Annotated in this window: 47 protein-coding genes; 20 read left to right on the forward strand and 27 right to left on the reverse strand. The window is 71.8% G+C overall.

The genetic code is table 11. From position 1 onward, the window contains the following. Positions 1-57: 57 nt before the first annotated feature. Complete coding sequence (locus E1284_RS07125; RefSeq protein WP_131938193.1) at positions 58-1341, forward strand: ArsB/NhaD family transporter; 1284 nt, start codon at positions 58-60, stop codon at positions 1339-1341. A 48-nt stretch (positions 1342-1389) separates the two neighbouring features. Here E1284_RS07125 and E1284_RS07130 read toward each other — a convergent pair whose 3' ends face one another. Continuing rightward, positions 1390-2775 carry an NAD(P)H-quinone dehydrogenase gene (locus E1284_RS07130; protein ID WP_131938194.1) on the reverse strand — a complete coding sequence of 462 codons (1386 nt, stop codon included), beginning with the start codon at positions 2773-2775 and terminating at the stop codon, positions 1390-1392. Between the two features lie 255 nt (positions 2776-3030). Here E1284_RS07130 and E1284_RS07135 point away from each other — a divergent pair, with 255 nt between their 5' ends. The 4 genes from E1284_RS07135 (at position 3031) to E1284_RS07150 (ending at position 6521) form a co-directional block, all read left to right on the forward strand. Further along, positions 3031-3483 carry a gamma-glutamylcyclotransferase family protein gene (locus E1284_RS07135; RefSeq protein WP_131938195.1) on the forward strand — a complete coding sequence of 151 codons (453 nt, stop codon included), beginning with the start codon at positions 3031-3033 and terminating at the stop codon, positions 3481-3483. A gap of 36 nt (positions 3484-3519) precedes the next feature. Then, on the forward strand, positions 3520-4320 hold the full coding sequence (locus tag E1284_RS07140) for a purine-nucleoside phosphorylase (protein ID WP_131938196.1): 801 nt from the start codon (positions 3520-3522) through the stop codon (positions 4318-4320). Further along, the gene (locus tag E1284_RS07145; protein WP_131938197.1) at positions 4317-5990 is read left to right on the forward strand and encodes a phospho-sugar mutase; all 1674 of its coding nucleotides are present in this window, start codon (positions 4317-4319) and stop codon (positions 5988-5990) included. The genes E1284_RS07140 and E1284_RS07145 overlap by 4 nt, the downstream gene beginning before the upstream one ends. 123 nt (positions 5991-6113) lie before the next feature. Then, a complete protein-coding gene (locus tag E1284_RS07150; RefSeq protein WP_131938198.1) occupies positions 6114-6521 on the forward strand; it encodes a DUF3592 domain-containing protein in 408 nt (135 codons plus the stop codon). Between the two features lie 9 nt (positions 6522-6530). On the opposite strand, the gene E1284_RS07155 is transcribed toward E1284_RS07150, so the two are convergent. From E1284_RS07155 to E1284_RS07190, 8 genes are all read right to left on the reverse strand, one after another. Beyond that, positions 6531-7175 (reverse strand): PH domain-containing protein, encoded by a 645-nt coding sequence (locus E1284_RS07155; protein WP_131938199.1) that lies wholly within the window; start codon positions 7173-7175, stop codon positions 6531-6533. Positions 7176-7182: 7 nt separating this feature from the next. Then, a complete protein-coding gene (locus tag E1284_RS07160; RefSeq protein ID WP_131938200.1) occupies positions 7183-8274 on the reverse strand; it encodes an adenosine deaminase in 1092 nt (363 codons plus the stop codon). A gap of 65 nt (positions 8275-8339) precedes the next feature. Next, positions 8340-10571 (reverse strand): caspase, EACC1-associated type, encoded by a 2232-nt coding sequence (locus E1284_RS07165; protein ID WP_131938201.1) that lies wholly within the window; start codon positions 10569-10571, stop codon positions 8340-8342. Further along, positions 10568-10930: an effector-associated constant component EACC1 gene (locus tag E1284_RS07170; RefSeq protein WP_131938202.1), complete on the reverse strand. Its 363-nt coding sequence runs from the start codon at positions 10928-10930 to the stop codon at positions 10568-10570. Before E1284_RS07170 ends, E1284_RS07165 begins: the two co-directional genes overlap by 4 nt. A 314-nt stretch (positions 10931-11244) precedes the next feature. After that, entirely contained in the window at positions 11245-11601 is a 357-nt protein-coding gene (locus tag E1284_RS07175) for a cupin domain-containing protein (protein ID WP_131938203.1), read from the reverse strand. Between the two features lie 147 nt (positions 11602-11748). After that, the gene (locus E1284_RS07180) at positions 11749-12369 is read right to left on the reverse strand and encodes a class F sortase (RefSeq protein ID WP_243714307.1); all 621 of its coding nucleotides are present in this window, start codon (positions 12367-12369) and stop codon (positions 11749-11751) included. A 73-nt stretch (positions 12370-12442) separates the two neighbouring features. Further along, on the reverse strand, positions 12443-13015 hold the full coding sequence (locus E1284_RS07185) for a hypothetical protein (RefSeq protein WP_131938204.1): 573 nt from the start codon (positions 13013-13015) through the stop codon (positions 12443-12445). 173 nt (positions 13016-13188) lie between these two features. After that, on the reverse strand, positions 13189-13722 hold the full coding sequence (locus E1284_RS07190) for an ABC transporter permease (RefSeq protein WP_207923608.1): 534 nt from the start codon (positions 13720-13722) through the stop codon (positions 13189-13191). A gap of 20 nt (positions 13723-13742) precedes the next feature. On the opposite strand from E1284_RS07190, the gene E1284_RS07195 reads away from it, so the two are divergent. From E1284_RS07195 to E1284_RS07225, 7 genes are all read left to right on the forward strand, one after another. Beyond that, on the forward strand, positions 13743-14129 hold the full coding sequence (locus E1284_RS07195; protein ID WP_131938205.1) for a TetR/AcrR family transcriptional regulator C-terminal domain-containing protein: 387 nt from the start codon (positions 13743-13745) through the stop codon (positions 14127-14129). 55 nt (positions 14130-14184) lie between these two features. After that, a complete protein-coding gene (locus E1284_RS07200) occupies positions 14185-14835 on the forward strand; it encodes an MOSC domain-containing protein (protein ID WP_131938206.1) in 651 nt (216 codons plus the stop codon). A 244-nt stretch (positions 14836-15079) separates the two neighbouring features. After that, positions 15080-16777, forward strand: a complete 1698-nt coding sequence (locus E1284_RS07205; RefSeq protein ID WP_243714308.1) for a sensor histidine kinase — start codon at positions 15080-15082, stop codon at positions 16775-16777. A gap of 30 nt (positions 16778-16807) precedes the next feature. Continuing rightward, a complete protein-coding gene (locus E1284_RS07210) occupies positions 16808-17242 on the forward strand; it encodes a roadblock/LC7 domain-containing protein (RefSeq protein ID WP_131938207.1) in 435 nt (144 codons plus the stop codon). Continuing rightward, positions 17239-17604, forward strand: a complete 366-nt coding sequence (locus tag E1284_RS07215; RefSeq protein ID WP_131938208.1) for a DUF742 domain-containing protein — start codon at positions 17239-17241, stop codon at positions 17602-17604. Before E1284_RS07210 ends, E1284_RS07215 begins: the two co-directional genes overlap by 4 nt. Next, a complete protein-coding gene (locus tag E1284_RS07220) occupies positions 17585-18166 on the forward strand; it encodes a GTP-binding protein (protein WP_131938209.1) in 582 nt (193 codons plus the stop codon). The genes E1284_RS07215 and E1284_RS07220 overlap by 20 nt, the downstream gene beginning before the upstream one ends. A 28-nt stretch (positions 18167-18194) precedes the next feature. Beyond that, complete coding sequence (locus E1284_RS07225; RefSeq protein ID WP_243714309.1) at positions 18195-18776, forward strand: GAF domain-containing protein; 582 nt, start codon at positions 18195-18197, stop codon at positions 18774-18776. A 54-nt stretch (positions 18777-18830) separates the two neighbouring features. Here E1284_RS07225 and E1284_RS07230 read toward each other — a convergent pair whose 3' ends face one another. Together E1284_RS07230 and E1284_RS07235 are read right to left on the reverse strand one after the other, a co-directional pair. Next, positions 18831-20348: an acyl-CoA dehydrogenase family protein gene (locus tag E1284_RS07230; protein WP_165965159.1), complete on the reverse strand. Its 1518-nt coding sequence runs from the start codon at positions 20346-20348 to the stop codon at positions 18831-18833. Between the two features lie 879 nt (positions 20349-21227). Beyond that, on the reverse strand, positions 21228-21683 hold the full coding sequence (locus tag E1284_RS07235; protein ID WP_131938212.1) for a TIGR03618 family F420-dependent PPOX class oxidoreductase: 456 nt from the start codon (positions 21681-21683) through the stop codon (positions 21228-21230). A 74-nt stretch (positions 21684-21757) separates the two neighbouring features. Here E1284_RS07235 and E1284_RS07240 point away from each other — a divergent pair, with 74 nt between their 5' ends. The 3 genes from E1284_RS07240 to E1284_RS07250 all read left to right on the forward strand — a co-directional run bounded on the left by E1284_RS07240 (position 21758) and on the right by E1284_RS07250 (position 23807). After that, positions 21758-22417: a maltokinase N-terminal cap-like domain-containing protein gene (locus E1284_RS07240; RefSeq protein ID WP_131938213.1), complete on the forward strand. Its 660-nt coding sequence runs from the start codon at positions 21758-21760 to the stop codon at positions 22415-22417. Positions 22418-22493: 76 nt separating this feature from the next. After that, positions 22494-23297 carry an ArsR/SmtB family transcription factor gene (locus tag E1284_RS07245; protein ID WP_243714310.1) on the forward strand — a complete coding sequence of 268 codons (804 nt, stop codon included), beginning with the start codon at positions 22494-22496 and terminating at the stop codon, positions 23295-23297. A gap of 24 nt (positions 23298-23321) precedes the next feature. Next, positions 23322-23807, forward strand: a complete 486-nt coding sequence (locus tag E1284_RS07250) for a DinB family protein (RefSeq protein WP_131938214.1) — start codon at positions 23322-23324, stop codon at positions 23805-23807. A gap of 30 nt (positions 23808-23837) precedes the next feature. Here the strand turns inward: E1284_RS07250 and E1284_RS07255 are convergent, their stop codons facing one another. After that, positions 23838-24311 (reverse strand): hypothetical protein, encoded by a 474-nt coding sequence (locus E1284_RS07255; protein ID WP_207923609.1) that lies wholly within the window; start codon positions 24309-24311, stop codon positions 23838-23840. Positions 24312-24451: 140 nt separating this feature from the next. Next, positions 24452-24619, reverse strand: coding sequence for a hypothetical protein (locus E1284_RS07260; protein WP_243714311.1), 168 nt, complete (start codon positions 24617-24619; stop codon positions 24452-24454). A gap of 280 nt (positions 24620-24899) precedes the next feature. Here E1284_RS07260 and E1284_RS07265 point away from each other — a divergent pair, with 280 nt between their 5' ends. Further along, positions 24900-25655, forward strand: a complete 756-nt coding sequence (locus tag E1284_RS07265) for an alpha/beta hydrolase family protein (protein ID WP_243714312.1) — start codon at positions 24900-24902, stop codon at positions 25653-25655. Between the two features lie 58 nt (positions 25656-25713). On the opposite strand, the gene E1284_RS07270 is transcribed toward E1284_RS07265, so the two are convergent. Beyond that, positions 25714-27609 (reverse strand): serine/threonine-protein kinase, encoded by a 1896-nt coding sequence (locus E1284_RS07270; RefSeq protein ID WP_131938216.1) that lies wholly within the window; start codon positions 27607-27609, stop codon positions 25714-25716. Between the two features lie 112 nt (positions 27610-27721). On the opposite strand from E1284_RS07270, the gene E1284_RS41270 reads away from it, so the two are divergent. Then, positions 27722-27889, forward strand: coding sequence for a hypothetical protein (locus E1284_RS41270; RefSeq protein ID WP_165965160.1), 168 nt, complete (start codon positions 27722-27724; stop codon positions 27887-27889). 26 nt (positions 27890-27915) lie between these two features. On the opposite strand, the gene E1284_RS07275 is transcribed toward E1284_RS41270, so the two are convergent. The 8 genes from E1284_RS07275 to E1284_RS07315 all read right to left on the reverse strand — a co-directional run bounded on the left by E1284_RS07275 (position 27916) and on the right by E1284_RS07315 (position 38225). Continuing rightward, positions 27916-29190 (reverse strand): thymidine phosphorylase, encoded by a 1275-nt coding sequence (locus E1284_RS07275; RefSeq protein ID WP_131938217.1) that lies wholly within the window; start codon positions 29188-29190, stop codon positions 27916-27918. A gap of 3 nt (positions 29191-29193) precedes the next feature. Next, positions 29194-29598, reverse strand: coding sequence for a cytidine deaminase (locus E1284_RS07280; protein ID WP_131938218.1), 405 nt, complete (start codon positions 29596-29598; stop codon positions 29194-29196). Positions 29599-29602: 4 nt separating this feature from the next. Beyond that, positions 29603-30958, reverse strand: coding sequence for an ABC transporter permease (locus E1284_RS07285; protein ID WP_131938219.1), 1356 nt, complete (start codon positions 30956-30958; stop codon positions 29603-29605). Beyond that, positions 30955-32346: an ABC transporter permease gene (locus E1284_RS07290; protein WP_243714313.1), complete on the reverse strand. Its 1392-nt coding sequence runs from the start codon at positions 32344-32346 to the stop codon at positions 30955-30957. The genes E1284_RS07285 and E1284_RS07290 overlap by 4 nt, the downstream gene beginning before the upstream one ends. Beyond that, positions 32343-33881, reverse strand: coding sequence for an ABC transporter ATP-binding protein (locus tag E1284_RS07300; protein ID WP_207923610.1), 1539 nt, complete (start codon positions 33879-33881; stop codon positions 32343-32345). The genes E1284_RS07290 and E1284_RS07300 overlap by 4 nt, the downstream gene beginning before the upstream one ends. A 210-nt stretch (positions 33882-34091) precedes the next feature. After that, a complete protein-coding gene (locus E1284_RS07305; RefSeq protein WP_243714314.1) occupies positions 34092-35153 on the reverse strand; it encodes a BMP family lipoprotein in 1062 nt (353 codons plus the stop codon). 281 nt (positions 35154-35434) lie between these two features. Beyond that, the gene (locus E1284_RS07310; protein ID WP_131938235.1) at positions 35435-36736 is read right to left on the reverse strand and encodes a M20 family metallopeptidase; all 1302 of its coding nucleotides are present in this window, start codon (positions 36734-36736) and stop codon (positions 35435-35437) included. 322 nt (positions 36737-37058) lie between these two features. Beyond that, entirely contained in the window at positions 37059-38225 is a 1167-nt protein-coding gene (locus tag E1284_RS07315; protein ID WP_131938222.1) for a glutamate--cysteine ligase, read from the reverse strand. Between the two features lie 482 nt (positions 38226-38707). Between E1284_RS07315 and E1284_RS07320 the strand changes: the two genes are divergently transcribed. Continuing rightward, on the forward strand, positions 38708-39979 hold the full coding sequence (locus tag E1284_RS07320; RefSeq protein WP_243714315.1) for a D-alanyl-D-alanine carboxypeptidase family protein: 1272 nt from the start codon (positions 38708-38710) through the stop codon (positions 39977-39979). A gap of 78 nt (positions 39980-40057) precedes the next feature. Here E1284_RS07320 and E1284_RS07325 read toward each other — a convergent pair whose 3' ends face one another. The 4 genes from E1284_RS07325 to E1284_RS07340 form a co-directional block, all read right to left on the reverse strand. Then, positions 40058-41071: a YihY/virulence factor BrkB family protein gene (locus E1284_RS07325; RefSeq protein ID WP_131938224.1), complete on the reverse strand. Its 1014-nt coding sequence runs from the start codon at positions 41069-41071 to the stop codon at positions 40058-40060. 113 nt (positions 41072-41184) lie between these two features. Next, positions 41185-41829: a 2'-5' RNA ligase family protein gene (locus tag E1284_RS07330; RefSeq protein WP_243714316.1), complete on the reverse strand. Its 645-nt coding sequence runs from the start codon at positions 41827-41829 to the stop codon at positions 41185-41187. Next, entirely contained in the window at positions 41819-42886 is a 1068-nt protein-coding gene (gene trpS / locus E1284_RS07335) for a tryptophan--tRNA ligase (RefSeq protein ID WP_131938225.1), read from the reverse strand. Before trpS ends, E1284_RS07330 begins: the two co-directional genes overlap by 11 nt. Before the next feature lie 20 nt (positions 42887-42906). Further along, positions 42907-43899, reverse strand: coding sequence for a hemolysin family protein (locus E1284_RS07340; protein WP_243714317.1), 993 nt, complete (start codon positions 43897-43899; stop codon positions 42907-42909). A 109-nt stretch (positions 43900-44008) separates the two neighbouring features. Between E1284_RS07340 and galE the strand changes: the two genes are divergently transcribed. Next, positions 44009-44962 (forward strand): UDP-glucose 4-epimerase GalE, encoded by a 954-nt coding sequence (galE, locus tag E1284_RS07345; RefSeq protein WP_131938227.1) that lies wholly within the window; start codon positions 44009-44011, stop codon positions 44960-44962. Then, positions 44959-46095, forward strand: a complete 1137-nt coding sequence (gene galK, locus E1284_RS07350; RefSeq protein ID WP_131938228.1) for a galactokinase — start codon at positions 44959-44961, stop codon at positions 46093-46095. The genes galE and galK overlap by 4 nt, the downstream gene beginning before the upstream one ends. Positions 46096-46118: 23 nt before the next feature. Here the strand turns inward: galK and E1284_RS41275 are convergent. Then, positions 46119-47637 (reverse strand): tetratricopeptide repeat protein (locus E1284_RS41275; protein WP_207923611.1); only part of this gene is annotated, 1519 nt, incomplete at its 5' end.

The raw sequence follows: 47637 nt of genomic DNA on the forward strand, positions 1-47637 counted from the left end.
GGCCCGACGACTGACCCTCCCGCCCCTCGGCCCGGCCGCGGAACGGGGGGCCGCACGGTGACGGCGGCGGCGGCGCTCGCCATCTTCGTCATCGCGTTCTTCTTCATCGCCACGGAGAAGGCCGACAAGGTCAAGGTCGTGCTGATCGCGGCCGGGGCCATGACGGTGCTGGGGCTCACTCCCGGCGCCGGGGTCTTCTTCTCCGAGCACGACGGGATCGACTGGAACGTCATCTTCCTGCTGCTCGGCATGATGATCATCGTCGGGATCATCAAGGGCACCGGACTGTTCGACTACCTGGCGATCTGGGCGGCCAAACGGTCCAAGGGCCGGCCGTACCGGCTGCTGGTGATGCTCATGGTCATCACCGCGGTCGCCTCCCCGTTCCTGGACAACGTCACCACGATCATGCTGGTGGCGCCGGTGACGGTGGTGGTCTGCAACCGGCTGCGGATCCCGGCGCACCCGTACCTCATCGCGGAGGTGCTGGCGTCCAACATCGGCGGCGCCTCGACCCTCATCGGGGACCCGCCGAACATCATCATCGCCAGCCGGGCGGGGCTGACGTTCAACGACTTCCTCGTCCACATGGCGCCGATCGTGGTGGTCATCTTCATCGCGTTCGTGCTGCTGGCGCGGGTGATGTTCCGCAAGTCGTTCACCTACGACGAGCGGTACGTCGCCGAGGTGATGTCGCTGGACGAGCGCAAGGCGATCACCGACCCGAAGCTGCTCGTCCGCTGCCTGGTCGTGCTGGGCCTCGTCATCGTCGGGTTCATGCTGCACTCGGTGCTGCACGCGGAACCGTCGATCGTGGCCCTCGTCGGCGCGGGCGTGATGCTGCTGGTGTCGCGGGTGGAGGTCTCCGAAGTCCTCGAAGAGGTCGAGTGGCCGGTGCTGGTGTTCTTCGTCGGCCTGTTCGTCATGGTCGCCGGCCTCGGGCACACCGGCGTCATCGAGGCGATCGGGACCTGGGCGGCGGACGCCGTCGGCGACAACTACTTCGCCGCCGCGACCAGCCTGCTGTTCGGGTCCGCGGTGCTCGGCGCGTTCTTCGACAACATCCCCTACGCGGCGACGATGGCGCCGATCGTGGAGGGGATGGCGGCGGGGGCGCCCGACCCGACGACCGCGGAGGCGCTGTGGTGGTCGTTCGCGCTCGGCGCCGACTTCGGCGGCAACGGCACGGCCGTCGCGGCGAGCGCCAACGTCGTCGCGATCGGCATCGCCGCCAGAACCGGCAACCCGATCAGTTTCTGGCAGTTCACCCGCTACGGGATCGTCGTCACCGTGCTGAGCACGCTGATGGCGTGGGTGTACGTGGCGTTGCGCTACTTCTAGCGCGGTCCTCCGATGGCCGGGCGCGCCTCCGGTGGGCGTGCTCGGCCATCAGTAGGCGTGCTCGGCCATCAGCCGCCGGGACGCCTCGGTGATGCTGCCCGACAGCGACGGGTACACCGCGAACGTCTGCGCCACCTGGTCGACGGTCAGGTGCTGCTGGACGGCGATCGACACGCCGAGGATCAGCTCGCTCGCCCGCGGTGCCACGATGACGCCGCCGAGCACGATCCCCGTGGACGGACGGCAGAACAGCTTCACGAAACCGTCCTCGAAGCCCTGCATCTTGGCACGCGCGTTGGTGAACAGCGGCAGCATGACCGTCCGGGCGTTGACGTCCCCGGAGTCGACCATCTGCTGCGTCACGCCCACCGACGAGACCTCGGGGTCGGTGAAGATGTTGGACGCGACCCAGCCGAGCTTGAGCGGCTGCACGGCCTCGCCCAGCGCGTGCCACATCGCGATGCGGCCCTGCATGCCCGCGACGGACGCGAGCATGAGCACGCCCGTGCAGTCGCCGGACGCGTAGATGTGCGGGACGGACGTCCGCGACACCTTGTCGACCTCGACGAACCCGCGCGCGTCGCACCGGACGCCGATCTCCTCCAGGCCGATGCCCGTGGTGTTCGGCACCATCCCGACCGTCATCAGGCAGTGCGAGCCCTCGATCTTCTTGCCGTCCTCCAGCGTGACGATCACACCGTCGCCGGACCGCTCGACACCCGCGGCCCGCGACCGCGACATGACGTTCATCCCGCGGCGCAGGAACACCTCCTGCAGGACGGCGGCGGCGTCGGCGTCCTCGGTCGGGAGTATCCGGTCGCGCGAGGACACCAGCGTCACGTTGGACCCGAGCGACAGGTACGCCCCCGCCAGCTCCGCGCCCGTCACACCGGACCCGACGACGATCAGGTCCTCCGGCAGCTCCGGCAGGTCGTAGAGCTGGCGCCAGTTCAGGATGCGCTCGCCGTCGGGCTCCGCGCCCGGCAGCACGCGCGGCGTCGCGCCCGTCGCGATGAGCACGATGTCGGCCCGGATGTGCCGGTCGCCGACCGCGACGACGTGCGGCTCCACCAGCCGCGCCGCACCGCGGACGATCTTGACCTCCTCGTAGGCGAGCCGTTCGGCGACGTCGAACGACTGGGCCCGCGCGAGGTCCTTCACGCGCTTGTTGACCTCGGCCATGTCGGCCTCCAGGGCGCCGACGATCCCGTCCGGGCCGCCGTTGAAGCGCAGCCCGAGGCCCGTCGACTCCGACATGACCGCCATCCGGGTCGAGGTGGCGATGAGCGTCTTGGAGGGCACGCAGTCGGTGAGCACGCAGGCGCCGCCGGGACCGTCCCGTTCGATGACGGTCACGTCCGCGCCGAGCTGGGCCGCGACGAGCGCGGCCTCGTAACCGCCCGGTCCTCCTCCGATGATCACGATGCGGGTCACATCTTCCATCCTTCCCTATGCCAGGCAGTGAAAAGTCCCGTTCTGCGCCGTTGAAACGCACGTGGGGGACGACCCCCACACCCCCGAACAGAACGTGGCGCGTCACCCGTGGGGGACGACCCCCACACCCCCGAACAGAACGTGGCGCGTCACCCGTGGGGGACGACCCCCACACCCCCGAACAGAACGTGGCGCGTCACCCGTGGGGGACGACCCCCACACCCCCGATCAGAACGTGGCGTAGCCTTGGCCAACGTGGCACTGTACGCGGCGTACGCCTCCAACATGGATCCCGAGCAGATGGCGAGCCGGGCTCCGCATTCCCCGATGCGCGGCACCGGCTGGCTGGCCGGCTGGCGGCTGACCTTCGGCGGGCAGGACAAGAGCTGGGACGGTGCCCTCGCGACCGTCGTCGAGGACCGCTCCGAGCAGGTCTTCGTCGTCATGTACGACGTGCCCGCCTGGGACGAGAAGGAACTCGACGCCTGGGAGGGCGCCGCGCTCGACGTCTACCGCAAGATCCGGGTCCGGGTCGAGACGCTCGACGGCGACGTCCTGTGCTGGATGTACGTGCTGGACGACTACGAGGGCGGGCTGCCGTCCGCGCGCTACCTCGGGATCCTCGCCGACGCGGCCGAGAAGGCCGGCGCCCCCGACGACTACGTCAAGGACCTGCGGACGCGTCCCTGCAAGTCGCTGGGCGACTGATCGAGCCACGAGGGGCCCGGCTGTAGTGTCGGCCTTGTGAGCAACGAGGCTTTTGCACTGGCACGGGCGGCCGCGGACGCGCTGCGCGACCGCACGTCCATCGAGTCCTTCGACGTCGCCCTCGTGATGGGCTCCGGCTGGGTGCCGGCGGCCGACAAGCTGGGCGAGCCCGTCACCGAGCTGACGGTCACCGAACTGCCCGGCTTCGCGCCCCCGGCCGTGGAGGGGCACGCCGGGACGGTCCGGGTCGTCGAGATCGGCGGGCGCCATGCGCTGGTGTTCCTCGGCCGGACGCACCTGTACGAGGGGCACGGCGTCGACGCGGTGGTGCATCCCGTCCGGACGGCGCTGGCCGCCGGGGTGACGACGGCGGTGCTGACGAACGCGGCGGGCGGGCTGCGGCCCGAGCACCAGAGCGTCGGCGACCCGGTGCTGATCGCCGACCACCTGAACCTGTCGGGTGCGAACCCGCTCACCGGCCCGACGTTCCTGGACCTGACCGAGGCGTACTCGGGACGGCTGCGCGCCCTCGCCAAGGAGATCGACCCGACCTTGCAGGAGGGCGTCTACGCGGCGTTCCGCGGGCCGACCTACGAGACGCCCGCCGAGATCCGGATGCTGCGCACGCTGGGCGCCGACATGATCGGCATGTCGACCGTCCTGGAGACCGTCGAGGCGCGGCGCGGCGGCGCGGACGTCCTCGGGATCTCCCTGGTCACCAACATAGCGGCCGGGCTGTCGGACGAGCCACTCGACCACGAGGAGGTCCTCGCCGCGGGACGCGCGTCCGCCGGCCGCATGGGCACCCTGCTCGCCACCGTCCTGGCGAAGCTGTGAGCGACCTCCGCGCACGCGCCGAGGAATGGCTGGCCCAGGACCCGGACGCCGGCACCCGCGCCGAGCTCCGGGCGATCCTGGACGCCGCCGACGACGAGGCCCTGACCTCCCGGTTCGGCTCCCGCCTGGAGTTCGGGACGGCCGGTCTGCGCGGCGAACTCGGCGCCGGCCCGAACCGCATGAACCGGGTGACGGTCATGCGCGCCGCCGCCGGTCTGGCCGCCTGCCTGCCCCCCGGCGGCCGGGTGATCATCGGTTTCGACGCCCGGCACGGCTCGCGCCGGTTCGCCGCCGACACGGCGGCCGTGCTGAGCGGGGCGGGCCTGCGTCCCGAGGTGTTCGCCGACCCCGTCCCGACGCCCGTCCTGGCCCATTTCACCCGGGCGTTCGACGACATCGTCGCCGGCGTCATGGTGACGGCCAGCCACAACCCGCCGCGCGACAACGGCTACAAGGTGTACTGGTCGGACGGGGCGCAGATCGTCCCGCCGCAGGACAGCGAGATCTCGGCGGCGATCGACGCCGTCGGCCGCGTGGACGAGCTGCCGCTCGGCTCCGGCTGGCCCGTCCACGACGACACCGAGCTGTACCTGGACGCGGTGTCGTCGCTGCGCCTCGGCGGCGACCGCGACATCTCGATCGTCTACACGCCGATGCACGGCGTCGGCCGCGACGTCCTGCTGGCGGCGTTCGGCCGCGCCGGGTTCCCGGCGCCGGTCGTCGTCCCCGAGCAGGCCGACCCGGACCCCGACTTCCCGACCGTCGCCTTCCCGAACCCGGAGGAGCCGGGCGCGCTGGACCTGGCGCTCGCCCTCGCCGAAGCCCGCGGCGCCGACCTCGTGATCGCCAACGACCCGGACGCGGACCGCTGCGCCGTCGCCGTCCCGTCCCCGTCCGGCTGGCGGACGCTGACCGGGGACGAGGTCGGCGGGCTGCTCGCCGAGCACGTCCTGCGGCACACCGCAGGCGACGACCGCCTCGCCGTCACCACGATCGTGTCGTCGTCCCTGCTCCGCGCGATCGCCGCCGCGCACCGGGTCCGGTTCGCCGAGTCGCTCACCGGCTTCAAATGGATCATGAAGGCGGGCGGGCCGCTCGGCCGTACCGGGGGGCGTGGGGGGTCGTCCCCCCACCGAGCGCCCGACCGGCTGGTGTTCGGCTATGAGGAGGCGCTCGGGTACAGCGTCGGCGACGACCGCGGCGTCCTCGTCAACGACAAGGACGGCATCGGCGCCGCCCTCGCCGTCGCGGCCCTCGCCGCCGATGCGAAGCGCGACGGCCGCACGCTGCTCGACCTCCTGGACGCGCAGGCCCGCAAGTACGGCCTGCACGCCACGTCGCAGCTCTCGATCCGGGTGGACGACCTGTCCCTGATCACCGCCGCCATGGCCCGCCTGCGCGCCGCTCCCCCGCAGGACCTGGCCGGGCGCACCGTCGAGTCGTTCGACGACCTGTCCACGCCGTCCGGTGACCTTCCGCCCACCGACGGCCTGCGGTTCCGCCTGGCCGGGGGCTCGCGTGTGGTCATCCGCCCCTCGGGCACGGAACCGAAGCTCAAGTGCTACCTAGAGGTGGTCCTCCCCGTCGAAGACGACGTCAGCGTGGTCCGCGCGCGCGCCGCCGCCGAGTTGGACGCGCTCCGCGCGGACCTCTCCACGATCCTCCGCTGATCAACTCGACCCGGGGATGCCGCGGGTCCCGCTTCCTTCCAGGAGGTGCGGGAGCCGAAAGGGCGTCTGCGGCGTCCCAGGGGGGTGACGAACCAGAGCTCGCCGAAGAGGTCCAACGGACGTGTGATCGCATTGGCGCTGGTGGTCGTGACCATGACGGCGGTCGCCGTCCTCGCCGCGATCACTTCCGTCGTCCTCTTCACCTGGGACCAGCCGCCCGGCAAGGCGACGGGACGGGTCCTCGGGGCGGCCGGGAATACCGCGAGCAAGGACTACCTGGTCATCGAGTTCACCACCGCCGACGGGCGAGTCATCCGTTTCCATGGCCTCCGTGATGAGTGGAGGAAGGCGGACGGCTCGCAAGTCCACATCCGCTACGACCCCCGGGATCCGCACGGGTCCGCCGAACAGGAGTTCGGGATCTGGCCGCTGCTCGTTACGACGCTCCTCACAGCGGCGACCGCCTCCGCGGCAGTGGTGGCGGCACGAGCCGTTGTCCGGCAGCGAAGGAGACCGGGCCCCGGCCGGTGAGGCGCGCGCTCAGCCGGCCAAGGAGACGATCAGGGCGGCGACCAGACCGGCCAGTGGGACGGCGAGGGCGGCCACGGCCGGGATGGACCAGGTGACACTTCCCCTCGCGGGTTCGTCCGTCTTGGCCGCGGCCGCTTTGTCGGGGGCGCCCGACTTCGCCTTCGGGCGGTGGCGGTCGCGCATCTCGTTGAGCTGCTGGGCGGCGAAGCCCGTGGGCGTCCGCCCGCGCAGGTCGACGGCCGGGCCCTGGTTCTTGCGCGCCTGCTTCTGCGCCCGCGCCTCCGCCTTGGCCTGCGCGCGGGGCGACGTCTGGTGCACCCACGCGCGGGTCTCCAGGTCGGTCCCGTCCGGGCCCGCGAAGCGGACCGTCACCGCGTTCCTGCCCTCGATGCGCCGGATCGCCGCCCACGGGGCGCGGACGTCCCGGAGCGGGTTGCGGACGCTCAGCGCCTCCTCGTCCGCGATGATCGCGGGACGCAGCCCGACCGTGTAGGCGATCCCGCAGCCGAGCAGCAGCAGGAACGCGATGGTGAACGTCGTCAGCGAGTAGTCGGGGTCACCGGTGATGCCGACGAACAGGTCCACGAAGTTGAGCAGGGCGAACACGAGCCACGCGTAAGCGGCGACCTGCCCGCCGGTGGAGCGAATGGTCATGGCTCGATCATGCCAGCGGCCTGGCGCCGCTCCACTTGAGCTGCGCGAAGCCCGGTTTGATCACACCGTTGATCAGTTCGAGCCGCTCGTTGAACGGGACGAACGCCGACTTCATCGCGTTCACCGTGAACCACTGCAGGTCGTCCCATCCGTAGCCGAACGCCTCGGAGAGCTTCGCGAACTCCTGCGCCAGCGTCGTGCCGCTCATCAGCCGGTTGTCGGTGTTGACGGTGACGCGGAAGCTGAGGCGGCGCAGCAGCCCGATCGGGTGCTCGGCGATCGACTTCGCCGCGCCCGTCTGGATGTTGGACGTCGGGCACATCTCCAGCGGGATCCGCTTGTCCCGGACGTACCCGGCGAGCCGGCCGAGGCGCGCGTCGTCGCCGTCCACCTCGATGTCGTCGATGATCCGGACGCCGTGCCCGAGCCGGTCGGCACCGCACCACTGGATCGCCTGCCAGATCGACGGCAGCCCGAACCCCTCCCCGGCGTGGATGGTGAAGTGCGCGTTCTCCCGCTGCAGGTACTCGAACGCGTCCAGGTGCCGGGTCGGCGGGTAGCCGGCCTCGGCGCCCGCGATGTCGAACCCGACGACGCCGAGGTCCCGGTACCGGACGGCCAGCTCCGCGATCTCCATGCTGCGCGCCTGGTGCCGCATCGCCGTGACCAGCGTCCCGACCCGGATGCCGAAGTCCCGGCGGCCCCGCGCGAACCCGTCGAGTACGGCCTCGACGACCTGCTCCAGCGTCAGCCCCATGCTGAGGTGCTGCTCCGGCGCGTACCGGACCTCCGCGTACACGACGCCGTCGTTCGCGAGGTCCTCCGCGCACTCGTAGGCGACGCGGGTGAGCGCCTCGACGGTCTGCATCACCCCGACGGTGTGCGAGAACGTCTCCAGGTACCGCTCCAGCGACCCCGAGTTGGACGCCTCCTCGAACCACGTCCGCAGGCCGTCGGCGTCGGTGGTCGGCAGGTTTTCGTACCCGGTCTCCCGCGCCAGCTCCACGATGGTCGCGGGACGCACCCCGCCGTCCAGGTGGTCGTGCAGCAGCACCTTCGGCGCCCGGCGAATGTCCTCAAGAGTCGGCCGCTCGTTCATCTTTCGAACCTACCCGGCCCCGCCGCCTCCCACGTCGTCAACTTCCGCCAATCGACGTGGGGCGATCACGCGAGCGCGAGGAACTCCCGCGTCGTCGCAATGGCGGCCGTGACGGCACCGGCGAGGACGGCGGCCGAGTCGATGATCCCTGCTTCGGCCATCGCGACGGGCCGTCCCGTCCGAACGTCCAGCCCATTCGCACCAGGTACCGCCTGGATCGCCTCGAAGGCCGCGAGAGGGGTGAGGCCGCAGTCGGCCGCGAACCGATCGAAGGGCGCCGACAACCCCGCCCAGAGCACGTCCCGTGCCGAAGACGAAAGCCACTCGTCGGCAAGGTCGTTCGCCAGCAGGTAACGGCTGGTTCCCCCGCCGTCCAGGGACCCGTGTTCAATGAGCGCGGGCATCGCGTCCCTGGCTCGGATGAGGACATCCAAGCGCGCTTGGAAGACCTCCTCGGGCTCACTTCGCCCGGGCCCCGTCCGGACAATGGCAACTCCCAGCGCGAAACATGCCATGCGCAGCCTGATGCCCGAGCGCTCGGCTGCAGTCGGCGCCGCATCCGCTGCGGCTCGCAGCTCGTTGATGCGCTGGTGGATCGCCTTCCTGTTGCCGCGGTAGCCGCGGTCGATGCGCACCCCTGCCGAGTCAATTCTGATGCTCGGGACCAATACGGGATTCCACGACCCCTGTGGGCCCCCGCCGACCTGCAGGGCGATGTCGTCGAGCGTGCCGAGCGGATAAGCGCTCGACAGGCGCCCCTCCCAGGCGTGTCCGCCGCTTACCAACAATGCGATAGTGCCATCGTCGTCGGCGGGAGCGAGCACGACGGTAGGCCGTTCCTCACCAGCGACCCGCTGCCGGACGTCAGCAGACAGCGGCTTGGTCAGCACGACGAGATATGGCTCCAGGAGCCTGATAGGCGCGGGAGGGCCATGGTCGCCGAGATCGGCGGGCAGGAACATCCCTTCGTGAAGCTCCAGGGCCAGACCTGGCAGCTCACGATTCCCCACAAAGATCACTCCCTCCCTGCCGACCTTGTCCGCCGCCTCCGCGAGCATCGCAGCACCATCGGGATCACCGGTCGCAGTCGTCATGACCTGCGTGAGTTGCTCCTTGCGCTCAACTTCGACGGCCAGACTCCGCAGAGTCCGTACGGCGCGCTCACCGAACCCGCCCAACTCCGCGCGGAGGCGGGCTGGGGTCATGGTGTCCGCCCGGACGACGCCGAGTGCCGTGGTCATCATCGCTTGGGCCATCACGACGGCGGTGGCGGCGCCGTCCGAGTACTCCGTGCGCATCCGGGTCACCAATCGGCGGACGAGATCCGCGCCCAGTTCGGCGTCCGTGCGCGGTTCGACGGCGGTCTGGCAGAGCAGTGCCGGGTCCGCGGTGGTGCGACGAGTGCCGTCCGGCGCCGTGTACCGGGCCAGACCGCCGGCGGGCCCGAGCGTGCGGGCCACCTCCGACGCGAGCCGCGTGAAGCCCTCGTGCACATCCTCCAGAGGATGCCGGGACGGGCGCACCACGCGAGGCGGGGGCGGTGCGGGTGAGGGTTCGAGGGCGGCGGTGTTGCGGACGAGGGCGATGCTGCCGCCGGCGTTGCGGTTGCGCTGCTGGGGCACCGGCCTCGACTGCGCGGTCAGCCGGACGTGGAGCCGCCGGTACACGGTCTCCATGTCCAGCAGCGCGGGGCCGCCGGGGACGCCTTCGGCGAGCGTACGGATCAGTTCGCCGGTGAACGCCGTGTACGGCTCGCCGGGCGGAGCCAGCGCCTTGCGGGTCTCGGCGGACGCGGTCAGCAGGTACGTGCCCTCCACCACCGCCTGGTCGGCGACCTGCTCGGTCGCGCTCATGCCGCCGACCAGGGCCCGGCCGCTGTAACAGCAGTCCAGGACGACCACTTTGCGGTGGGCCCCGCCGCCCGCGTGCAGCACCACTCGCCGCACGTCCTCGTACCGGAGGGCGGTGTAGGAGTGCTCGGGGTCGGTGTCGGGCAGCGCCAGGCACAGCTCGTCGGTGTAAGGGTCGGTCAGTCCGTGCCCGGCGAAGTAGACGATCAGGGCGTCGGTGGCCTCGGCGGCGGCCTTGCGCAGGATGTCGAGGATCGTCCGGGCCGAGGCCGGCTGCCTGACGAGCAGGCAGTTCCGTTCGGCCAGCCCCCACAGCGCGGGGTCGGTGAACACGTCGCGGAGGCCGGTGAGGTTCTGCTCCACCGCGGGCAGATCGTCCAGCGCGTCGTACCGGTGGACGCCGATCAGGACGGCGCGGGAGCCTTCGGCGTCCGGCAGTCCGGTCACTCGGCCCCGCCCGGCCCGCCGTCCAGCGCCCGGAGGACCTCCCGGACCGCCTCCGGCGAGTCGGCGCTGATCGTGACCGCCACGCCGTCGCGCTCGATCCGCACGACGGGGCCGGCGGATGATCTCCGCGACCCGATCCAGGCGGCCACCGCGACGACGAGGCCGCTGAACGCGATGGCGTTGCTCAGCACGACGTTCACGACCTCAAGCGAGCCGCTCATGCCGCCCGGCTGGGACGGCCCCGGGACGATCGTCACCTTCGCGTCCCGGCGGACGTCCGGGTCCTGCGCCAGCCACCGGTACAGCGACGCGATCTCCGTCCCGTCGGAAGAATCCGCCACGCTGAGCAAAGCCTTCATGCCCGCCCCTTTCGCCGCCTCGACTACATCACCGACGGGCAGGGCACGCCGGAGGTTCACGGCAGGCGGCCGACACCGCCGGCCTTCGTCCACGGCAGTTCGGGGAGTCCGCCCGCCTCGTCGCCGGAGCCCCGGGCCCGGACGCCGGCCAGCCCCGGCTCGACCAGTTCGAAGCCCTCGAAGAACCGGCACCGTGGTCGTCCTTGCCGGGGGGACCTCGTCCGGTTCGGCCGCTCCCGACTTGTTCACACAGTTTGCGGCCGGGGGGCGTCTCATCGCGCTCCCCGGCCGCAATCGGTCAGTGGGTGTGCCGGTCAGCGAGCCTTGGCGTAGTCGCCGATGTTGCCGGCGAAGTCGAACATCACGCACGGCTCGTCGCCGACGACCCAGGCGTCGTGGCCCGGCTCCTGGACGAACACGTCTCCGGGGCCGACCTCTCCTTCGGAGCCGTCCTTCGTCCGGATCCGCATGCGTCCCGCGACGACGTAGCCGTTGTGGTGGACTTCGCACAGGTCGGTGCCCGCGATGTCCTTGACGGACTCGGTCCAGCGCCAGCCAGGCTCGAACGTCGCCTTCCCGAAGACGAGTCCGCTGAGGTTGACGACCTCCAGGTGCCCCCGGGGGAAGTCGCGCCGGTCGTCCGGCTTCTCAATGCTCTTGATCTCGGTCATGATGGGTCCCCCTTATCCACCATCACCTCCCACGTTTGCACTGCGTCTGACCTGCGTCAAGACGGGTGCGAGGGCACTCCTCACGGGCAGGTGCGGCGCAGTGGCAGGCCTCGTGCGGGCCGGCCGGGGGCGTGTCCGGGCCGCCCGCTACCGGACGGACGTCAGGGCGGCGTAGAGGATGATGTTGTCGCGGTAGCTGCGTTCCGTCCGGTCGAACGCGCCACCGCAGGTCACGAGCCGGAGACCGGCGTGGTCGAGCGGGCCGTAGACGCGGCTGGTGGGGAACTCGTCCTTGGCGACGCGTTCCACGGACTCGACGGTGAACACGGCGACCCGGCCGTCCGCGCGGGTCACCTCGACGCGATCCCCGGGGCGCAGCCGGCCGAGGTCGTAGAAGACCGCAGCGCCCTTCGCGGAATCGACGTGACCGAGCAGCACGGCCGCGCCGAGCTCACCAGGCGTAGGGCCGCGGTCGTACCAGCCGGCCTCGCCGGGACGGTCCCCGGACGGGACCTGTACCGAGCCGTCGGCGTCGAGGCCCAGCCCGATCAGCGGTGCGCGAACCCCGATCGACGGGACGGCGACCCGGACCGGCACCGAGCGGGGCAGCGCCGCCGCGCGGTGATCGACCGGCCGGGTGGTCGCGGCCCACGCGGGCGGCTGCGGCGGGCCTCCCGGGCCGCGCAGCCCGAGACCCGCGAATGTCAGGCCGGCCGCCATCAGGACGACCGCGACCGCCCACAGACCGGCCTTTCGCGCCATTGCCATTCACCCGTCCGGTGAGAATGTCGAAGGGTTTCAGAAAAGACGCCGGCCGCCTCCGGGAAAGGCGGCCGTGCCGTCAGGAGTCGGAACCGCTCCGGCGGCGGGCGGCCAGGCCTCCGGCGCCGACCGCGCCCGCCATGAGGACTCCGCCGCCGGCCAGCAGCACGAGGTTCGCACCGCCGGAGCCGCCGCCGAAGCCGGTCTTGGCGCCGCCGCTCGGGGTCGGGTGCGCGCTGCCCAGCGGCGTCGGGCGCGCCGAGCCGGCGGGCGTCCGCCGCGGGGCGGGCTGGTGCGTCTTCGGCGGGGTCTTCGCGTCCAGGACCTTGAGGTACCCGATCGACCGGTGCGTCCCGCAGCGCACCTGCACCGTGTAGTCACCCGGGGAGGTGTCCGGCTTGATGGTCGCGAGGCCCGCCCGGCCATCGACCTCCTCGGCGCCGTTCAGCGGGACGGCGCCGCCCACGAAGGCCAGCGAGCCGGCCTCGCCGTCCACGGCGCACTTCTTGCCGACGACCGTGATCTTGTCGCCGGGGCGCGCCTGCCCCGGCTGCACGACCACGTCGCCGCCCTCGGCCAGCGCGGGCGCGGCCAGGCCGAACGTCATTCCGCCGAGGACGAGGCCGAAAACGGCCGCCTTTCCGAGTCGCATCTCTCCCCCACTGCGACACGGCGGCTTACTTCGACTTTCGGCCTGGCACCGTGCCCCCTTATGCCCTCATACGATGGAGCGCGCACGCGATTGGTTCGAGCCATTTCCCTTCCCATCATGATCGGAATTGGCGAGCCTGAGAGTTGGCGTGATAGCCGCCACATCGCACCCGTTCAGCGGCTCAGGCGGCGGTAGCGGCGGACGGCGAGCGGCAGGAAGACCGCCGTGATGGCGACCGGCCAGACGAGCGCCATGAGCAGGGCGTGCTGCTCGACCCAGGTGCCGCCGACCGCCGCCGGGTTGCCGAACACCTCCCGCGACGCAGTCACCGTCGACGACACCGGGTTCCACCGCGCGACCGCGCCCAGCCAGTCCGGCATGAGGGACGGGGCCACGAACGCGCTGGAGATCATCGCGAACGGGAACGCCACCGCGAACAGGCTCCCCGCCGCCTCCTCGTTCGGCACGAGCAGGCCCAGCAGCACCCCGATCCAGATCAGCGCGAAGCGCAGCAGCAGGAACAGCCCGAACGCGCCGAGCACACCCCCGTCCGAGCGCCAGCCGATCGCCAGCGCCGTCAGCGCCAGGACGAGGAGGTCGAGGATCGCGCCGATCAGGTCGCCGGCGCCGCGCCCCGTGACGACGGCCGAGGACGCCATCGGCATCGACCGGAACCTGTCGGTGACGCCGCGCCCGCTGTCGTACACCGACGGCGTACGCGGTGTTCATGAATCCCATCGCCATCGTCATTCCGAACATCCCGGGCATCAGGAACACCTCGGTAGAGCGACATCCTCCCGACGACGAGGCGGGTCGCGATGGAGCGCATCGACAGCGCTTCGAGGCCCTCCGTGCGGGCGAGCTCGTCGGCTACGTGGAGGGCGTCGCCCGCCGCTACGTCAACGAACGCCGCGCCGAGGCCCGCACCGGCGTCAGCAACGAGCAGTTCTGGGCCGCCCGAGAACCGACTCTCGTCAAGGCCATGAGCAGCGGCGACTACCCCACGATGGCGAACATGGCCGACAACACCTTCGACTTCTCCTCCGAACAACTCTTCGAGTTCGACCTGACCCGCCTACACGACGGCTTCGCCGCCCACATAACCCCCACCTGATTCACCGGGCGAAAAGCAGTCGCAACCCCGCCGGATGACTTCATAACGTCGTCCAATGCGACTGCTCTCGGTCAATATCGGCCGCCCCCGCACCAATCCGTGGAAGAAAACCGCGCTGACCGGCATCGACAAGCGACCGGTCGACGGCCCGGTGCAGGTCACCGCACCGACGTCCGAGGGAACGGGCGAGGTCGGCCTGGCAGGCGACCGCGTCCATGACGTCCGAGGCCACGGCGGGCCGGACCAGGCCGTCTACGCCTATGCGCGCGAGGACCTCGATCTGTGGCAGGGCGAACTCGGCAGGCCGCTGCATGACGGCGTCTTCGGCGAGAACCTCACCACCGCCGGAATCGACGTCAACGGCGCGCTGATCGGCGACCGGTGGCGCGTCGGGCGGAGCGTCCTGCTGGAGGTGAGCTGCCCCCGGATCCCTTGCGGCACCTTTCAGGGCTGGCTGGACGAGCCGGGCTGGATCAAGCGATTTACGCAGGCGGTGAGGCCGGGCGGCTACCTGCGCGTCATCGAGCCCGGTGAGATTCGTGCGGGTGACGCCGTGGAACTCGTCCGGCGGCCCGGTCACGGCGTGAGCGTGGGCGTCGCCTTCCGGGCGCTTACCGGTGAGCCCGGCCTGCTGCCGCTGCTGGTCTCGGTCGAAGCCCTGCCGTACTACGTCCGCGAGGTGGCTCGTCGGCGTGCCGGGGGTTGAGCGGAGGGAAATGGCTCGTGGTTGATAGTGCGGTCATTGCGGGTGGGTACATATTGCGAATTTCGGGCGAAATGGGCATGGCGGGACAGGGTTGCTGAAAATGGTTCGATATCTCTGGAATCTCGGCGATCTGCGCTTGCCCGAACGTACGTTGTGTCAGCCTAGATACGGAGTGTGCCCGTAAGAGCACGCCTTACTCGGTCATGTGAGTCCTGCTGAGCCGCCGATCGCACTGAGGACGCCGATGTCTGTTTTCTCCGAACCTGCTGCCGACAGCGAGCGCCAGGATTTCCGGCGTCACGGCAAGGCCCCGGCGCGCGGCATGCGCCGCCACAGCAACGTACGCTCCTTTCACCTGTGCATTTCCGTCCTGCCCGCGGCCGTTGTGGGGGTGCTCGGCGCCGGCGCGGTAGCGATGCTCTACGGCGGCGACGCCGTCACGCACCGGACGCAGGTGGCGCTGGCCGTGATCGCCGTGGGCGTCGTGCTCACGCTGGGCGCGGCCGTGTTCGCGGCGGACGCGGCGACCCGGCGGGTCGACCGGCTGCAGGCCCGGCTGTCGGTGCGCGGCCACGACGACGTCCAGCGTCGGCTCGGCGAGCTGTGGTTCTCGATCGCGCGCGGCCGGCAGGGCCTGCGGGAGCTGGTCGAGCGCGTCCATGCCGGGGAGACCGCGCCGCGCAGCGAGGACATCCCGGCCACCGAGTCCGGCGACCCGTTCGTCCGGCTCGCCTACGAGCTGCGGCAGGCGCAGGGCGAGGCGTGGAACGCCGTGCTGGACACCGCGGCCCGCGAGACCGGCGGCACCGACCAGCGGGTGGACGTCTTCGTCAACCTCGCCCGGCGGATGCAGTCGCTGGCCCACCGGGCCATCCGCGGCCTGGACGAGCTGGAGAACCAGGTCGAGGACCCCGACCTCCTCAAGGGCCTGTTCCGGGTCGACCACCTCAGCACCCGCATGCGCCGCCAGGCCGAGAGCCTCGCCGTGATCGGCGGCGCCGCGTCCCGCCGCCAGTGGAGCCGGCCGGTGACCGTGTACGAGGTGCTGCGCTCGGCCATCGCGGAGGTGGAGCACTACAACCGGGTCAAGGTGGTGCCGCCCGTCGAGGGGACCCTGCACGGCGGCGCGGTCGCGGACGTCGTGCACCTGCTCGCCGAGCTGATCGAGAACGCCACCAAGTTCGCTCCCCCGCACACGCAGGTGCTGATCCGCGTGGACACGGTCAGCGCGGGCCTCGCCATCGAGGTCGAGGACCGCGGGCTCGGGATCCCGCGCGAGACGCAGCGGCGGCTGAACGAGCTGCTCGCCGACCCGGACCGGACCGGCACCGGGGAGCTGCTGCAGGAGGGGCGCATCGGGCTCCTGGTCGTGTCCGCCCTGGCCCGCCGGCACGGCGTCCGCGTCCAGCTCCAGGACAACCTGTACGGCGGCACCCAGGCCGTCGTCATCGTGCCCAAGGAGATGGTCGGCCGGCAGGCGCTGGAGGCCCAGACCCGGGCTTCGGCGCAGGCCCCGGCCCGGCCGCCGGAGCCGCCGGACGACTCCGAGCGGGTACCGGTGCCGGCCGCCACCGCCGCGGCGGCCGTGCCCGCCGCCACCGGTGCGCACGCCGCGCACCGGCCCGTCCAGCAGCCCACGGCCGTCCAGCAGACGACCGTGCAGGCGGCCGCCGCGCGGCCCGCCGCCCCCGCGTCCCAGCCGCTCGCCGCGCCCGGCGGGCCTCCGGCGGAGGGCGGCGAGCGTCCCTCGCTGCCGCGCCGCCGCGTCCAGGCGAACATGGCGCCCGAGCTGCTCAACGCTCCCGCGCCGCAGCAGCAGGACGATGACGACATCGAGCACAATCCCGGTCTCATGGCGGCGTTCCAGCGGGGTGTGCGCGGCGCCGAGGAGGAGGGCGGCGATGCGGACGGCTTTGCCGACGACCCGGGCAGCGCGAGCTGACGAAACTTCACGAGCGATAAGGAGCGTCCATTGAGTGCTGTCTCCCCGAACCAGGCTCAAGATCTCGCTTGGCTGCTGCGGGGGCTGGGCGAGGAGGTTCCCGTCATCCGCGGCAGCGTGCTGCTGACCTCGGACGGCATGCTGAAGGCCGCCGACGGCTTCGACCGCGCCAGCGCCGAGCAGCTCGCCGCGCTCGCCTCCGGCCTCTTCTCCATCGCGCGCAGCGCCGGGACGAAGTTCGACGGCAGCAACGAGGTCCGGCAGGTCGTGACGGAGCTGAAGTCCAGCCAGTTGTTCATCGCGTGGGCGGGTTACAACTCCGTCCTCGCGGTGCTGGCCGGGGCGGACGCCGATCCGGCCGTCGTCGGTTTCGAGATGGCCCGGCTGATCAAGTCAGTGCGGCCGTTCCTCGGCACGGCGGCGCGGTCGGCGGCCGGCACGAGCGATCCCGATCCCTCGCTATGACGGCCGGCGAGAACGAGGTATGGCTCGACGACGCCGCCGGGCCGCTGGTGCGCCCGTACACCGTGACCGCCGGCCGCACCCGCCCGGCCGTCCACTTGGACATGCTGTCGCTGGTGGTGGCGACCGGCCAGGCCCCCGCCGACCTCGACCCCGAGCACGGCACGGCGCTCGAACTGTGCCGCGCGCCGACCTCCGTCGCCGAGGTCGCGGCGCACCTGCGGCTGCCCGTGGCGGTCACCAAGGTCCTGCTCGCGGACCTGGTGCACTGGCACGCCATGACCACGCGGGCGCCGCGTCCCGCGGCCGAACTCACCGACCGAGACCTATTGGAGAAGCTGCTCGATGGCCTACAACGAGCCTGAGGTGTTCCCCACTCAGGTCAAGATCCTGATCGCGGGCGGGTTCGGCGTGGGGAAGACGACCTTCGTCGGCGCGGCGAGCGAGATCGAACCGCTCAGCACCGAGGAGCTGATCACGACGGCCAGCGTCGGGACCGACGACCTCGGCGGGGTGGAGGAGAAGGCCACGACCACCGTGGCGCTCGACTTCGGCCGGATCACGATCGACCAGCACAACATCGTCCTGTACCTGTTCGGCACCCCCGGGCAGCAGCGCTTCTGGTTCTTGTGGGACGAGCTGTGCGCGGGCGCGCTCGGCGCCGTGGTGCTCGCCGACACCCGCCGCCTGGAGGCGTGCTTCGAGGCCGTCGACTTCTTCGAGAACCGCGGGACCCGGTTCCTCGTCGCGGTGAACGAGTTCGACGGCGCGTTCCGCTACGACCCCGACGAGGTGCGGGCCGCCCTCGAACTCGACCCGCGCGTCCCGATCGTGCTGTGCGACGCGCGGGACGGCCGCTCCGCCACGTCGGTGCTGCGCGCCCTGATCCGGCATCTGATCGCCACCGTTCCCGCACCCTCCGCATGACCCGAACCCGCCGCTGATGGAGTTTCCCGTGAATCACGAGCCCCTGTACGAGCCCGCCGGCCATCTGCTGACCCCCGTCGACAAGGACGTCCCGCAGCGCGTCGCGCGGCTGCGCGAACTCGGCCTCGGCCAGTCGCCGGACCCCGAGTTCGACGCGTTCGCCCGCGACCTCGCCGAGAGCGCGCGGCGCCTCATCGGCACAGGCGTCCCGCCGTTCGCGATGGTCAACTTCGTCACCGACCACCAGTTCCTCGCCGGCCTGTACGCCCCCGAGAGCCCCGGGGCGGACGCGGGCGGCGCCGTCCAGTTGGGCCGCGAGGTGCCGCTCGACCACGGCTACTGCCCGCACGTCGTCGTCCGGCGCAAGGCGCTCGTCCTGGACGACGTGTGCGACTACCCGCGCTTCGCGGGCAACCCGGTCGTCGACAAGCTCGGCATCCGGACCTACGTCGGGGCGCCGCTGATCGACCGGACCGGCACGGCGCTCGGCACGATCTGCATCATCGACCACGAGCCGCGCCCGTGGGGCCATCCGGGGCTGAACCTCATCAAGGACCGGGCCGCGGAACTCGTCCGGCTGATCCGGCGGCGCGAGGAACTGCTCGGCTGACGGCCCGGCCGGCGGCTCTACCGGCGGCGCGGACCGGCGTCCAGGCCGGGGCCCTCACGCCTCGGCGGGGACGGGCACCGACCGCGAGAACCGCACGCCGGCCGGGGGCGGGACGGCGCCGTCCTCGATGCCGAGCACCCCGGACGACAGCAGGCCGAACTCCGTGGCGACCCCGGCGATGTCGGCCTTGAGGAACTCGATCGCCGCCCGCGCGCGGCGGCCGGCGTCCGGACCGGCCTTGGCGGACCACCGCATGACCTGGCCGATCGTGAACGCGTAGGCGATGGCGCGGCCGGCGAGCACCAGGTGCTCCTGCCGGAGATCCCGGTCGAGGAAGCCGAGGTCGATGCCCTGGGAGGTGATCGCGGACGCCGTGAGCGGCCATTCGGCGAGGAACTTGCTGAGCGGCAGCCCGCCCGTCCTGGCCAGGCAGAACTCGGTGAGCTGCTGGCTGAGCAGGTCGTTGGTGCCGTCGAAGATGGTGTAGACGCGGGCGTCCAGGAACGCCTGACCGGAGATGTTGGTGGGCGATCCGCAGCGGTACCCCTCGCCGCCGGCGAGCTGCTGGTAGTGGTGCGCCGCGCTGAGCATCCGTTCGGTGGCCACGGTCTTGATCGCCTGGACGGCGGGGAACGCGCCGAGCATCTCCGCCTTCATGTCCAGCGAGGTCTGCAGGTAGTCGTTGAGCGCCGCGCAGACGGTGAAGGACGTGTCGATCGCCGCCAGCCGGTAGCGGACGAACCGGATCGCCGACTGCGGCCCCGGGCCGATCCTGCGGCGGTCGGCGTAGGCGTGCGCCTCGCGGCTCAGCCGGCGCAGGAACCCGCAGCCCATCGCCGCCATCATCGCCCGCGACGCCATGAGCATCTCGACCATGGGCTTCAGGTTGCGGCCGTCCGCGTGGATCCGGCGGTGCGGCGGGACGACGGCGTCGATCTCGTTGAGCCCGTAGTCGATCACCTTCAGGCCGAGCGGTTCGTACGGCTGCAGGGTGCGGAAGCCCTCGCTGCGCTTGACGATGAAGTAGCCGTACTCGCGGCCCCGGTCGTCGTTCTTCGCGCTGACCAGCCACCAGTGCGCGCTGGAGCTGAACGCCTGCCAGTGCTTGCGTCCGCGGATCCGGTAGCCGTCCTCGACCTCGTCGAACGTGGTGGTCATGCCCGACATCGCCGAACCGCAGCCGGGCTCGGTGGAGGCGAACCCGGCGACCATCGGGTCGCCGCCGGCGTACTGCGGCAGCACCTCCCGCTTGGCCTCCTCGCTCGCCCACAGCGCGATGGGCCGCAGGGCGACGCCCGTGATGACGGTGACGTACATGCCGAGCGGCAGGTTCCACTCCGAGACGGCCTCCACGACCCGGCACATTTCGACGTGGCTGTCGCGGCCGCCGTACTCCGTCGGCAGCGTCGGCAGCAGCACCCCGGCCCGGGTCAGCAGCGTCCAGTCGTCGGCCGGGAGGTTCTGCTGCGGGTAGTGCGCGGTGTCGAATCGGGGGGCGACGGCCTCGATACCGGCGATGAAGTCGTTGGTCGGCAGGGATGGTAAAGCATTCGTCATGGTGTCAGCTCTCACGGGTCGGCATGTCAGTGCTGGGGGAAGTCGTGAGATTCCGATGATCAGAAAACGCACACCTGCCCGATCGACCGTCCGGCCGACCGCGCGGACCTCCTCGCCAATCGCTCGCGTGAAACTCTCACGCGCCATACTGGAACGAACGATCACCGGACGCAAGGCGGTCCTATCTGACCGTAATCAGCCACCGGGTGATCGAACCTGATAGCCGCGTTCCTGACGCGCCTCCAGCGCCACGCTGATTCAGCTTGAGATTCCCGAGTTTAGTGTTCCCCCAGTTGCGGATGTGGCGAAAGGGGCTATATTGCACACCGTTGCGGGGCGGTCAGGGCGATCACTGGGCCGCGGCGGGTCAGGCGAGCGCACAGCGGTCGGAGATTGGCCCGATTCACGAAGGATGTGCAGCTCGCGACCCTCGCAGCCGGCAGAGGCGACGTCCGCCACAGACACTGGGTGACGAGTTGTTGACAGCCATGCCATGACCCGCGCAAGGGCCGCGGTCGGAGTCGTCGATCACGAATGGTTAATCTCCGGGAGCGTCGGCCACTGAGCCGCGCGCACACCTCCCCCGCCCGCCACACATCACTAGCGCGCGCGTGATTGCGGACATCTTCCCGGTATCGATGCCTTCATAGTAATGGTTTTCGGTGGTCCGGTAATGAGATCGGTCAAGCGCCGAGATGTTGCGCCCTAAGGCCGACATTGACATCTCTACCGACAGAAAACGGACGATAACCAAGAAGGAATCGCCGACGCCAATGGAATCGGCGACCGCCCTGATGCGCCGGTGCCGCTTGCACTGCGAGCCGTCACCGAGCGTCCGGACGGCCTCACACCGGGGCCCAGGCTGTCGGGAGGCGTGCAGCAGCGCGTGGCGTCTTACGAAGTCCGCGGGTTGGAGTAGACGCGGCGCGGGGTGATGAGCACGGCGGCCCGCCGCTCCTCCGCCATCACCCGGTCGTAGGCGTCCCAGTCGTCGTGGGTGCCGCCGGCTGCCCGGAAGACGTCCTGGAGCAGCCGCCGCAGCGCTTCTCCGTCGAGGCCGGGGTGCGGGTCGTCCGGGCCGATGACCTCGGCGTCGCCCTCCACGGCCGTCCAGCGCCAGCCCGCGCGGGCGACGATCGTGACCCGGGGGTCGGCGCGCAGGTTGTGCAGCTTGCGCGACCCGCCCCTGGCGACCAGCCCGACGACCCGCCCGTCCCGCAGCGGATGCTCCAGGACCCCGGCGTTGACCACGGACGACTGGACGCTCCCATCGCCCCGGACCGTGCTGACGACGCACAGCCCGTGGTCGAGAGGTAGGAGTTCGGCGAAGGCCGCGAGATCGATCCCCATGGCGCCAGCCTCTCACGCTCGTCCCGAGCAGGCCCGCGGCGTCAGGCGCGCCGGTCCTGCTGTAGGAAGGCCGCATGGCAGTCATTCACAAGACGACGATGACGCCCGGCAAGCTGGAGTTGCTCGCCGCGTGGCTTCCGGGTCGGCCGTGGTACGCCGCAACAGGGCGCGAGCCCGAACTGGCCAAGGCGGGCGGTTTCCGGCTCGACGACCCGGCCGGAGAAGTCGGCATCGAGTTCATGGTGGTCACCGACACCTCCGGCGACCGCCCTGTCTCGTACCAGGTGCCGCTGACCTACCGCGGGGCGCCGCTGGACGGGGCCGACGCGGCGCTGGTCGGCACGTCCGAGCACGGAGTCCTCGGACGGCGATGGGTGTACGACGGCGCCCACGACCCAGTGCTGGTCGCGCAACTCCTCGCGCTTGTCCAGGGACGGGCCGAGGCCCAGCACCAGAGCAAGAGCGACACGCCCGAGCCCTCCGTCTCGACGCACTACGCCGGATCCGATCTCCCGGCCATGGCCGCGATCACGGCGGTCGAGGAGGGCCGGGACGGCACCGGCATCGTGGTGGCGACCGAGGCCGGCGGGACCCTGACCGTCGCCGTTACGCGCCTCCTGCGGCCGATCGAGGACGAGGGCGGCGGCGTCGACGGCCGGGTCACCGCCGTCTGGCAGCCGCCGGGCGGAACCGAGGCACGGGCGTCCTTCGCCGTCATCCACACGTCCCGCTAACGCTCAAAACCGCTCTGACCTGGCGCGATGGCTTGGCCATTGACGTTAGGCAGGTGGATACCTGCATAATGGGGGGGTGAGCCCCGAAGCGAACACGATGGATCCCGTCTTCAAGGCGCTGGCCGATCCCACGCGGCGCCTGCTGCTCGACCGGCTGCGCGAGCAGAACGGCCAGACGCTGCGCGAGCTGTGCGAACGCCTCGACATGGCGCGCCAGTCGGCGACGCAGCATCTCGACGTCCTCGTCCGGGCCGGCCTCGTGACCGTGGTCCGGCGCGGACGGGAACGACTGCACTACCTCAACCCGGCGCCGATCCACGAGATCGAGGAGCGCTGGATCTCCGTGTTCGACCGACCGCGCCTGCGGGCGCTCAGTGCCATCAAGAACCAGGCAGAGGAGTACGCCATGAGCGACACGACCGTGCCGAACTACGTCTATGTCACCTACATCCGCGCCGGCGCCGACCAGGTGTGGAAGGCCCTCACCGACGCGGACCTCACCGCGCGCTACTGGGGACACGCCAACGTCTCGGACTGGCAGCCGGGCTCGGCCTGGGAGCACCAGCGCACCGACGGGTCGGGCGCCGTCGACGTCGTCGGACGGGTCCTGGAGGCCGAGCCCCCGACCCGGCTGGTCATCACCTTCGAGGACACCCCGGACGTCCAGCCGCCGCGAGACCCGTCGGTCGTCACCTTCCGCGTCGAGCCGCACCAGGACATCGTCCGCCTCACGGTGACGCACGAGAACCTGCCCGACCAGGAGATGCGCGCCGGCATCTCGAGCGGCTGGCCGGCCGTGCTGGCAAATCTCAAGTCGCTGCTGGAGACCGGCGACGTCCTTCCCCAGGCACCCTGGGAGATGACCGACGCACACGCCTGACCCAGCCGACAGGAGGACGAGACCATGTTGGACACCGCACCGCTCCAGGACGCCTACCGCGAACTGCTGGACGCCGCCGCCACCGTGGCCGGCTCCGACCCCGGCCCCGTCCCGCCGCCCGGCGAATGGGACGCCGACCAGATCCTGGCGCACACCGTGCTGATCAACAACGCCACCATCGCGGCCGTCTCCTCCGCCGCGACGGGCACGGTCACGACCTACGACAACCGCCTGGCGCAGGACGCGTGGACCATCGACCACGTCATCACGCTCACCGGCCGCGGCGCGGAACTGCGGGACCGCGTCCGTCACCAGGCGGACGCCCTGTGCGCGCTCGCGATGTCATGCAGCGAGGCCGAGCTCAACACGCCCGTGCCCACCCTGCTCCTGTCCAAGGACCAAGTCCTGGTCGACGAGTTTCTGCCGCTGCGAGACCTCGTCACCGGCCTCGCGGAGGCGGAACTCCCGGGCCACACCCGGCAGCTCCTGGCCCTGTCCGCGTCCGACTAGCCGAACATTTGCCGCAGGCTGCCGAAATCCTTACCGGGCGGGCTCGGCACGCCGGCTCGGGGACGAACGATCCGCCACGACCGCGTAGCGGACGCGGAATCCGATTCCCGCCAGGCCGAGCGCGGCGGCCGCAGGGGTGAGGTAGGCGGGCACCGAGGAGGTGGCATAGCTTCCGCCGCCGTTGAGACGGCATTCGAAGCGAAGCGGGACGAAGTCGATCCCGTAGTCGACCACGTGCATCGCTTTGGCCATGCCCGCGGAGCGGCAGGGCAGCAGCGGTGACGAGTCGGCCCCGCCGTCCTCCGCGGACATGACGTCGGAGAACACCAGCAACATGCCCCAGACGTACACGCCGGTCGCCACGGCGCCGGCCAGGAGCGCGGCGACCTTCCACGGGACGCCCGGCGAGCGCCGCTTCCGCGAAACACCCAGGACGAGGCCCCGGACGAAGAGGACAGGGGTGATGACCAGCCCGGCCAGGATGCCGAGAAGCAGAACGATCACCGACACCATGGTCCCCCGCCGATCCACGCCATGAGTCGCCTCAAGGATGACAAAACTCCGCAATCCTGGCAGAGACCTGGCCGTCCCCGCCAACCGGACGGGGCGAGCGCGGCCGGTCGTCCTAGCGGCGGAGGTCGCGTTCAGCCGAGGACGAGGGGAAGCCTCGCGGACAGCTTCCCGAGCAGGGCCTTCTCCGCGTCCGTCGGGGGCCGGCGGCCGGTTCCGACGAGCAGCGCGTCCCGGTCGGAGAGCGCGGCCGGGAGCGGTGTTCCCGCGATCTTCTCCAGCATCGCGCGTGCGGCTGCCAAGGTTTCGGCGGCCAAGGTTTCGGCGGGCGGGGCGCTCTAGTGCCCGTCGTCCGGCATTGATGCAGGTCGACGGAAAAGGGTTGGACGGACGGCGCCCGGGTGTTAACGTGCCGGAGGCCGTGACATCACGCGAGGAGGTGAGACCCATGAACGCTGTATCGATGTGGGTGCTCCCTCGTCGTTCACGGTAGGGCGATCGACGCAGGGGTCGCCGGGAGCGCCGCAGCAGGCAAGGCACTCCCGAAAGGCAGAACCCATGAGCTCTGTACCCGTTCATTCCGTGCGTTTCCTTGCGGAGACATCGTCCGGCGGTGTCCTCGAACGCGAATTCTCCGTGGGCGACATCCCCGGCATGCTCTGGACGCCCGCCTCCGGCGGCGACCGCGCCCCGCTCGTCCTGGTGGGGCACGGCGGCGGCCGTGACAGCAAGGCCCCGCCGACGGCCGGCCGCGCCCGCCTCCTCGTCACCCGCTGCGGTTTCAACGTCGCGGCCATCGACGCGCCCGGCCACGGCGACCGTCCGCGCACCGAGACCGACGACCGGGAGATCGCCGCGATGCAGGCGGCGATGGCCTCGGGCGAGCCGGTCGGCCCGATCGTCGTCCCCTACAACCTGCATCTGGCGGAGCGCGCCGTGCCGGAATGGCAGGCGACCCTCGACGCCCTCCAGCAGCTGCCCGAGATCGGCGACGAGGGCCCGGTCGGCTACTACGGCCTCAACATGGGGACCGCGATCGGGATGCCGCTGACGGCGGCCGACCCCAGGATCACCGCCGCGGCGTTCGGCATCTTCTGGCACAACGAGTACCTCGCCGAGGTGGCGAGCCGCATCACCGTCCCGGTGGAGTTCGCGCTCCAGTGGGACGACCAGCACATCCCGCGCCAATCCGGCCTCGCGCTGTTCGACGCCTTCGCCTCGAAGGAGAAGACGCTGCACGCGAACGCGGGCACGCACAAGGAGGTGCCCAGGTTCGAATCCGACAGCGCCGTGCGGTTCTTCGGCCGGCACCTGACCGGCGCCGCGTCAGCGGCCTGACGTGATCGGTATCGGCGTCCACCGGCGTGTGGGCGCCGATACCGGCCGGTCCGGCGTTTCAGCCGGCGCCGACCACCCAGTCCAGCGCGCGGCGGCTCTCCGCTGTTTCGGGGTGGTCCGGGCCGAGAACCCGCGACCGCGTTTCCCAGACCGCGCGCAGATGCGCCTGAGCGTCCTCGAACCGGCCCAGCTTCCCGAGGGACCAGCCGAGCACGAAGCGGCTGTCCAGCGTCTGCGGGTGGTCCGGACCGAGGATCTGCGCCCGGCCCTCCCACGCCGCGCGCAGATGAGCCTCCCCCTCCAGGTACCGTCCCAGCCGCTCCAGCGTCCAGCCGAGGACGTGGCGGTTGGCCAGGGTCGAGGAGGCGTCCGGGCCCAAGGCCTCCGCCCGCCCTTCCCAGGACGCGCGCAGATGCGGCTCGGCCTCCTCGTACCGCCCCATCGCCGTCAGCATCCACCCCAGCTCATAGCGACTGCTCAGGGTTTCCGGATGACCGGTGCCCAGGAGCCGCACCCGCATCTCCCACGTGCCGCGCAGATGCGCCACGCCCTCCTCGGCCCGCCGCAGGTCTTCGGAAGCCCGCCCGTGCAGTCCCATGACGCGACCGAGGTTGTGGCGACCGCGCAGGGTCCGGGGATCGTCGGCGCCCAGGACCCGCTGAAGCCCCTCCCACACCTCACGCAGGTGCTCCTCGGCCTCCGCGAGGCGTCCCAGCCCTTCCAGCGCCCAGCCGAGCATGTGGCGGCTGTCGAGCGTCTCGGGGTCGTCGGGGCCCAGCACCCGCGCCCGGTCCCGCCACGCCGCGAGCAGATGCTCTTCGGCCTCCGCGCCCCGTCCGGACATCTCCAGGGCCCAGCCCAGCGCATGGCGGCTCGCGAGGCTGTCGGGGTGCTCCGGACCGAGGACGCGCGTCCGGTCCCTCCATACTCCGCGCAGGTAGGCCGCCGCCTCCTCGTGCCGCTCCAGCGTCGTCAGGAAGCAGCCGAGTTCATGCCGGCCGTCCAGGGTGCCGGGATGATCGGGGCCCATCGTCCGCAGGCGCTCCTCCACCTCCTGACGCAGTTCCATCTCGCCGAGCAGCGTCGCATCGGCGCCGGTCTCGGTGATCTCCTTGGTCGGGTCGGCGTCCTGGTGGTCACCACCGGGGATCGTGGCCTGGAGCGTCGCGGACGTGCCCCGGTGGCCGAGCATCGCGAGAAGCGCTTCCGTGGCGTCCGGACGCCGCTCCGGGTCCTTCGCCAGAGCGGCTTCGACCAGGTCGCGCATCGTCTGCGGGAGGTCCGGCAGATCGACCTCACCGTGGACGACCTGCCACATGCACGCCGCCGGCGACTCTCCCCCGAAGGCGTTCCCGCCCGTCGCGGCGAACACCATGGTGGCGGCCCAGGAGAAGAGGTCCGACGCCGGGCCGACCGCCTTCCCGGCGACCTGCTCGGGAGACATGTAGGCGGGCGTGCCGATCAGCCCGCTGGACGACGCGCTGGCGGCCTCCGCGGCACGGGCGATGCCGAAGTCGATCACGCGGGGCCCGTCCGGGCCCATCAGCACGTTGTTGGGCTTGAAGTCGCGGTGGACGATGCCGGCCTGATGAATCGCCGACAGCGCCGAGAGCGTGCTGACCGCCAGCCGCTCCAGCGCCCCGTGGTCACGCGGCCCCTCGCTGACCACGAGTTCCCTGAGCGACTTCCCCGGGACGTACTCACTGACGATGTAGGCGACGCCTTCGCTGGAACCGACGTCCAGCACCCGCGCCGTGCAGAACTGGGCGACCCGCCGAGCGGACTCCGCCTCCCGCAGGAAGCGCCTCACAGCGCGTTCGTCCTCGGCGAACCCGCCATGCAGGACCTTCACCGCGACCTGGGCACCGTCCGGCGCCTCACCGAGGTGAACGACCCCTTGCCCGCCCCTGCCGAGGACCCCGACCAGCCGGTAGCCGCCGAGCCACTCAGACATCCTCACCCCAGCAGTTCGGTCAGCAGAAAGATCCCATCACACCACGGCAAAGAAGAACACGGCCGCCGGTACAGGCATGTCCAAAATGCACCCAAGGCGGCATCATGGCGATATGAGCGCTGATCAACGGCACGAGGACACGGCCGACCGGTGGCGAGAGCTACCGCCGCACATCCGGCTGGAGGACACGGTGGCCGTTCAGGAGATTCCCCCTAAGCCCCAGGTCATCGCAGACTCGGGCCGCTTCGAGATCGACGAGGCCATCCGCTACCCCGGCTGACCGCCGGGGAAACGCGGGATGCCGGGTCAGGCGATTCGGTCGATGATCAATGGGTGGAGGGACGGGGTTCCGCCGTCGGCGATCTCGTAGGCGCCTTCCAAGGACTCCAGGGCTCGGGGCAGGCGGGTCTCGTCGTCGGTGTGGAGGGTCAGGAGGGGTTGGCCCTCCTTGACGGTGTCGCCCGGCTTGGCGTGGCAGATGACGCCCGCGCCGAACGAGACCGGGTCCTCCTTGCGGGCGCGGCCCGCGCCCAGGCGCCACGCCGCCACGCCGACTCCGTAGGCGTCCAGCTCCGTCAGGACGCCGGAGGACGGGGCCGCGACCGTGTGGGTCTCGCGGGCGGACGGCAGCGGCGCGTCCGGGTCGCCGCCCTGGGCGGTGATCATGCGGCGCCAGACGTCCATGGCGGAGCCGTCCTTCAGCGCGTCCGCCGGGTCCTTCGAGGTCAGGCCGGCGGCGGCGAGCATCTCGCGGGCCAGGGTCAGGGTCAGCTCGACCACGTCGGACGGTCCGCCGCCGGCGAGAACCTCGACCGATTCCGCGACCTCGACGGCGTTACCCACCGCGTTGCCGAGCGGACGGTCCATGGCGGTCAGCAGGGCGATCGTGCGGAGGCCGTGGTCGGTGCCGATCGCGACCATCGTCTCGGCCAGTTCGCGGGCGTCCTCGGCCGTCTTCATGAAGGCGCCGGAGCCGACCTTCACGTCCAGCACCAGGGCGCCCGTGCCCTCGGCGATCTTCTTCGACATGATCGAGGAGGCGATCAGCGGGATCGACTCGACCGTGCCCGTCACGTCGCGGAGCGCGTACAGCTTGCGGTCGGCCGGGGCCAGGCCGCTGCCCGCCGCGCAGATCACCGCGCCCGCGGACCGCAGGACGTCCAGCATCTCCGCGTTCGACAGCGACGCCTTCCAGCCCGGGATCGACTCCAGCTTGTCGAGCGTCCCGCCGGTGTGGCCGAGGCCGCGGCCCGACAACTGCGGGACGGCGGCGCCGCACGCGGCCACCAGCGGTGCCAGCGGCAAGGTGATCTTGTCGCCGACGCCGCCCGTCGAGTGCTTGTCGGTGGTCGGGCGGTCGAGGGACGACCAGTCCATCCGCTCGCCCGACCGGATCATCGCCTCCGTCCAGCGGGCCACCTCGGGACGGGTCATGCCGTTCAGCAGGACCGCCATCGCCAGCGCCGACATCTGCTCCTCGGCGATCGCGCCCCGCGTGTAGGCGTCGACCGCCCAGTCGATCTGCGCGGGGGTCAGCTCGCCCCCGTCGCGCTTGGCGCGGATGACGTCAATGGCGTCCACGGATCACGCTCTCTCGATCAGGTCGTCGGGGCCGAACGCGTCCGGCAGGACGTCCGACATGGGCAGGATGCCGCGGACGGTCTCCAGCAGCATCGGGGCGCCGCCGTGCTCCCAGAGGAGCTGGCGGCAGCGCCCGCAGGGCATCACCGGGTCGCCGTGCTTGTCGACGACCGCGACGGCGACGAGCCGGGGCCGCGCCGACGAGCCGGGGCCGTGCAGCGCCGACACGAGCGAGCACTCCGCGCAGAGCCCGACCCCGTACGAGGCGTTCTCCACGTTGCACCCGGTGATGACCCGGCCGTCGTCGGTCAGGGCGGCGGCGCCGACCGGGAAACCGGAGTACGGGCAGTACGCGCGGGTCATCGCCTCCCGCGCGGCGTCGCGCAGGGCCGGCCAGTCGATCTCCATGTCCTTATCGTGCCTCACCGCGGCGGTACTGGATCCCGTTGGCGGCGGGCATGCGGAGCCGCTGGCTGGCCAGGGCCAGGACGAGCAGCGTCGTCAGGTGCGGCGTGAAGGAGACCAGCTCGCCGGGGACGATCTCGCTCATCAGGAACCAGGCGAGCAGCCCGGCGGCCGACACCAGCGCCAGCACCGCGCCGAGGTAGGCGTTGCGCATCTCGCGGCGGTTCAGGTCACTGGCGAGCTCGCCGCGCAGCCGGTTCGCGCGGATCCCCTGCCACACCGCGACGGCGACCAGCAGCACCGCCACGAACAGCAGCAGCGCGTGGACGGACTGCCCGCCGCCGCGCACGTTCATCGCGTCGGTGTACCCGAACAGCAGCGAGCCCGCGGTGAGCCCGCCCGGACGCCAGTTGCCGAAGATCATGGCGGCGAGGCCGATGAAGCCGCGGCCGTTGGTCTGGCCGTCCTGGTAGAGCGGGGCGGCGACGGTGACGAGGAACGCGCCGGCCAGGCCGGAGAACGCGCCGGAGATGACCACGGCGGCGTACTTCATCCGGTACACCTGCACGCCGAGCGACTCGGCGGCGTACGGGTCCTCGCCGCAGGAGCGGATGCGCAGGCCGAACGGGGTCCGCCACAGGATCAGGAAGCTCAGCGGGACGAGCAGCAGCGACACGAGCGTCAGCAGCGACATGTCGCTGGTCAGCCCGCGGACGATGCCGGCGACGTCGGAGAGCAGGAACCAGTGGTGGCCCTCCAGCGAGCCGAGCCAGTCGGGACTCTGCCAGTCGCCTATCTTGCCGCCGGACAGCACCGGCAGCGTCAACGTCATGATCGGATCGACCGGTGGCGACTGCCGGGGCCCGCCGCCGAGCGCCTTCGCCGCGCCGGTGTCGAAGATCAGCCCGGCGAGGAACTGCGTCAGCCCCAGCCCCAGGATGTTGATCGCGACGCCGGACACGATGTGGTCGACGCCGAACGACACCGTCGCGATGGCGTGCAGCAGGCCGCCGAGCGCGCCGCCGATGATCCCGGCGAGGACGCCGATCCACGGGCCCCACTGGTAGCCGGCCCACGCACCCGTCCAGGTGCCGAGGATCATCATGCCCTCGAGGCCGATGTTGATCACGCCGGACCGCTCCGACCAGAGCCCGCCGAGGCCGGCGAGGAAGATCGGCACGGCGAGGCGCAGCGCGGCGCTGACCGTCCCGCTGGACGTCACCGGGTCGGCGTCGTCGATCACGCGGACCAGCGACAGCAGCACCAGCAGCCCGGAGATGATCAGCGCGTAGTGCGGCCAGCGCAACTGGATCTTGCGGGTGCCGGCCTTCACGGCGGCCACCGTCTCGGTCGCGGCGCTCATGAGGCGCTCCCAGCGGCCTCGCGGGCCAGGTCGTGGCCGGTGGCCAGCTCGGCGGCGACGGCCCGCTGCTGGAGCCGGATCTCCCAGCGCCGGACGAGCTCGTACACGATGACGACGGTCAGCACGACCACGCCCTGCATGACCCCGACGATCTCCTTCGGCACGTCGACCTCCTGCAGCACGTCGGAGGTCTGGTCGAGGAACGCGAACAGCAGCGCGGCGAGCGCGATGCCGGCCGGATGGTTGCGGCCGAGCAGCGCCACCGTGATGCCGGTGAAGCCGAGCCCGGCCGGGAAGTTCAGCGAGTACTCATACGACGCGCCGAGCAGCTCCGGCATGCCGATCAGGCCGGCCACCACACCCGACGCGATCATCGTGTAGACGATCATGCGCCGGGCGTTGACGCCACTGGCCTGCGCGGCGGACGCCGACAGCCCCGAGACCTTCAGGTCGAACCCGAACCGGGTGTAGTTGATGACGACCCAGAACACGATCCCGACGAGGACCGCGAGGGGCAGCAGCCCGTACACGTCGCCGGGCAGGTCGATGCCGATCGAGGCCAGGAACCCGTTCAGCCCGCCGACCCGTCCCGACTCGGGGATCTGCGCGGTCGCGACGTTGTTGCTGCCCGGCCGCACCTCGGCGAGCCGCTTGTCGTTCAGCAGGTAGGCGATGACGCCGGTCGCGATCGCGTTCAGCATGATCGTGGACAGCACCTCGCTGACCCCGCGAGTCACCTTCAGCACGCCCGCGATCGCGGCCCACAGCCCGCCGACGACCATCGCGGCGACGATCACCAGCAGCTGCCCGAACGGGGCGGGCAGGGTGAGCGCGCCGCCGAGCGCGGCGGCGAGGAACGCGGCGATGCGGTACTGGCCGTCCACGCCGATGTTCAGCAGCGCCATCCGGAACCCGATCGCCACCGCGACCGCCGACAGGTAGTAGCGGGTCGCGCGGTTGACGATGTCGACGATCGAGTTCTCGGTGGTGCCGTAGTCGATCATGCTCTGGATCGAGCTGATCGGGTCCGCGCCGGTGATCCGCAGCAGGATCATCGTGATGCCGAGGGAGATCAGCAGCGCCAGCACCGGCGCGCCGATCTTCAGGCCGAGCCCGGTCGGGCCCATCCCCCTGATGATCGCCTTCCAGGCCGGCACCGCGGCGGTCTCCGCCGCACCGGGCGTGGTCGCCGTCCCGCCGGACGCGGGCGGTTCACCGGCGTCAGGCCCCGGCGGGGGCTCCGGCGCGGGCTCCGGCGCGGGCTCCGGCGCGGGCTCGGGCTCGTCCGACATGGTCTCCGAGGGGTCGGGTTCGCGCTGCTCCGGTACGGACGGCTCGCGTCCCTCCGGCTCGCCGCCCGGCGGCCTCGGGTCCTTCGGGTCGCTCATGACGCGCCGCCCGCGCCGGTCATGGCGGAGCCGAGCTCCTCGGGGGTGACGGTCCGCGGATCGACCTCCGCGACCAGCCGGCCCCGCAGGATCACGTGCAGGGTGTCGGACATTCCGATGAGTTCCTCAAGGTCTGCGCTGATCAGCAGCACGGCGAGCCCGTCCGCGCGGGCCTGCCGCAGATGGTCCCAGATGGCGGCCTGGGCGCCCACGTCGATGCCGCGCGTCGGGTGCGCGGCGATCAGCAGGTGCGGTTCGCCGGACATCTCCCGCCCGACGATGAACTTCTGCTGGTTGCCGCCGGAGAGCGCGGCGGCGGGCACGTCGATCCCGGGGGTCCGGACGTCGTACTCCCGGACGATCCGGGTCGTGTCGCGGCGGGCGCCGCGCCGGTCGATCCACGGTCCGCGGACGTTCGGCCGCTGGGTCTGGTGGCCCAGCATGCGGTTCTCCCAGAGCGACCCCTCCAGGACGAGCCCGTGCCGGTGCCGGTCCTCGGGAATGTAGGCGATGCCGGCCTCGCGGCGCCGCCGGGTCGGCCAGTGCGTGATGTCGTCGCCGCTGTACACGATCGTGCCGGCGTCCGCCGACCGGATGCCCATGATCGTCTCGATGAGCTCGCTCTGCCCGTTGCCCTCGACGCCGGCCAGCCCGACGATCTCGCCGCGGCGGATGCGCAGCGACACGTCGTCCACCACGGGACGGCCCCCGGGGGTCAGCACGGTCACGCCGGCGACCTCCAGCTCGACGTCCTCGGTGACGGTGGACTCGCGCAGCTCCGGCGTCGGCAGCTCGGCCCCGACCATCAGCTCGGCCAGCCGCCGCGAGGTGACCTCGCGGGGGTCGAGCCGGGTCGCGACGGTGGTGCCGCGCCGGATCACCGAGATCGTGTCGGCGACGGTCAGCACCTCGTCCAGCTTGTGCGAGATGAACAGCACGGTGAGGCCCTCGGCGCGCAGGTCCCGCAGGTTGCCGAACAGCTCCTCCACCTCGTGCGGGACGAGCACGGCGGTCGGCTCGTCCAGGATCAGCACGCGGGCGCCCCGGTACAGGACCTTGAGGATCTCCACCCGCTGACGCTCGCCGACGCCCAGCGTCTCGACCAGCGTGTCCGGGTCGACGTGCAGCCCGTAGGCCTGCGACATCTCCTTGATCTTCGCGCGGGCGGCGGCGAAGTCGATGCGGCCGCGCCGCAGGCCCTTGCCGCGCGGCTCGGCGCCGAGGACGACGTTCTCCAGCACGGTCAGGTTGTCGGCCAGCTTGAAGTGCTGGTGGACCATGCCGATGCCGCGGCTGATCGCGTCGGCCGGGGTCTTGAACGAGACCTGCTCGCCGCCGACCTCGATGGTGCCCTCGTCCGGCTTCTGCATCCCGTACAGGATCTTCATCAGCGTGGACTTGCCGGCGCCGTTCTCGCCGCAGAGCGCGTGCACCTCGCCGCGCTCGATGGTGAGGTTGATGTCGCGGTTGGCCACCACTCCGGGGAACCGCTTGGTGATCGATGTCAGCCGCACGGCCGGCACCTGGTCAGGCACGAGTGCCCCTCCTCCTGCCTCGAACGCGCTGTCTTGGGCGGTGGACGTCGCCGCGTCTCGGAATGAACGTCTCGGAATGAACGTCCCGGGGGTGAGCGCGCCGCCGCACCGGAGGCCACCCGGCGGGTGGCTCCCGGTGCGCGGTCGCGGCCGGGCGGAACGGCCCCACGTCACCGTGCGGGGACGTCCCCCCGCACTCCCGGTCGCCGGTCAGGGCTTCGTCGGGACCTTGATCTCACCGCTGACGATCTTGGCCTTCAGCTCGTCCAGCTTGGCCTTGATGTCGTCGACGTTGCCGCCGGACGTCGAGTAGCCGACGCCGTCGTTGCTGAGGTCGTAGGTCTTGGTGCCGGCCTTGAACGAGCCGTCGGCGACGCTCTCCACGAAGTCGAACACCGACACGTCCACGTGCTTCACCATGGAGGTGAGGATGTGCTCCTTCACCCCGGCGACCGCGGGCTGGTTGTACTGGTCGGAGTCGACGCCGATGGCCCACTTGCCGGCCGCGCCGACGGTCTTGATGACACCGATGCCGGCGCCGCCCGCGGCGTGGTAGATGACGTCCGCGCCCTGGTCGAGCTGGCCCTTGGCGGCCTCGTTGCCGAGGCTGGTGTCCTTGAAGCCGTTGAAGTTCGGCGGCTGCGTCAGGTACTTCGCCGGCAGGATCTTGATGCCCGGCTTGGCCGCCTTCGCGCCCGCCTCGTAGCCGGCCTGGAACTTCTGGATCAGCGGCACGTTGACGCCGCCGATGAACCCGATCGTGCCGGACTTCGACTTCAGCGCCGCCGCCGCCCCGACCAGGAAGGAGCCCTGCTCCTCGGCGAAGCACGAGCCGCTGACGTTCGCGCCCTCGACCTTGCACTGGTCGGCGTCGACGACGAGGAACTTGGTGTCCGGGAAGTCCTTGGCGACCTTGTTGACCGAGGCGGTGTAGGCGAACCCGACACCGATGATCGGGTTGTAGCCCTTGTTGGCCATCAGCCGCAGGCGCGACTCCTTGTCGGAGTCGGGCTCGTCCGGCTTGGCGGAGATCTCCTCCGTCTGGAGGTTCAGGTCCGTCTTGGCCTTGTCCAGACCGGCGGCGGCCGAGTCGTTGAAGGACTGGTCGCCGCGCCCGCCGATGTCGAAGGCGAGGCCGACCTTGAGGGTCTTCTTGGCGCCCTCGTCACCGCCGCCGGTGTCCGCCTTCTTGCCGCCGCACGCGGAGGCACCGCTCAGCGTCAGTGCCGCACCCGCCACGGCGACGAGCGTCGTCTTCAGTCCACGGCGCAAGGTAGCGCTCCTTCCGTTCCCCACCCACGGGTCGGCGACCGCTTCGGTCACCGAAATCGATCGGACGCTACCCCGCGAAAGAGGGCAAACTTCCCGCCTGCACCGATTCGCAACAGGTCCGTTACCAATGCGTACGCATATCGCCACAGGTCAGCGGCGAGACGCCGGCCCGAGCGGGCATCGCCGCACGCCCCTGTCCCGCGGGCGTGGGCGGGGGACGGAAGATCACGCTGCGTGATCAGTCCGCGCGATCAGGCCAGATGATCACGCGGCCGGGAGGGCTAGGCCAGGGCGGCGCCCTCGATGGACGCGGCGTCACCGGGACGGCCGCCCTCCCACAGCGCGGTCAGCGCGGTGGCGCTGAGCACCCGCAGGCCGACCGCGATGCACCGCTCGTCGACGTCGAAGTCGCCGCGGTGCAGGTCGTACTCGCCGGACGAGCCCGGGGTGCGGACGCCGAGCCGGGCGAGCGCGCCGGGGATCGACTCCAGGTACCAGCCGAAGTCCTCGCCGCCGAGGCTCTGCGGGGTCGGGACGACGCCCTCCTCGTCGATGACCTGCGCGGCGGCGTCGCGGAACATCTGCACGCTGGCCGCCTCGTTCACGGTCGGCGGGACGCCCCGGACGTACTCCAGCGACGCCTCCACGTCGTAGGCGGCGGCGACCGACTGCAGCAGCGCCTTCATCATCTCCGGCGCGCGGTGCCACGCCTCGTCGTCCAGGCAGCGGACGGTGCCCTCGGCGATCCCGTCGTCCGGGATCGCGTTGGCGACGGACCCGGCCGAGACGCGGCCCCACACCAGCGACAGGCTGGAGCGCGGGTCGACGCGCCGCGACAGCGCGGACGGCAGCTCAGTGACGATCTTGGCGAGCGCGTACACGAGGTCGGCGGTCAGGTGCGGCCGGGCGGTGTGCCCGCCGGGCCCGGTGACCTTCACGTACACCTTGTCGCAGGCCGCGGTGATCGGGCCGGAGCGCAGGCCGAGCTGGCCGACCTCGATGCGCGGGTCGCAGTGCAGCGCGAACGCGCGGTCGACGCCGGCGATGCCGCCGGCGGCCATCACGTCCAAGGCCCCGCCCGGGGTCTCCTCGGCGGGCTGGAACAGCAGCCGGACCCGGCCCGGCAGCAGCCCCGCCTCGGCCTGCTGGGCGAGGAACAGGCCCGCGCCCAGCACCATCGTGGTGTGGACGTCGTGGCCGCACGCGTGCGCGACGCCCGGGACCGTCGACCGGTACGGGGCGTTCTCCTTCTCGTCCTGCAGCGGGAGCGCGTCGATGTCGGCGCGCAGCGCGACCGTGGTGCCGTCGGCCGGGCCGATGTCGCAGAACAGGCCGGTGCCCTTGGGCAGGATCACCGGGTCGAGGCCGGCGGCGCGCAGCCGCTCGGCGATCTTGGCGGTGGTCCGGTGCTCGGCGTAGCCGAGCTCGGGGTGCGCGTGCAGGTCGCGGCGGAAGGCGATCAGCTCGTCCTCGTGCGCGGCCAGGAACGCGTCGAGCTGCGGCTGCAGGACGGCGCCGCCGAGCGGCACGGCCGGACGGGCGGTCCCGGCGGCGGGCACGGGCGCGGGCACCGGCGCGGGCATCGGCGAGGACGCGGCCTCGCCGGGTGCCGCGGCCCCGTTCAGGCGGGCGGCGTCGGCGCCGGCGTCCCGCTCCGCGGGGTCCGCGGCGGTGGGTGGTTCAAGGCCGGGCATCACCCCGGGTCCCGGATGTGTCATCTGCGCCCCCTGCGCGACGGCGGAGCCGAACGGCGTCCGCCCGGTGGTGTTCTCGTTCTCGGGAACGTTCTCTGCTACTTGTTCGCTCTTGCGCGCCCGGGCGTTCACGGGCCCGGCCGGGGTCGCCGCGCCCGACCCGTCCACCGCCCGGACCCGCTCCCCGGGGCGGGCCGTCCGCTGCGGCCTGTCAGGCTCCGGCATGTACGACCTCCCCCAGTGTGACGAACCGGTCCTCCGCGAGCTCGGTGATCGCCGCGTCGACGATGTTCTCCAGCGTCCCGCCCTCGGCGCGGATCGCGCGCTGCCGCTCGTACGGGGCCCCGTGCTCGAGTACCTCGCCGGCCACCTTGAGCTCCTCGGCGCAGCCCAGCCGGTCGGCCACCGGCTCCAGCTCCCGGATCAGCTCGTACAGGTCGTCGCGGAGCGGTGCGGTGTTGCCGCTGTCGTCGGTGATGACGATGGCGTCGAGCCCGTACCTGGTGGCGCGCCACTTGTTGTCGCGCACGACCCAGGCGGCCGGCCTCGGCAGCGTGTAGCCCCGGTCGAGCTGCTGCTCGAACAGCGTGACCAGGCTCTGGCACAGCGCGGCGGCCATCCCCACCTCACGCAGGGTGGGAATGCCGTCGAACATCCTGATCTCGATCGTCCCGAAGTCGGGATGCGGGCGGATGTCCCACCAGACGTCCTTGATGCTCCTTATGGTTCCCGAACGCATCAGCGTGTCCATGTAATCCTCGAAGGCGGCCCAGTCGTCCAACAGGTGGGGAGGTCCGGCCGTCGGCATCTGGCCGAAGACGATCGCCCTGCAGGACGCGAGGCCGGTGTCCCCGGCGCTCCAGAACGGGCTGGACGCGGTGAGCGCCAGGAAGTGCGGAAGGTAGGACGAGAGCGCGTTGACGATCGGGATCGCCTTGGCGCCGTCGGAGATGCCGACGTGCACGTGAACGCCGAACGTCTGGATGCGCCGGGCCAGCCACTGCATCTCCTCGACGAGCTGGGCGTAGCGGCCCATCGGCGCCGTCACGGCGTCCCGCCAGTCGCTGATCGGGTGGGTGCCCGTGCAGGCCAGCGCGATGCCGCGGTCGGCGGCGGCGCCCCGCAGCGCGCCGAGCGTGCCGGCCAGGTCGGCCTTGGCCTCCCCGACGGTGCTGCAGATCCCGGTCACGATCTCGACCATCGACTCCATCAGCTCGTGGCGGATGCGCGGGTTGTCGCCGTCCAGGCTGAGCGAGGGCAGGTCGGCGAGCACCTCGCGCGCGTCCTGCCGCAGGTGCCTGGTCTCCGCATCGACGAGCTGGAGCTCCCACTCGACGCCGAGCGTCGCGCCGCTCGATGCGTTGAAGTCAATGGCCACGGCCAACCTCCGTCCACAATCCTTGCAGGTCGTTGCGTGGCACGTGGCGCAATTCAGCCAGCGGGTCCCTAAGCCTGGACAAACGCCGGTCCAGGTCACGTGTTCGCTCCATGATGGCGTCCGTGCCCGCCACCCTGCCGGTTGTCCATGCCCTTTGCGGATCATTTGACTCATGCGGGCGGGGGCGGACGTCCGGGGGTCCTACTTTTCGGTCACCGATCTTGTTCGGGACACCACTAGATCGAACTAGTCAGCCCGTCCCAAAATAGCTGGCGTGACGGACCGTGATCGATGTCGAGTGTCCCTTACGTACCGTCATATCACGTCTGAGCCATGCGTCGCGTCCGTCCCGTGCTTGCCGTCTTCACGGTCGGGTACCTCTTCGCCGGATACGTCGCCTAGTCTTCGGGGGAGTCATGGGCGTTGGGCGCCTGCGCGTCGGGAGCGGTTCCGCTCCCACCGGAAAGAGGAGCGTCGAGAGCTTGCGAGCCGAGCGACGAGGGCCGGCCGGCGTCCGCCGCGCCCTGACGAGGGTCACGATTCCGGTCGCGGCGGCCTCCGTCGCCGCCGCGCCCGTCCTGGTCGCGGCGCCCGCCACCGCGGCGGCACCGGTCACCGCGGTGCCCGTCGACGCGGCCCCCTCGCCCACGGCCGAGCCCGTCGGCGGGCCGCAACTGGCCGCCCGCGGCGTCGTCGTCAACGCGGCGCCCGGCGTCCCGGCGGTGCCGAAGATCAAAGCGTCCTCCTGGCTGATCGCGGACGCCGACACCGGCGAGGTCCTCGCCGCCCGGGACCCGCACGGCCGCTACCTCCCGGCCAGCACGATCAAGACGCTGACCGCGCTGACGCTGATCCCCAAGCTGGACCCGAACCGGCTCGTCCGCCCCTCGCAGAAGGCGTGCGACGTCGAGGGCACCAAGGTCGGGCTGACCCCCAAGATGCAGTACAAGGTCTCCGACCTGTTCCACGCGATGCTGATGATGTCCGCCAACGACGCGGCGTACACGCTCGCCGAGGCGGACGGCGGGGTGCGCAAGACCCTCGCCGACATGAACGCCGAGGCGAAGCGGATCAACGCCCGCGACACCCTCGCCGGGTCCCCGAACGGGCTCGACAAGGACCTCGGGCTGGACGTCCGCACCCAGCACACCTCGGCCTACGACCTGGCGCTGATCCTGCGCGAGGGCATGAAGAACCCGCAGTACCGCGCCTACATGCAGGCCATCGACTTCCACTTCCCCGCGCCGCCCACCAAGAAGGAGCGCAAGAAGGGCAAGAAGGTCGGCGGGTACCCGATCCACACCCACAACCACATGCTGGCGGGCGAGCGCGCGGCCTACGCGGGCATGGTCGGCGGCAAGAACGGCTACACGATCGCCGCCAAACAGACGTTCGTCGCCGAGGCGCGGCGCGGCGGACACACCATCGTGATCTCGCTGATGCGCGCGGACCGGCCGCCGTCCCCGTACGCGGCCAAGCTGCTCGACTGGGGTTTCGCCGCCCGCGGCAAGGTGCGGCCGGTCGGCGCGCTCGTTCCGCCCGGCGAGGTGGAGCAGGCCAAGAAGGACGGCCACGCGGGCGGTGTGCTGCCCGACGCCCCGCTCGCCTCGGACGACTCGTCCCGCAGGTGGCTCCTCGTGGGCGGCGGCGCGGCCGGCGCCCTGCTGGCGATCGCCGTGCTGTTCGTCGTCCTGCGGCGCCGTCGCCGCCTGGAGGCGGCCCGCTCCGCCTCCATAGCCCGCCGAGTGCGTTGATCTGCGGCGTGTTGTTGTTATGAGCGCGTCGAAAACAACAACACGCCGCAGGTCAACGAGAGGGTGACGGGGCCACGTTCATCGCGCGGAGGGCGCGGACGACGGCTCGCCGTCGGAGTCGGCGCGGTGGTGGAGGGCCTCGACCTCGGCCTTGTCCGCGCAGTTCTCCGGGTTCTCGGCGTCGGCGGTGAGGACGACGCGGCGGGTGGCCGTCCACGCGGCGGCGAACAGCGCGAACCGGGACGCGATGTTGATCCACACCATCAGCCCGACCAGGACGGCGAACGTCCCGTACACGGGGTTCTGCGTCGTCCGCGCGAGCAGGATCGCCGCGCCCTGCTTGAGGATCTCGAACCCGACGGCGCCGAACAACGCGCCCCGGATGATCCGCCGCCAGGGCGCGCGGGTGCCCGACAGCCGGCTGAACAGCACCAGGAACACCACGGTGTCGAACACGACCGCCATGGCCAGCGCCAGCAGCCGCAGCCCCGTCCCGGCCCCGGTTACGTGGTCCCAGCCGAACCAGCCGAGGACGGTGTGCGTGGCGGACGTCGTGACGGTCGTGACCGCCATGCCGCAGATGAGGATCACGCCGAGGAACGCCAGCACGGCCGCGTCCCAGACCCGCTTGAGGACGAAGTTGCCGCCGCCGCCCGGCTCGTTGCCCCAGATGTCGCGCAGGGACTCGCGCAGCACCTGCACCCAGCCGAGCCCGGTGAACAGCAGCGCGACCAGGCCGACGATCCCGACCGCCGTCTTCGACTGGGCGATCTGCTCCACCTGGAGCTGGCCCGCGAGGCCCGGCAGCTGCGAGTTGATCGCCCGGACGAAGTAGTCGCGGGCCTGCGCGCTGACCCCGACGAGGTACCCCAGCAGCGAGTACGCCAGCGCCAGCAGCGGGAAGAACGACAGGAACGCGTAGCAGGTGAGCGCGGCGGCGAGCCGGTCCCCGCGCCGGTCCTGGTACCGCTCGAACGCGCGCGCCTGGTGGTCGAGCCATCTCCACCGCTCCCGCGCGTCGCGCAGCAGGCCCTTCCCTTGACCGAACAGGGACTCGATCCGCCCCTGTACCCCGTTGATCACCTGCCGCATGCACGGAACGTACCCGCACCGCCCCACTCGATGCCACTTTCGGTAATCACTCGTTCAACCCAGCGAATCGACCCCGCAACGGCCGGACCCCGTACCGATCGGCCCGGTGGAGATCACCCGGGGGCGGGGACGGCGCCGTCGCCGAAGATGTAGTCGCAGTGGCGGCGCCAGATGCCGTCCAGGCCGTGCTCGTAGAGGGAGAATCCCCAGGCGTGGAAGTCGGCGCCGTAGCCGGCGAGCTCCTTGAACGCGCGGTCCATGACGTCGTCGGGCAGGTGGTGGGCGATGGTCACGTGCGGGTGGTACGGGAAGGGCAGTGGACGGGCCAGCGGGCCCGCCATAACCCTCTCCTGGACGCGTTCGCAGCCGCCGATTCCCTCGGCGAGCGCCACGAACACGACCGGGGACACCGGCCGGAACGTTCCGCTGCCGCGCAATCTGATCGGGAACGCCCGCTCGGTGTGCGCGACCCTCAGCAGGTGCGCGTGGATGCCGTCCAGCGCGGCCTCGTCCACCTCCGTGGGCGGGAGCAGCGTGATGTGCGTCGGGATGGCGTGGGCGAGCGGGTCGCCGAACGAGGCGCGCCTGGCCTGCAGGTAGGACCCGTGCGGGTCGGGGACGGGGATGGCGACGCCGATCGCGCGGCGGCCGGGCGCGCTCACCGCCGGAATGCCGCCGACCATCGTGGTGTGGGCCGCGGAGCGGGCCTCCCCCTGGCCCGCCGCGGCGGCGTCGCGCGGTGCGCGGTCAGCGACCACGTACGACGAATCCCACCCGTTCGCGCACGGTCTCCATCGTCCGCACGGCTACCTCGGAGGCGCGCTCGGCGCCCTGGGCGAGGAGCCGGTCGAGGTGCTCCTCGTCGTCCAGCAGCTTGAGCGTGCGCTCCCTGATGGGGGTGAAGGTGTCGAGGACGACCTGCGCGAGGTCCTTCTTGAACTGCCCGTAGCCGGAGCCCTGGTAGCGGGCCTCCAGGTCGGGGACGGACGTGCCCTCCAGCGCGGAGAAGATCCGCAGCAGGTTCGTGACGCCGGCCTTCTTCTCCTCGTCGTAGACGACCTCGGAGCCGGTGTCGGTGACCGCGCGCATGATCTTCTTGCGCATCGGGCCGGGCTCCTCCAGCACGTCGATGATGCCCTGCGGCGAGGAGGCCGACTTGCTCATCTTCGCGCCCGGCTCCTGCAGGTCGGTGATCTTCGCGGCGCCCTCGGGGATGTGCGCGTCCGGCAGCGTGAACGTCTCGCCGAACCGGTGGTTGAACCGTCCCGCGAGGGTGCGGGTCAGCTCCAGGTGCTGCCGCTGGTCCTCGCCGACGGGGACGCGCAGCGGCCGCCCGGACGCCGGGTCCGGGGTGTAGAGCAGGATGTCGGCGGCCTGGAGGATCGGGTAGGTGAACAGCCCGACGCTGGTGCCGCTCGTGCCCTGCTTGGACGACTTGTCCTTGAACTGGGTCATCCGGCCTGCCTCGCCGAACCCGGTGAGGCAGCCGAGGATCCACGCCAGCTCGGCGTGCTCGGGGACGTGGCTCTGCACGAACACGTGGGCGCGGTCGGGGTCCAGGCCCATCGCGAACAGCTGCGCGGCGGCGACCTTCGTGCGGCGGCGCAGCAGCGCCGGGTCGTGCTCGATGGTGATCGCGTGCAGGTCGACGACGCAGTAGAACGCCTCGTGCGTGTCCTGCATCGCGACCCACTGCCGGAGCGCGCCCAGATAGTTGCCGAGGTGGAACGAGTCGGCGGTGGGCTGGATGCCGGACAGCACGCGCGGCTCGGCCGCGGTGGTTCCGGACGCTGGCTGGCTGGACGCTTCGGGCATGGGCACGATTCTCTCAGGTGTCACGTGGGGACTTCGCCGCCGGTGCCCACGCCGCCGGGCGGGGCGGTGAGCGGGCCGGCGGCGTCGCCGGGCACCGCCCGCGGGGTCGCGGACGGCGTGCCGGGCGGCACCGGTGCGGCCTGCGGCGTCGCCCGCGGCATGACGCGCACGCGGGCCACCCGCCGGCCGTCCATCCGGGCCACCGCGAGGCGGCGGCCGCCGGCCTCCACCGAGTCGCCCTCGGCGGGGACCCGGCGCAGCACCGCCATGATGTGCCCCGCGACCGTCTCGTACGGCCCGTCCGGCAGCCGGATGCCGGTCTCGGCGGCGAAGTCGTCCAGGTTGAGCAGGCCGTCGACCTCGACAACCCCGCCGTGCAGGCGCCGTGCCTGCGCGTCCTGCACATCATATTCGTCGCGGATGTCGCCGATCAGTTCCTCCAGCAGGTCCTCCAGGGTGACGATCCCGGCCACACCGCCGTACTCGTCGGTGACGATCGCCAGGTGGCAGCCCTCGCGGCGCATCTCCGACAGCGCCGGCAGTACCCGTTTCGAGGGGGGCAGGAACTTCACCGGACGTACCAGGCCGCCGACGACGGCGTTCTCCGTTGGCGCGTCGGGGGCCAGCAGGTCCCGGATGTGGACGAATCCGACCACCTCGTCGTGGGACTCGCGGCAGACCGGGAACCGGGAGTGCGGGCTGCGCGCGGCGAGCCGGGCGGCTTCGCGCAGCGGGAGGGCGGCGTCCAGGAACAGCACCTCGGTGCGCGGCACGAGGACCTCGCGCAGCGGCCGGTCCCCCGCCGCGAACACCTCCCCGATCAGCGCCCGCTCCTCCGCGGTGAGCTGGGTGTTCTCGGCGATGAGCGCCCGCATCCGCTCGGCGGTGATCTCCTCGCGCAGCGCGGCCGGGTCGCCGCCCGACAGCCGGACCACCAGGCCCGCCGAGCGCGACAGCAGCCACACCAGCGGGCGCACGGGGCCCGCGGGCGGCCGGGGCGGCGTCCGGTCCATGGGTTCAGCCTTCCCCGTTCGGCCTTCCGGATAGCCTGGACGGGCCCCGGGGTCCCGAATCGGCCGTGCCCGAGTCTCAGGTGCTCGCATTCATCGTGGAGGTCCGTCAGTGAAGCTGCTCGTCACCGGAGGCGCCGGCTACGTCGGCAGCGTCGTCTCCGCTCTGCTCGTGGAGGCCGGGCACGATGTCGTCGTGCTGGACGACCTGTCCACCGGGCACGAGGACGCGGTCCCCGAGGGCGCCCGGCTGGTGCGCGGCACGCTGCGCGACACGGCCGCCGACCTCCTCGCCGGGGCCGGGTTCGACGCCGTGCTGCACTTCGCGGCCCGGTCCCTGGTCGGCGAGTCGGTGGAGAAGCCCGGCCTGTACTGGGACAAGAACCTCGGCGAGTCGCTGGCGCTGCTGGACGCGATGCGCACCGCAGGCGTCCCCCGCATCGTGTTCTCCTCGACGGCCGCGACGTACGGGGAGCCGGAGTCGACGCCGATCCTGGAGACGGACCCGACCCGTCCGACCAACCCCTACGGCGCGTCCAAGCTCGCGATCGACACGGCCCTCGCCGAGTACGCGCGGCTGCACGGCATCGGCGGCGTGTCGCTGCGGTACTTCAACGTGGCGGGCGCCTACGGGCGGCAGGGCGAGCGGCACACCGTCGAGACCCACCTGATCCCGAACGTGCTGAAGATCGCGCAGGGCGACGGCGGGGCGGTCAAGATGTTCGGCGACGACTACCCGACGCCGGACGGCACCTGCGTCCGCGACTACATCCACGTCATCGACCTCGGCCGCGCCCACCTGCTGGCGCTGGACGCCTGCGAGCCGGGAACGCACCAGATCTTCAACCTGGGCAGCGGCACCGGCTACTCCGTCCGGGAGGTCGTGGAAGTGTGCCGCGAGGTCACCGGGCGCGGCATCGCCGCCGAGGTGGCGCCGCGCCGGGCCGGCGACCCGGCCGTGCTGATCGCCTCGTCGGACAAGATCCAGTCGCGGCTCGGCTGGAAGCCCGAGCGCGACCTGCGCACCATGGTGGACGACGCCTGGACCTTCCTGCGGTCCCGATGACCGAGGACTTCACCGCCGCGTTCGGACGCGCGCCGGAGGGGGTGTGGCGCGCCCCCGGCCGGGTCAACCTGATCGGCGAGCACACCGACTACAACGACGGGTTCGTGCTGCCGTTCGCGCTGTCGCGCGGGGTCTCCGTGACCGCCGCACGCCGCGACGACGGCATGATCGAGGTGCGGTCGCGCCAGGCTCCGGCCGCCGTGACCGCACCCGTGGACGGCCCGCCGGTCGTCTCCGAGGGGTGGCCCGCCGAGCACGCCTGGGCCGCGTACCCGGTCGGCGTCGCACGGGTGCTGCGCGAGCACGGGACGGGCGGCGCGTCGCTGCTGATCGACTCCGATCTTCCGCAGGGCGCGGGGCTGTCGTCGTCGGCCGCGCTGGAATGCGCGACGGCGCTGGCGCTCTGCGACCTGTACGGCGTCGAGATCGACCGTCCCGCCCTGGCGCGGCTGGCGCAGCGCGCGGAGAACGAGCAGGTCGGCATGCCGTGCGGGCTGATGGACCAGTCGGCGTCGCTGCTGTGCACGGCCGGGCACGCGCTCATGCTGGACTGCCGCAGCGAGCTGTCGTCCCAGGTCCCGTTCGACCCGGCCGCCGCCGGACTGACGCTGCTGGTGGTCGACACGCGCGCCTCGCACACGCTGACCGGCGGCGAGTACGGCCACCGCCGCGCCGAGTGCGAGGAGGCCGCGTCCCTGCTGGGCGTGGACGCGCTCCGCGACGTCACGGACCTGGCCGCCGCGCTCGGGACGTTGCGCGATCCCGCGCTGCGGCGGCGCGTCCAGCACGTCGTCACCGAGAACCACCGGGTGGAGGCCGGCGTCGGCCTGCTGCGCGCGGGCGCCCTGCCGGAGTTCGGCGCGATGCTGAACGCGTCCCACCTGTCGCTGCGCGACCAGTTCGAGGTGTCGTGGCCGGAGGCCGACACCACCGTCGACGTGGCGCTCCGGGCCGGTGCCCGGGGCGGGCGCATGGTCGGCGGCGGGTTCGGCGGCTCCGTCATCGTCCTGACGCCGGCGGCCCGCGCCGAGAAGGTCCGCGACGCCGTCACAGCGGCGTACGAGAAGCGCGGCTGGACGGCCCCGCAGTTCCTGGAGGCCGTCCCGTCGGACGGCGCCCGCCGCGTCCGGTAAGGCCGGGCGACAGGCGCCGGGTATCAGGTGAGGGCGGCGCGGATGTCCTCCAGGAGGCGGGTGGCGTCCTCGGCGGGTTCGGTCTGGTCGAGGGCGGTGAAGCCGTCCACGGCGGCGGACGCGTGGGAGGCGGCCTCGTCCAGCCGTCCCGCCTGGGCCAGGACGCGGGCCTGCTCGAAGGAGGTCAGGGCGGTCTCCCAGACGCGGGCGGGCTCGTTGTCCGGCGGCAGGCCCGCCAGCGCCGCGCGGGCCGTCTCCATCGCGGTGACGGCCGCGTCCCCATCGCCGCTCCACATCAGGCACAGCGCGGCGCGGCGGCGGGTGCGGACGACGCCGAACGGGTCGCCGGCCTTCTCGTACGCCTCGGCGGCCTGCGCGTAGCGTTCGGCGGCCTGCGCGTCCATGTCGAGGGCCGTCAGGACGTCGGCGGCCTCGTTGAGGAAGTGCGCGACGGCGTCGTGCTGCCCCTCGCGCGCCGCATCCTCGGCGAGGCCGGTGAACAGGGTCGCGGCCTCCTCCTCGCCGAGCTGCTTCTGCGCGTGCGCGAGGATCAGCCGGCAGCGCCGCGCGTAGTCGCCGTCGAGGCCCGGCAGGGCCTCCTCGGCGGCCTCGGCGGCCTCCAGGGCGCGGTCCGTGGACAGGTAGGCGGCGGCGAGGTCCACGCGGAGCTCGACGGCCTGCGGGTGCAGGCCCGCGGCCGTCCACGCCGCGATGCCCTCCACCAGGTCGGCGACGGCGTCGGCGGGACGGTCGACGGCGAGGAACGCCAGGCCGCGCTCGGAATGCGCCGCCGCGAGCATCGGCGACGGCCCCGGCACCACGCCGATCACCTCGTCGAGGAGGGCGAACACCTCGTCGTCCGGGCCGCTCTCCCGGCGGGCCAGCGTCCGGGCCAGCAGCAGTGCGGGCGAGGCGACCAGCTCCGGATCGGCGGACGCCCGCGCCGCCTCCATCGAGCGGCGCAGCGCGGCCGCCGCCTCGTCGGCGCGGTCGGTCAGCAGGAGCGCCTGCCCGCGCAGGAACCACAACTCGCCGACGTAGTCGGATGCCTGGTCGGACGTGTCCTCGGGTACGCCGTCCAGCACGGCGAGGGCGTCGCCGGGACGGTCGAAGCGGATGTGCGCGGTGGCGAGCCGGAGCAGCGCGGACGCGGTGTCGGCGGCCTCCCCGGGGTTCGCGGTGAAGTGGTCGGCCGCGGTGACCAGCAGGTCGAACCCGTCCTCGTCGCCGAGGTCGACGCGGACCGCGCCGAGACGGCCCAGCGTGCGGTGCCGGCGCGTCTCGTCGCCCAGCTCGCCGAACAGCCGGGACGCCTCCTCCCAGGCGGCGGCCGCCTTCTCGCCGTCGCCGTCGACGGCGTGCTCGACGCCCCGGGCGTCCAGCCGGCGGGCCCGCTGCAGCGGCGTCGGCTCGGTCGTCTCGGCGACGGCGTCGAACCGGCGCCAGGCCGCCAGCATCCCGGGGACGTCGCTGCTCCTGCGGCGCCGGTCGCCGATCTCGAGGATCTCGTCGAGGTCGTCGACGGCGGCCAGGTCGTCCTGC

Origin of the sequence: Actinomadura bangladeshensis (assembly GCF_004348335.1) — a bacterium.
Classification (GTDB): Bacteria; Actinomycetota; Actinomycetes; order Streptosporangiales; family Streptosporangiaceae; genus Spirillospora; species Spirillospora bangladeshensis.

Excerpts from the sequence above, each read along its gene's own strand:
- E1284_RS07195 (WP_131938205.1), top strand. The coding sequence starts at position 13,743 with ATGAATCCCATCGCCATCGTCATTCCGAACATCCCGGGCATCAGGAAC.
- E1284_RS07270 (WP_131938216.1), bottom strand. The coding sequence starts at position 27,609 with ATGTCTGAGTGGCTCGGCGGCTACCGGCTGGTCGGGGTCCTCGGCAGG.
- E1284_RS07235 (WP_131938212.1), bottom strand. The coding sequence starts at position 21,683 with ATGGGGATCGATCTCGCGGCCTTCGCCGAACTCCTACCTCTCGACCAC.
- E1284_RS07160 (WP_131938200.1), bottom strand. The coding sequence starts at position 8,274 with ATGAACGAGCGGCCGACTCTTGAGGACATTCGCCGGGCGCCGAAGGTG.
- E1284_RS07180 (WP_243714307.1), bottom strand. The coding sequence starts at position 12,369 with ATGGCAATGGCGCGAAAGGCCGGTCTGTGGGCGGTCGCGGTCGTCCTG.
- E1284_RS07285 (WP_131938219.1), bottom strand. The coding sequence starts at position 30,958 with ATGAGCGCCGCGACCGAGACGGTGGCCGCCGTGAAGGCCGGCACCCGC.
- E1284_RS07170 (WP_131938202.1), bottom strand. The coding sequence starts at position 10,930 with ATGAAGGCTTTGCTCAGCGTGGCGGATTCTTCCGACGGGACGGAGATC.
- galK (WP_131938228.1), top strand. The coding sequence starts at position 44,959 with ATGACCGAGGACTTCACCGCCGCGTTCGGACGCGCGCCGGAGGGGGTG.
- E1284_RS07240 (WP_131938213.1), top strand. The coding sequence starts at position 21,758 with ATGGCAGTCATTCACAAGACGACGATGACGCCCGGCAAGCTGGAGTTG.
- E1284_RS07205 (WP_243714308.1), top strand. The coding sequence starts at position 15,080 with ATGTCTGTTTTCTCCGAACCTGCTGCCGACAGCGAGCGCCAGGATTTC.
- E1284_RS07280 (WP_131938218.1), bottom strand. The coding sequence starts at position 29,598 with ATGGAGATCGACTGGCCGGCCCTGCGCGACGCCGCGCGGGAGGCGATG.
- E1284_RS07175 (WP_131938203.1), bottom strand. The coding sequence starts at position 11,601 with ATGACCGAGATCAAGAGCATTGAGAAGCCGGACGACCGGCGCGACTTC.
- E1284_RS07310 (WP_131938235.1), bottom strand. The coding sequence starts at position 36,736 with ATGCCCGCGCCGGTGCCCGCGCCCGTGCCCGCCGCCGGGACCGCCCGT.
- E1284_RS07215 (WP_131938208.1), top strand. The coding sequence starts at position 17,239 with ATGACGGCCGGCGAGAACGAGGTATGGCTCGACGACGCCGCCGGGCCG.
- trpS (WP_131938225.1), bottom strand. The coding sequence starts at position 42,886 with ATGCCCGAAGCGTCCAGCCAGCCAGCGTCCGGAACCACCGCGGCCGAG.
- E1284_RS07200 (WP_131938206.1), top strand. The coding sequence starts at position 14,185 with ATGCGACTGCTCTCGGTCAATATCGGCCGCCCCCGCACCAATCCGTGG.
- E1284_RS07220 (WP_131938209.1), top strand. The coding sequence starts at position 17,585 with ATGGCCTACAACGAGCCTGAGGTGTTCCCCACTCAGGTCAAGATCCTG.
- E1284_RS07250 (WP_131938214.1), top strand. The coding sequence starts at position 23,322 with ATGTTGGACACCGCACCGCTCCAGGACGCCTACCGCGAACTGCTGGAC.
- E1284_RS07325 (WP_131938224.1), bottom strand. The coding sequence starts at position 41,071 with ATGCGGCAGGTGATCAACGGGGTACAGGGGCGGATCGAGTCCCTGTTC.
- E1284_RS07290 (WP_243714313.1), bottom strand. The coding sequence starts at position 32,346 with ATGAGCGACCCGAAGGACCCGAGGCCGCCGGGCGGCGAGCCGGAGGGA.
- E1284_RS07340 (WP_243714317.1), bottom strand. The coding sequence starts at position 43,899 with ATGGACCGGACGCCGCCCCGGCCGCCCGCGGGCCCCGTGCGCCCGCTG.
- E1284_RS07155 (WP_131938199.1), bottom strand. The coding sequence starts at position 7,175 with ATGACCATTCGCTCCACCGGCGGGCAGGTCGCCGCTTACGCGTGGCTC.
- E1284_RS07185 (WP_131938204.1), bottom strand. The coding sequence starts at position 13,015 with ATGCGACTCGGAAAGGCGGCCGTTTTCGGCCTCGTCCTCGGCGGAATG.
- E1284_RS41270 (WP_165965160.1), top strand. The coding sequence starts at position 27,722 with ATGAGCGCTGATCAACGGCACGAGGACACGGCCGACCGGTGGCGAGAG.